Below are 54,997 nucleotides of genomic sequence, written 5' to 3' on the forward strand. Positions count from 1 at the left end.
AAGATCGACGACGGCACGCTCGTCGTCAAGAGCGGGCAGACCGCCGTGGAGCAGGTCGCCATCCTGCGCTGGCAGCAGGAGACCGCGCAGAAGCGCATGGAGGACCTGCTGACCGCCAGCTACAACGACGGTTCGCGGCTCGACGGGGTCCTCTCGCCCTACGACGGCATCTCGCGCGGCATCATCACCGCCCTGCAGAACGCCGGCTACGGCAGCGCGGACAACGCGATCCCGGTCGTCACCGGTCAGGACGCGGAGATCGCCTCGGTGAAGCTGATCGCCGACGGCGTGCAGAACTCCACGATCTTCAAGGACACCCGGCTGCTGGCCGAGCAGGCCGTCGCCGCCGCGGAGGCGTTCCTCGGCGGGGGCCAGCCGGAGGCCAACGACACCGAGACCTACGACAACGGTGTCAAGGTCGTGCCGTCCTACCTGCTGCCCATCGAGACGGTCTACGCGGACAACATCCAGTCCGCGCTGGTCGACTCCGGCTACTGGACGGCCGAAGAGGTCGCCAGCGGCCAGTCCGGCTGACCCACCCCCGACCCGCCGGCCGGCCCGTGACACCACCGGGCCGGCCGGCGATCGTCCGCTCCTGCTCAGGAGGACCAATGGCCGATGACATCCTCGAGATGCGCGGCATCACCAAGACCTTCCCCGGCGTCACCGCGCTGGAGGACGTCACCCTCGCGGTGCGCCGTGGCGAGATCCACGCGATCTGCGGGGAGAACGGCGCCGGCAAGTCCACCTTGATGAAGGTGCTCTCCGGCGTCCACCCCACCGGCGACTACGACGGTGAGATCGTCTTCGACGGCTCGCCCGTCCGGTTCTCCGGGATCCGCGACAGCGAGAACGTCGGCATCGTGATCATCCACCAGGAACTCGCGCTGGTGCCCTACCTCTCGGTCGCCGAGAACATCTTCCTGGGCAACGAGCGCAAGGGCCGGGGCGGGTTGATCGACTGGAACCGCGCCAACGCCGACGCCGCAAGTCTGCTGGCCGAGGTCGGCCTCGACGAGAACCCCGTCACCCCGGTCGGGCAGCTCGGCGTGGGCAAGCAGCAGCTCGTGGAGATCGCCAAGGCGCTGTCGAAGGACGTGCGCCTGCTGATCCTCGACGAGCCGACCGCCGCGCTCAACGACACCGACTCCGCGCACCTGCTCGACCTGCTGCGGCTGCTACGCGACCGCGGCATCACCTGCATCATGATCTCGCACAAGCTCAACGAGATCGTCAGCATCGCCGACCGCACCACCGTCATCCGCGACGGCCGGACCGTCGAGACGATGGACATGAGCGAACCCGACGCCACCCAGCAGCGGATCATCCGCGGCATGGTCGGGCGCGACCTCGAGAGCTTCTACCCCGACCGCGAGTCGCACCCGGGCGCGGAGGTGCTGCGCGTCGAGGACTGGACGGCCTGGCACCCCACGCAGGAGCGCAAGGTCGTCGACGGTGCCGGGTTCACCGTCCGGGCCGGCGAGGTCGTCGGGATCGCCGGGCTGATGGGCGCCGGGCGCACCGAGCTCGCGATGAGCATCTTCGGGCGGTCCTACGGGCGCAACATCTCCGGGCGGCTGTTCATGCACGGCAAGGAGGTGCGGGCCCGCACCGTCGCCGAGGCCATCGACAACGGCATCGCCTACGCCACGGAGGACCGCAAGCGCTACGGCCTCAACCTCATCGAGGACATCCGCCGCAACGTCTCCGCGGCCGGTCTGCACAAGCTCTCGCGCCGCGGCTGGGTCAACGGCAACGAGGAGACCCGCGTCGCCGAGGAGAGCCGGCGGAACATGAACATCAAGGCCCCCACCGTGATGAGCGTGGTGGGCAAGCTCTCGGGCGGCAACCAGCAGAAGGTCGTGCTGTCCAAGTGGCTGTTCACCGACCCGGACGTGCTGATCCTCGACGAGCCCACGCGCGGCATCGACGTCGGCGCGAAGTACGAGATCTACACGATCATCAACCGGCTCGTGGCGGCGGGGAAGGCGGTGCTCGTGATCTCGTCCGAGCTGCCGGAGCTGCTGGGCATCTGCGACCGCATCTACACGCTGTCCGCCGGCCGGATCACCGGTGAGGTGCCGGTGGACGAAGCGACCCAGGAAGGCCTGATGGCCCTCATGACCAGGGAGAGGGAGTCCGCGGCATGACCAGGACCGCGCCCCCGGACACGGCGCCCGAGGGCGCCTCGACGTCTGCGGCACTGCACACGGGCACGAGCGACATCCGCGCGCTGCTCACCCGCAACCTGCGCCAGAGCGGCATCTACGTCGCCTTCGTGGCGATCATCGCCCTGTTCGCGATCCTCACCGACGGGGTGCTGCTGTCCCCCGGCAACATCTCGAACATCGTCGTGCAGTACTCCTACATCCTCGTGCTGGCCATCGGCATGGTCATCGTGATCATCGCCGGGCACATCGACCTCTCGGTCGGGTCCGTGGTGGCGCTCACCAGCGCCGTCTCGGCGGTCCTGGTGATCCAGCAGGGCCTGCCGTGGTGGGTCGGCGTGCTCGCCGCGCTGGCCGTCGGGCTCGCGGTCGGCGCGTGGCACGGCTTCTGGGTGGCCTACGTCGGCATCCCGGCGTTCATCGTGACGCTGGCCGGCATGCTGCTGTTCCGTGGCCTGACGCTGCGGGTGCTGGACAACATCTCGCTCTCCCCGTTCCCCGCCGAGTACCAGCTGGTGGCCAACGGCTACCTCAACGGCCTGCTGGGCGGCGACGGCTTCGACGCCTTCACGCTGGTCATCGGCGCGATCGCGGTGGCCGGCTACGCGGTGAGCGGGTTCCGCACCCGCCTGGCGCGCATCACCTACCAGCAGCCCGTGGAGTCGTTCCCGCTGTTCGTCGCCCGCGTCGTGCTGGTCGGCGCCGTGGTCATGTACTTCGCGTGGCAGATCGCCCACGCCCGCGGCCTGCCGGTGGTGCTGATCATCCTCGCGGTGCTGGTGATGGCCTACGGCGTGATCACCCGGCGCACGGTGTTCGGCCGGCAGGTCTACGCCATCGGCGGCAACCTCTCGGCGGCCACGCTGTCGGGCGTCAAGGTGAAGAGCGTCAACTTCTGGATCTTCGTCAACATGGGGCTGCTCTCGGGGGTCGCCGGGGTCATCTACTCGTCCCGGATCAACGGCGCGCAGCCGGGCGCGGGCAACATGTTCGAGCTCGACGCCATCGCGGCGGCGTTCATCGGCGGCGCGGCCGTCACCGGTGGCGTCGGCACGGTCGTCGGGGCCATGGTCGGCGGCCTGATCATGGCCGTGATGAGCAACGGCATGCAGCTCATGGGCATCGACCAGTCGATCCAGTCGGTGGTGAAGGGCCTCGTGCTGCTCCTCGCCGTGGCGTTCGACATCTACAACAAGCGCCGGGCGGGCGCCTCCCGCTGATCCTGCGGTCGAGGTAGACGTGAGGGCTGTTCGCGGGATCGCGGGCAGCCCTCACGTCGATCTCGCGCGGGATTTGCCGAAACGGCCCCGCGAGCACGTGGCCGCACGCGATGCTCCGGGCATGGGTTCGGTTCCCGGCTGGCCGGTGGCGTTCCGCGGCTCCGCCGCGGTCGCGGCGGGTCTGGTCACGAAGGGTGCACTGCGCGGCCCGGCCTTCGAGCGACTGTTCCCGGACACCTACGTCCCGGCGCCCGATGACGGCCCACCCGGCCTGGCGCTGCGCGCGCACGCCGCCTACCGCTACGTCGAAGACGCCGGCGGGGTGCTGTCCGGATACTCCGCCGCAGCGGTCCTCGGCGCCTCCTGCGGGCCATGGAACGCACCCGCCGAGGTCACGGTGCCGCACCGCGGTCAACGCCCGTTGCCCGGTCTGCTCGTGCACCGCACCGACCTACTGCCGGGGGAGATCATCGAGGTGGACGGCCTGCGGGTCACCAGCCCCGTGCGCACCGCGTTCGACCTCGCTCGCCGCGGTGACCTGGTGGAACGGGTCGTCGCGGTCGACCGGCTGGCCAACGTCCACCGCTTCTCCCCCGACCTGCTGCTCCACCTCGCCGCCGGCAAGCGGAGTGCACGGGGCACCGATGCCATCGCGGAGGTACTCGCCCACGTCGATCGCCGTGCCGGTTCCCCCACCGAGACCCGCCTGCGCCTGCTCATCGTCCGGGCCGGGCTGCCCCGTCCCGAGGTCCAGTGGGTGGTGCAGGACGAGCAGACCCGCACCGCCGTCTGGCTCGACCTGGCCTGGCCCGAGCAGCTGATCGGCATCGAGTACGAGGGCGCCCACCACACCGAACCGGACCAGGTGCTCCGCGACGCCGGCCGGTACACGACGCTCGTCGACAAGGGCTGGCGGATGTATCGCTACACGAAGTTCGAGATCCGCCACCGGCCGGAACTGATCGTTGCCCAGCTCGCGCGCGCGAGAGAACGGCCGAGATAGACCTCAGTGCTCTCCAGCGGAGCGTCGCGAACCCTCAGGTCGATCTCGCCCGTCTCGGTCGCTGCCGAGGCGCACGACCCGCCATTCACCGGCGGCGGAACCAGGCGTTCGCCGCCGGGCGGAACATCAGCACCAGTGCGGTGAGCACCGCGACGACGTGCGCCACGCGCAGGCCCGCGCCGATCAGCGTGGGTACCTCGGCCGCGGCGAGGAATTCGGCCGGTGCGCCACCGGCGAGCAGCCAGGTCACCGGTTCGCTCACCAGCGACACGGTGCCTATACCCCCGAGCAGCACGGCCACGGCCCAGCGGGCGGCGTTGCGGCCGGTGCGCAGGCACAGCACCAGCGCGGCGAGCACCGCGTAGATCGTGAACCGGGCGGCAAGCTGCGGCGGCGTGGGCGGCTCGGCCCCGAGCAGGTAGACGAGGGCCTCGAGCGCACCGGCCGCGATGGCCGTGAGCCACAGCAGGATCGAGAGCCGGACCGGCTCGGGTGCGGCGACGGCACGGCGCGCGGGAACGGTCATGCCGTCGAGTCTGCGAGCGGCGGGGCCGGCCGTCCCGCCGGTGCGCCCCCGTTCCGGACGGGGGAGGGCCTTACCCCTCAAGACAGCGGGAACCTTCTGGTGGCGCTCCGCTGTGCAGCACGCCGGGGCTTTGGGTGGCACGGGTGCCACTCCCGGCCGGCCTGCGACACGGGCTCCCCGCCGGCATGCGGCACGGGCTGAACGCAGCCCACTGAACACAACGGCTCCGGCGCACGTACACATCCCGGGACACGACGGTCGGGAGGTGGCTGGGGGATGCGAGGGCGGCGGGTCCGGGACGCGGCGCCGCGCGGGCTCGACTCCGAGCACGCGCTGCGCGCCGCGTACGCCGCCCACGGCGCGGAGCTGTACCGCTTCGCGCTGCGGCAGCTCGGCGACGACGGCGCGGCGCAGGACGTGGTGCAGGAGGTGTTCCTGCGGGCGTGGCGGCGCGCCGACTCCTACGACCCGTCGATCGCGAGCCTGCGGGTGTGGCTGTTCGCCCTCGCCCGCAACGCGGTGATCGACGAGGTCCGCCGGGTCGCCGTGCGGCCGTGGCGGCGCGGGCTGGTCGGCGAGATGACGGCCGACGCGCACGCCGGGAGCGTCGACGCCGCGGAGCACGCGCTCGTCGACACCTGGCTGGTGGAGGAGGCGCTGCGCCGGATCCGGGAGGAGCACCGCACGGCGATCGTGCAGACCTACCTGCGCGGCCGCCCGTACGCGGAGGTGGCCGCCGAGCTCGGCGTCCCGGTGGGCACACTGCGCAGCAGGGTCTTCTACGGGCTCAAGGCCCTGCGCCTGGCGATGGACGAGATGGGTGTGGAGCCGTGAACCGGGACGAGCACCGCGGCGTTCGCGAGTCGTTGGGCGCGTACGCGCTGGGCGGGCTGCCCGACGCGGAGCGGACGGCCGTACGCGCGCATCTCGACGGCTGCGCCGAATGCCGCGCCGAGCTGGCCGAGATCGAGCCGGTGCTCGGCCCGCTGAACCGCGTGGACCCCGACCGGCTCGACCGCACACCGGTGCCACCGCCGGAACTCGGCGAGCAGATCGTGGCGCGGGCCGTCGGCGAGCGCAGGCCGGCACGCCCGCGCGGTGTGCTCGTCGCCGCAGCGGCCGTGGTGGTCGCCGCTGCCCTGGCCGGCGGCGTCGGCTTCGCCGCGGGTTCGCGCGCCACGCCGGACGTGCCGCGCGAACCGGTGCAGGTGCAGGCTCTGGACGCGCGGGTCAACGCCTCGGCCACGGTCGTGCCGCACACCTGGGGCGTGGAGATCACGTTGGAGGCCGGTGGCTTCCGGGACGGTGCCGTCTACCGGGTGGTGGTGCTGGACGAGGCCGGCCGCCGGGTGGGGGCCGGGGAGTTCGTCGGCACGGGTGAGGCGCCGATGCGCTGCAACCTCAACACGTCGGTGCTGCGTGCCCAGGCCACCGGGTTCGACGTCCTCGACGCCGGGGGCACCGTCGTGGTGCACGGGGAGCTGTGAGCTCTCACGCCCGCACCGCGTGCACCACGAGGTTGTCGCGGTAGCTGCCCGCGCCCCGGTCGAACTCCCCCGCACACGTGACCAGGCGCAGCACGTCGTCCGGGGTGGCGCCGAACACCGCGAACGTCGGGAAGGCGTCCTTGGGTACCTGCTCGGTGCCCTGCACGCGGTAGCGCGCCACCGTGCCGTCGGCCGTGGTCACCTCGACCGGGTCACCGGGGCGCAGGGCGTGCAGCCGGTGGAACACGGCCGGGCCGTCCCGGGAGTCGACGTGACCGAGCAGGACGGTCGGGCCGGGACCGCCGGGCCGCCCGCCGCCGCTGAACCACCCGACGCGGGCGAAGTCCTGCGGCACCTCGGCAGCCCCGTCGGCGGCGATGCCGAGCCGCAGCAGCGCGGACTCCACCCCCGCCGCGGGGATCCGGACGGCCACCGGGTCGGCCGCGACCACGGGCCGTGCCGGTGCCGGCGCGGCCACCGCCACGGGGCCGGCGGGCGTCCCGGGATCGCCCGGTGCCGGCGCGCAGCCGGCCACCGCGAGGGCGGCCAGCACGAGCGCCGGCACCAGGACCCCCCGCCCGTCAGCCGCGGGCACGCCGGCGCGCGATCGCCGTCCCCGCCACGGCGGTACCGGCCACGGCCAGCAGCGCCGCGCCGAGCAACGGCTGCCCGGTGTCACCCGCCGCGGCGCCCGCTCCGGTGTCGACCCCGCCCATCGGCACCCGCGTGAGCTGCCCCCGCACGGCGCCTGCGGTGAAGGCGGAGGTGTGGGTGTCGGCGAAGAACGCCGCCGGGTCGGCCTCGATCTCCTTCAGCGAGAAGCCCTCGCCGGTGTCGGTGCCCTCGGCCAGCACCCCGGTGGTGAACGGCCCCTGCAGGCAGCCGTCGCTGCGCATCGCCCCGTTGCCGTCGTCCTCCGGGTTCGGGAACGCGAGCCGCGGCGGACCTGCCGCGCCCTCGGCGGCCTCGTGCACGTGGGTCGCGGTGCGTGCGGGGCTCTGGTAGGGCGGGGTGACCCCGTCGAGGGTGATCTCGTAGCAGATGATCTCCTCGTCGCTGTTGATCCGCAGGTCGAAGGTGCCCGTGGCCCCGGCCTCGCCGGGAGCGGGCCCGTCCGGCCCGACCACCGTGTCGGGCCCCGCCATCGCGGTGAACATGCTGGTGAACGAGTCGGGCTCGGGCACCTCGGCGTCCTGCGCGAAGGCCGGGCCCGCGGCGAGCGCCGCGGTGGCCGTCGTGAGGGCGGTCAGGGTCGCGATCCGGGTGACGGAGCGGCGCACGGGGGTCCTTCCGGAGATGTGGTGCGGACATCCGTGCGTACGCACCGGCCCCGTCCCGCGTTCAGCGCCCCGCGAGCAGCTCCAGCACCGGCGCGAGCTGCTCGGCGAGCGCCCCGTTGACGCTGACGTAGCTCACGCCGTAGGCGTCGCGGCGCCGCTGCAGCTCATCGGCCATCTCCGCCGGCGTACCGCGCAGCAGGCTCTGCGAGTCGTGGGCGACGAGGGTCGCGTGGTCGGTGCCGATGAAGCGCTGGGTCCAGGCCGGGAGCTCGTCGCCGACGGCGAAGAGGTTCATCGCGACCTCGATGTCGTCGGCGCGGTCCCCGGCCGCCGCACGCAACTGCGCGGCCATCCCCGCGAGGTCGTCGCGGCCCGCGAGCGGGGGCGCGGCGAGCGTGACGATGTCGGCGGCCCGCCCGGCGAGCGCGAGCGCCTTCGGCCCTCCGGCCGCGATCAGCACGGGGGTGTGCCGCTCGCCGTCCAGCTCGCGCAGGTGCGCGATGGCGTCGGCCACCTGCTGCAACCGCTCACCGGGCGACCCCCAGGACCGCTCGAGGCTTTCGGTGAACTCCCGGGCCTGAGGCCGCCCGGTGCCGATGCCGAACTCGAAACGACCCTCGGTGAGCACCGAGAGCGAGTGTCCCTCCCAGGCCGCGGCCCGTGGGGCGCGCATCGGGCCGGCCAGCACGAACGTTCCCACGCGCAGCGTCGTCGTGGCGCTCGCCGCCACGGCGAGCGACGGGAACGGGGCGAGCAGCTGCAGCCCGTCGGGCATCAGGAGGCTCGAGTAGCCCAGCTCCTCCGCCCGCCGCGCCGTGTCGATCCACTGCCGCGGGCCGCCCTCGGGTGTCAGGACGACCCCGAACCGGAACCCCAGATCGGACATGATGCGCCTCCAGCAGAATCATTACAGCACTGAACGATTACACTGAAGGTATCGTTCTCGGCTGGTACCGTCCAGCCCGTGAACGACCAGAGCAGGGAGCTGCCGCACCCACCGGGCTGCTCCTTCCTCCTCACCGCGCTGGGCACGCACTCGGCGACGCGCTTCGCCGAGCGGGTGGCCGAGCTCGACCTGACACCGCCGCAGGTCGGCCTGCTGCGACTCATCGCCGCATCACCCGGGCAGAGCCAGCACGCGGTGGCGCAGGTGCTCGGGCTGCCGCCTAGCCGGCTCGTGGGCCTCGTCGACGCCCTCGCCGACCGCGGCCTCGTGGAGCGGCGCCGCAACCCGGAGGACCGGCGCCTGCACGCGCTGCACACCACCGACGCGGCCGAGGCGCTGCTCGCGCGGATCGCGACGGTCGGCCGCGAGCACGACGACGCGATCTGCCGCAGCCTCGACGCGGACGAACGCGCCCAGCTGCGCACCCTGCTCGCCCGGATCGCCGACGACCACGGCCTCACGCCCGGGGTGCACCCCGGCTACCGGCAGCTCCCGCCGCCGCGGGCGGGATAGTGCGCCGCGCAGCGGGTACCGCCGTCTCATGGCATCCGACCGCGAGTACCCGGCACAGCCCGTGCCCGACACCGCCCTGGCCACGGGGAACGACGACGGTGAGCCCGGCGAGCCGCTCGGCGTCAGCACACTGGACGCCGAGGAGGACGACTCGATCGTGCGCGGCCTGGACTAGACGTCCTCCGAGATCGCCTCACGAACGGCCGGGACGATCTCCGCAGCCCAGCGTCCCAGCGAGACGGGATCCTGCGCTCCGCCGTCGGGCGAGAAGAGCATGAACCCCGAAGCCCCATGCTCCCGCACGGCCCCGGTGAGTTCCTCGACCCACTGGTCGACCGAACCGCCGATCCAGCGGCCGTCGGCACCCCGCGTCTCGGCGAGCGGTCGCTCGGTGATGCGACCGGGCAAGTTGAAGATGGTGCGAACCTCTGCCGGATCGCGCCCCACGGCAACCGCCGCCTCGTCGACGACCGGCCGCGACGCCCGGTACCGCTCGCTGAGCCAGTCGGCGGCGTGGCCCGGGATCCAGCCGTCGGCGACGCGGCCGGTGGCGGCCAGCGACTTCGGCCCGACGGACCCCGTCCAGACGAGCGGCGCGGCGACCGGAGCCGGATCGATCCGGCGCACCCGGTGGTGGCGGCCCTCGAACGTGACCGGCGCCCCACCGCCGGACAGCTTCCGGACGAGCACGATCGCCTCCTCGAAGGCGCTCACGGCGTCGGCCGGGGAGAGTCGGGGCGCCCCCATGTCGGCGATGCGGTCCCACAACCCGCCCGCACCCATGCCGAGCACGACGCGGCCACCCGACAACGCCGACAGCGACGTCACGGTCCGCGCCAGCACGGGAGCGGGCCGGGTCGGCAGGTTGGTGACGTTGGCGAACCCCGCGATGCGCTGGGTCTGCCCGAGGACGAACCCGAGCGTGGCGTAGGCGTCCAGGCGCGCGCCGAGGTAGGGGTGGTCGGACAGCGAGAAGACGTCGAGCCCGTCGCGGTCGGCCTGCGAGACCATGCGCAGCAGCTCCGGCCCATCCGCGACGTCGCTGTGGGCCCCGAATCCGAAAACGATCTCTGGAACAGACATCGTCGCACCTCCCGTCCGACGCGACCCTCTTGCGCGCCCTTGAGTTCGTAGCACGAACTATATTGATTCGTACTACGAACTTCAAGGGCGATGCGGCTCCACGAAGACCACCGGAACCTCGTTGTCGCACACCACGCGGCCGAGCAGGTCGGCCAGCACGTCACGCTCGGCAGCACTCAGACCGGCCGGCAGCTCCTCGATGCGCCGGCAGGTCTCGACGTAGAATTCCTCGGCGAGCCTGCTGCCGCGTGGAGTGAGCGCGACGCGCACCGCCCGCATGTCCTGCGGGTCGGGTTCGCGCCGGACCAGACCATTGCGCTCGGTGCGGTCCACCAGCCCGGTGATGCTCGACTTGGCCAACCCGAGCATCGCGCCGAGCTCGCCCATGCCGTACGGCTGCGCCATCAGCACGCACAGCAGCTGCCCTTGCTGGGAGGTGAGGCCGTACTCCCGGCTCGACTCGGCGTACACCGCATTCACCAGGAACGAGGAACGCACCAGGGCGGCTACCACCCCGATGCGGCCGGCAAGGCGTTCACCCACGGGGACAGAGTAGCAGTTCGTGCAACGAACTACCTTTTCCCGCGCGCGGTGCGGCCGTCAGCGCTCCGCGTCGGGCGGCGCTGCCGGTTCCCCCTGGTCCTCGGCCTCGAGCACCCGCCGCTCCGCCTCCCAGCCGGCCTCGTCCATGGACTCCCGGCCCCAGCCCGTCACCACCGCGACGAGGAACACCAGCATCAGCGCCCAGCAGTACACGACGTAGGGCACCGCGTGGAGGGCGTCGAAGCCCTCGAGGTCCGCGCCCCGCACGGTGTCGGCGACCAGCGCGAACGGGATGAGCACGGCGACGCTGTAGGGCAGGATGCCGATGATCGTGGTCGACGCCGCGTCCAGCACGTTGCCCCGTCGCCACGGCGCGATCCGGAACGCGTGGCCGAGTCGCCGGACGTACGGGCCGAGCATGACCATCGTGGGGGTGCCCGCGGTGGTGAGGGCGTTGACGGCGAGCGCGAGCAGGTACATGGTCACCTCGGCGCTGCGCGCGCCGCGGGCCAGCCGGCGGGACCGGACGATCAGCCAGTCGATGAGCCCGCCGGCCCGGAACGTGCCGATCATCCCCATGAGGAAGATCGTGAACACCGCGATGCCGACGAACCCGGTCATCCCGTCGACGACCACACCGCTCGCGGTGAACGTCGAGGCGTCGACCGAGAGCAGGTCCGACCAGCCGAGCAGGCCGGTGACCAGGCCGAGCGCGAGCCCGAACGCCGTGCTCAGGAGCAGGGCCGACACGAAGTGCCACTGCCGCACCATCAGCGCGACCAGCAGCGCGGGCGCGAGCAGCATCACCAGCCCGTCCGGGGCGGCGTCCACCTCGCCGCGCCCCACTCCCCCGGAGCCGGCCAGGCCCACGACGACGTAGACGGCCAGCGTCACCGCCCCGGCGACGGCGGCGTACTTCAGCCGGGACCGGACCACCTTGGGCACGTCCGTGCCCTGCGAGTACGCGGACACGATGGTGGTGTCCGAGACCGGGGCGAGGTTGTCGCCGACGAACGCACCGCCGATGATCGCGCCGACCACGAACAGCGGGTCGGCGCCGATCGCGAAGCCGGCGGGGAAAAGGATCGGGGTGACCGCGAGGATCGTGCCCACGGAGGTGCCGGTGGACAGCGACAGGACGGCGGCGGACAGGAAGGTCACCAGCGGCACCCACGCCGCGGTCAACCCGACCGAGACGGCGAGCCACACGAGACCCTCGATGACGCCCGTCGTGTTGAGCATCGTGCCGAACACGCCGGCGAGGAACCACGCCAGCAGGATCACCGCGAGCATGGGGGACGCGATGCCGGCGATCAGCGCGTCGACGTACTCCTTCTGGCTGCGCGCCAGCAACAGGCCGACCAGGAGCCCGAGCAGCACCATCGGCCAGAAGGCCTCCGGGAGCGCCAGCCCGTTCGCGCCGAGGACCAGGATGCCGACGAGCATGACCAGGAACGGGACGAACAGCGCCGCGACGCCGCCGCGGAACTGCAGGCGGGGTACAGCGACGGGAGGCGACATCGGATTGCCTTCGGCCACCGAAGCTTCACCCCCACTGAACGGACTGCGAACATAGAACCGGCCGTGCCGGGTGTCAACGAAGGAGGGCGAGGTGGTCGGGATCCGCATCCGCGAGCTGCGCAGCGATCGGGGCATGACCCTGACCGGGTTGGCCCGTTCCGCCGGCCTGTCCGCAGGCCTCATCAGCCAGGTCGAGCGGGGGTTGACGGACCCGAGCCTGGAGACCTTGCGCCGGATCGCCCGGGTCCTGGATGTGCCGTTGTTCAGCCTCTTCCGCGATGCGGAGCCCGACTCCGATGCCGTGGTGGTGCGCCGGGAGCGTCGGATGCAGGTCAGCTCGCCGCACGGCGGGATCTCCTACCAGCGCCTGTCCCCCGGGTCCGGGAAGCTGGAGCTGCTGGAGGGCACGCTCGAGCCGGGAGCGGCGTCGGCGCCGAAGCCGTGGAGCCACCCCTCCGAGGAGTGCGTGACGGTCCTGTCGGGGCAGCTGCTGGTGGAGATCGGCAGCACCCGGCACGAGCTCGAGGCGGGCGACAGCTGCTACTTCGACTCCCGCTCCCCGCACCGCTACGTGAACCCCACCGAGGGCCGCACGGTCTTCCTGGTGGCCATCACCCCACCCAGCTTTTAGTCGGGGTGAACGAGCGCGCACCACACCCATCCCCACCTCGGAGCCCTACTGCTGATTTCGCCGGCTTCCTGACAGCAGGATGGCTCCACGGTGCGCTTCGGGGTGTGGTTCTACTGGCCCGCCTGGGCCAGTGGGGCCGGTCTCGTGCGCGCGCTCCATCTCCCGGCGCTGCGGCTGATGGCGATCGGATGGCCGAAGCAGCGGCTGACCAGGTCGGTGGTCAGCACCTCCGCAGCCGGTCCGGCGGCGAGGCACTCGCCGGTGCGCAGCAGCATCGCGTGGCTCGTGCTCGCCGGGAGCTCCTCGAGGTGGTGGGTGACCAGCACCGTCGCCAGCGCCGGGTGCTCGGCGCGCAGCACGTCGAGGCTGTCGATGAGCTGCTCGCGGGCAGCGAGGTCCAGGCCGGTGGCGGGCTCGTCGAGCAGGAGCAGGCGCGGGCGCGGCATGAGCGCGCGGGCGATCAGCGCGCGGCCCCGCTCGCCCTGCGAGAGCGTGGGCCAGCGGGCCTCCCGGCGCGCGCCGACCCCGAGCAGGTCGATCCACCGGTCGGCCTCGGCGTACTCCTCGTCGCTCGGTGCGTGGCGCGGCACCGGCTCGGTGGTGCCGGTCAGACCGGTGAGGACGACCTGGCGAAGCGTCAACGGCGACTGCAGCGGGTGCCGCGGGTTGACGTGCCCGAGGTAGGAACGCAGCTCCCGGACGTCGACGCGGCCCAGGCGCCTGCCCAGGACGTGGACCTCGCCCCGCGTGGGGTGGGTGACCGCACCCATCAGGCCGAGCAGCGTGCTCTTGCCCGCGCCGTTCGCGCCCAGCAGCGCCCAGTGCTCCCCCCGCTGCACGGTGATCGACAACGACCGGAGGAGGTGGACGCCCTCCCGCACGAGGTCCACGTCCAGCACCTGCAACACCGGTCCGGTGTCGACGGGTCGCGCGGTGCTCACTGTGCCCTCCCAGTACTCGATCTTCGCGCCCGTCCCGGCGAGGGCCGCACGGCACCGCCGGCACCGGGGCGAACAGGTCGGCCGGCACGGGGTCGCCGGGCAGCTGCACGACCGCGCGGGTGGACCGCGGGTCGGCGTCGACGCAGGGGACCGGTTCGTCGGCCGCGCGCCGGCGACGCCAGGCTAGCAATCGGATGCATGGCCTCCGGCGCCCGGCGCCCTCGGCGAGCGCGTCGGCCCAAGATCCTTCCGAGATCCAGCTGATCGCCCCCCGAAGGGCGATCAGGTCGATCTCAGATCGATCACCGCTCCATGATCCGTCCGAGATCGACCTCAACGCCCTGCCGAGGGCGAACAGCTCGATCTCAGAACGATCAGCGCCCGGGGTCGCGCACGAGTTGCGGTCTCGCTGTGTGGCGGAGCCACACTCTGGACCCAGGATTCATGGGGCCCGCACACAGGGCGGATCGCGCCCCGCGGACGTACCGTTCTCCACCATGGTCGCCGCCGCCGCACCCCCGCTCGCGGGCCGTCGCGCGCTGGTCACCGGGGCCGCGTCGGGCATCGGGGCGGCCATGGCGCGGCGGCTCGCGGCCGACGGCGCCGCCGTGCTCGCGGTCGACCGCGACGAGGCCGGGTTGGCGGAGCTCACGCGTGCCACGACCGGTGTGGAAGCCCTGCCGTGCGACCTCTCCGACCTCGCCGCCGTCGACGCACTGCCGGCCGACGTGGACGTGCTCGTCAACAACGCCGGGCTGCAGCACATCGCCCCGATCCCGGAGTTCGACCCCGACCGGTTCTCGCTGGTCCTGCGGGTGATGCTGGAGGCACCGTTCCGGCTGGCCCGCCGCACGCTGCCGCACATGTACGCGCGCGGCTGGGGCCGGGTCGTCAACGTCTCCAGCGTGCACGGGCTGCGCGCGAGCCCGTTCAAGTCGGCGTACGTGGCCGCGAAGCACGGGCTGGAGGGCCTGTCCAAGGTCATCGCGCTCGAGGGCGCCGCGCACGGCGTCACGAGCAACTGCCTCGACCCCGCCTACGTGCGCACGCCGCTCGTCGAGCGGCAGATCGCCGACCAGGCCCGCATCCACGGCATCGACGTCGATGCCGTGGTGGAGCAGGTCATGCTCGCGCCCGCCGCGGTGAAGCGGTTGGTCGAGCCCGAGGAGGTGGCCGAGCTGGCCGCCGTGCTCTACGGACCGGCGTCGGCGTCGATCACCGGCACGTCACTGTCGATGGACGGCGGCTGGACCGCCCACTAAGGACAGCCCGCCCACTAAGGACCGCCCGCGAACTAGGAACACAGGGAGACAACGTGGTCACCGACAAGACATCCGGGAAACCGGGCAGCGGCGGCATCATCAAGGTGGTTGCCGCGAGCATGGCCGGCACCACCGTGGAGTGGTACGACTTCTTCCTCTACGGCGTGGCCGCGGCCGTCGTGTTCCCGGCGGTGTTCTTCCCGTCGAACGACCCCGCGGTCGGCACCCTGCTCGCGCTCGGCACGTTCGCGATCGGGTTCATCGCCCGGCCGATCGGCGGGCTGGTCTTCGGCCACTACGGCGACAAGCTCGGCCGCAAGAAGCTGCTGGTGATCAGCCTCGTCGGGATGGGCGTCGCGACGTTCGCCATCGGGCTGCTACCCGGCTACGCGACCATCGGGTTCGCGGCGCCGGTGCTGCTGACCGTCCTGCGTCTCGTGCAGGGCTTCGCTATCGGCGGGGAGTGGGGCGGGGCCGTGCTCATCGTCTCCGAGCACGGCGACCCGGCGCGGCGCGGCTACTGGGCGAGCTGGCCGCAGGCCGGCGTCCCGATCGGGCAGTTGCTCGCCAACGGCCTGCTGTTCGTGCTCGCCGCGGTGCAGAGCGAGCAGGACTTCCAGTCGTGGGGTTGGCGGATCCCGTTCCTGCTCTCCGCGGTGCTGGTGCTGATCGGGCTCTACATCCGGCTGTCGATCGAGGAGTCGCCGATCTTCAAGGCGGCCCAGGCCCGCGCCGCCGAGCTCGCCGCGGCCGGCGAGAAGGAGATCGTCCCGATCGTCGACGTGTTCCGCCGCTACCCGCGCGAGGTGTTCACGGCGATGGGCGCGCGGTTCGTCGAGAACGTCTGCTACTACGTCTTCACGATCGTGATCACCAGCTACGTGACGCAGCGGCTCGGCCTGCCCAGCTCGTTCGTGCTCGGGGCGGTGCTCATCGGCGCGGCGGTGCACGTGGTGGTCATCCCCATCTGGGGCGCGCTGTCCGACCGCTTCGGTCGCAAGCCGATCTACCTGCTCGGGGCGGCAGGCGTCGGCGTCTGGGCGTTCGTGTTCTTCGCGCTCGTCGACACCGGCAACTTCGCGCTCACCGTGCTCGCGGTCGTCGGCGGGCTCGTGTTCCACGCCGCCATGTACGGGCCGCAGGCCGCGTTCCTGTCCGAGCTGTTCGGCACGAAGGTCCGCTACTCGGGCGTGTCGGTCGGTTACCAGCTCGCGTCGGTCGTGGCGGGCGGGATCGCGCCGCTCATCGCGGTGTGGCTCTACACCACGTTCGACTCCGGCTACGCGGTGTCGGTGTACGTGGCGCTCAGCGCGGTGCTGACCATCGTGGCGGTGGCCGGCTACGGCGAGACCAGCAAGCGCGACCTCTCCGAGGACCACGCGATCAGCCCCGGCACGAGCCGCTGACCGGAGCTCACCCAGCGGAGGACGGTGGCATCATCACCGCCGTGTCCCGGACGGCGCTGGAGCTGCTGCGCCTGCTCGCGCAGGACGCGCCGGCCGAGCGCATCGAGGAGCAGACGCGCGCGCTCGCGACCGCAGACCCGGAGTCGGGAGCCGTCGCCCGCGAGCTCGCGCTGCGCGTCCGCGCGGGGATCGACGGGCACCGCAGGCGCGAGGCGGAGCTGTCCGCGCTCGTGGACATCGCCCGCGACCTCGCGTCGCACCCGGAGCCGGGCGGGGTGCTCGACACGATCGTGCGCCGCGCCCGCGGCCTGCTCGGCGCCGACGTCGCCTACCTGACGCTGGCCGACGCGCAGCGCGGCGACACGTTCATGCGGGCGACGGCCGGCTCGGTCTCGGCGCGCTTCCAGGCCCTGCGGCTACCACTGGGCGCGGGCCTCGGCGGCCTGGTGGCGCAGACGCGGCGGCCCTACTGGACCGCCGACTACCCGGGTGACGCCCGCTACGACCACACCCGCGAGATCGACGAGGCCGTCGAGGAGGAGGGCCTCGTCGCGATCTGCGGCACCCCGCTGCTGGTGGACGGCGAGTTCGTCGGGGTGCTGTTCGCGGCGCACCGCGCGCGGCGTCCGTTCGCCAGGGCGGAGGTGGCGCTGCTCGGTTCGCTGGCCGCGCTGGCCGCGGTCTCGCTCCTGCAGTCGCGCCGGGCCGCCGAGACGGCGGGCGCGCTGGCGGCCCTGTCGAGCGCGCACGCGGGGATCGAGCAGGCCGCCGCGGCGCACGACCGGTTCGCCGGCGTCGTGCTCTCCGGTGGCGGGGTGGACGACATCGCCGCCGCGCTGGGCGATCTGCTGGGCTGCTGGGTCGCCGTCCTGGACGTGGACGGCCAGCGGCTCGCGGCGCACGGCGCGGTGCCCGACGAGGTCGCCGGCGCCCTCGCCGTGCGGCGGGCCGCCGACTCCGGACGCCTCGTGAGCACCGACGGGACATGCGCGGTCGCGGTGCGGGCGGTCGGGCAGCGGTTGGGCACGCTCGTGCTCGGCGGCCGCGCGGACCTCGACGACGGGCAGGTCCGCACCGTGGAGCGGGCCGCGATGGTCACCGCGCTGGTGCTGCTGTTCCGGTTGCGCGAGGCCGAGGCCGACCAGCGGGTGCGCACCGACCTGCTCGCCGAGCTCCTCGCCCGGCCGGCCGCGGAGGTGGACACCACGCTTGTCGAACGGGGCAGGCTGCTGGGGCTGCGCCTGCAGACGCCGCACGTCGTGGCCGTCTGCCGGGGCCGCAGGCGCGGCGTGGCACCGGCGGCCGCGGCGGCGGGCGACGGGCACGGGCTGGCCGGTGAGCACCACGGCGAGGTCGTGGCGGTCGTGCCGGGCCGCGACGCCTCGGCGGTGGCCACCCGGCTGGCCCGCCACCTCGGCGGCGACGGCACGCCCGTCACGGTGGGCGCCGCCGGCCCGGTGGTGCCCGCGGCCGGCCTGCGCGACGCCCACGCCGCGGCCCGCCGGACCACCGACGCGCTGACCGCGATCGGGAAGTCCGCCGGGTCCGCCCGCGACCTCGGCTTCGCCGGCCTGGTGAGCGGTACCGCCGAGATCGACGGCTACCTCGATCGCGTGCTCGGGCCCGTCGCCTCCTACGACGCCCGGCGCGGCAGCGACCTGCTCGGCACCCTCGATGCGTACTTCGCGGCCGGCGGGAGCCCGCGCCGCGCCGCGGGCGCGCTGCACGTGCACGTCAACACGGTCGCGCAGCGGCTGGAGCGGGTGACGACCCTTCTGGGTGCGGACTGGCAGGCCCCCGACCACGCTCTGGAGCTGCAGCTGGCGCTACGCCTGCGGCGGCTGCGCCGGGAGACCGGCGGCGGGGACGGCACGCCGACGCCGTGAAGCCCCACGGCTGCGACCCACCGGCGGGCGCCGGATGGTTCCCGCCCGTCGCTCGACGGCGACCGCTCGCCGTGACCGCGCGCAGTAGCCGATCACCGATCGTGATCGCCCACTCGACGGACTCCCCCAACTGCGGCGAATCTCCTCCCGGTAACGCCCGTTGTGCCCGATGACCGGGGCCGGCGGAAAGGGGAGCCTCCGCCGGCACCGGTTGATCTTCTTCCCGCTCTCAGCGGAGGCGGAACACCGGGTATCCCGGCGCGATCGCACGCAGCGTCTCGTCGGAGGCCGAGGCGTCGACGCCGTCGAAGAACACCCCCACCTCGAACTTCCAGCGGCGCAGGTAGGCCCGCAGGATCTCGGGCTTGTCGGCGTCGCTCACCTCGTCGGCCCCGAACACCTCGACGCGCCGGCCCAGCCGCAGCTCGCCCGCACCCGCGGCGGCCCGGAGGTTGCGCACCCACTGCGTGTGACCGCGCGGCGCGACGAGATAGCGCGCGCCGTCGTGGGTCAGCAGGTTGACGGGCACGGTGCGCCACTCCCCGCTGCTCCGGCCGCGCACGGCGAGCAGTCGCGAGCCCCAGACGCTCATCCCACGGCCGGTGAACCACTCGACCACGCGGTTGAACACGCCGGTTGCGCGGCCGGCTTCGACGTAACGCTGACTGCTGTCCATGGTGCACCCATCCGCTTCGAGAGCGCTGCTCTTACCTAAGAGCAGTGGACCAGGCGTCGGACATCGCGTCAAGAGCACTGCTCTCGACCGGAAGGTCGTCAGCGGATCGTAACGAGCTCGGGCGTCGCGGGGGGCGGTGTGGCACGCGCTGCCCGCATTCGGCGTGCCACCGCGAAGCCACCGGCCGTCAGCAGCGCCATCAGACTCCCGGCCAGGAGGCTGAGCAGCGGGTTCCCGCCGGTGAACGGGCCGAGAGCGAGCCCGATCAGCAGCATGTAGGCGCTCCACACCGCGGAGCTGACCACCGTCCAGGGCAGGAAACGACGCAGTGGCAGGCCGAACCGACCGGCCGCCGCGGTGCTCACCAGACGGCCGCCGGGGACGAACCGCGCGCCGACGAGCGCGACGCCCGGCCGCTGCAGCATGTGCCGGCGCACCCAGGCCGACAGGGCGTACTCGGTGTCGGTGGAGCGCGCCAGCAGGCGGTGCGAACAGCGTCCGAGCCAGTAGACGACGAGGTCACCCAGCACCGAACCGACCAGTGCGGCGGCGAACAACCCGGCCACCATGCCCTCGTTCCACCCGCCGAACGCCGTGGTCGACGCCGACATCAGGATGGTCTCACTGGGCAGCACCGGGAACGGCGCATCCACCGCGATCATGACGACGAGCAGCGGCAGCAGCCAGGCGCTACGCAGCACCGCGTCGCACACGGCCAGGACGTCCAACAGTGCAGGTCCTCTCGGTCGCGCTCGCGCCCGCGGACGGGGTCACGGCGAGTGCTTCCAGGCTTCCAGACGCCCCGAACGGCCGACCCTACCCCCACGCACCGTCCGGGTGTCACTCCGTCGCGCTACAGGGAGCGTGCACGGGCGAACATCGACCTACGCTCCGCATCCGTGTCCCCTTGCCGTTCCGCTCTGGTCACCGCCGTGGTCGCGGTGCTCGCAGCGCTGGGCACGGCCACGCCCGCGACAGCGGCGTCCAACGCCGCCGCCCCGGCCCCGTTCGCCACGGCCGCCGCCGCCACCATCACCCCCGGTGTGCGCATGATCAGCCCTGTCGGCGACGGCGCGGTCAGCACGTGCACGGCAGCGTTCGTCTTCCGCGGCGGGGAGCGGATCTACCTCGGGTACGCCGCGCACTGCGCCGGCTCGGGCGAGTCGATGGGCCTGTCCGGGTGCGAGGAACCCGCCCTGCCGCTGGGCACCGACGTCGTCATCGAGGGCAACGACGGTTCGCGCACCGGGGGCCGGCTCGCCTACAGCTCGTGGGGCACGATGCAGGAACGCGGCGAGACCGACGGTTCGCGCTGCTTCTCCAACGACTTCGCGCTGGTGCAGCTCGACCCCGCCGACGTCGAGCGGGTCAACCCGAGCGTCCCCGTGCTCGGCGGTCCCACCGCCCTCGACACCGACGGCACCCGTCGCGGCGAACCCGTGTACAGCTACCAGCCCCGCAACGGCGGCACGACCGTGAAGCAGGGCCGCAGCCTCGGCGTGAGCGCGGACGGACTGTTCCACCGCATGGAGACCGTGCCGCCCGGGCGCCCCGGCGACTCCGGCAGCGGTTACGTCGACGCGGAGGGTGACGCCTTCGGCGTGCTCAGCATCCTGTTCCTGGACGGCAGCAGCACCAACGGCGTGGCCGACCTCGCCGAGGCGCTCGCCTACGCCACCGCCTACGGCGACCTCGGGCCCGTGGCGCTCGTACCCGGGACCGAGCCGTTCGGGGCGCGAACCTAGGAGCGCCCGAGGAAGCGCGTCATGACCGGCACCAGCACGTCGGTCTCCTGCACCACCTCCGTGTGCCGGGTGGCGGGCAGCACCGCCAGCTGCGCGTGCGGGATCAGCTCGAGCATCTCGGCGGCGTGCTCGATGCGGACGAAATCGGTGTCGCCGATCACGAGCAGCACGGGTGCCTCGATGCCGCGCAGCTCCTCCGGCGCCCAGCCGGGATGGCCGTGCACCAGGACGTTGAGCCGCTCGGCGAAGGCGTCGAAGTGGTCCGGGTCCGGGGCCACCCGCTCGTACTCCTGCCGCATCTCGGCGAACTCGGCGTCGGTCGGCATTCGCACCGACGCCGGGTCGCTCAGGTCGTGGTAGCCCTCGGGGCGGTAGTGCGTGGCGGCGAGGACGAGCCGGTCCACCCGCTCGGGGTGGCGCATCCCCAGCTGCAGCGCCACGATGCCGCCGAGGCTGAACCCGAGCACGTCCGCGCGCTCGAGGCCGAGGTGATCCAGGAGCGCCACGACGTCGTCGGCCATGTCGGGGTACGTCGGTTCGCGCTCCACGTCGGCGGTGCGGCCGTGCCCCTGCATCTCGACGCCGATGATCCGGTGGGAACCGGAGAGCAGCGGGATCAGGTCGCGGAACGACAGGTCGATCGTCTGCAGCCCGCCGTGCAGCAGCACCAGCGGCCGGCCCTGGCCGTGGACCTCGTAGTACAGCCGGAGCCCGTTGACATCTGCGTACTGCCCGGCGGTTGCGGTGGTGGTCATACCCATGAGACTGGCATCGACCGCCGGAATCATCGCTCGCGGCACACCGTGCCCGTTCTCAGGGCACGAAGGTCGGATCCGGCTCGACCACCACCTCCAGCACCAGCGGCTCCGTGCGCGCGGAGAGGGTGGGCACCACCTCGTCGAGGGCGGCGAGCAGGGCGGGGTGGTCGCTCACGCGGCGGGCCGGACACCCGAAGGACTGCGCGAGCCCACTGACGCTGACCTCCTCGAACGCCGGCCAGGGCGGCTTCCCGCCGCGCTGCTCGGCCAGCCGGTCCATGATGGCGTATCGGCCGTTGGCGAGCACGACGAACAGCGCGCCGACGCCGTAGTGCGCGGCGCTCCACAACGCCTGGATCCCGTACAGCGACGACCCGTCGCCGACGACCGCGACCACGGGTCGCTCCGGCGCCGCCATGCGCACCCCGATCGCCGCAGGCAGTGCGAACCCCAGCCCGCCCATCGCGGCGCTGAGGAACCCCAGCGGGCGGCGCGCGGGCAGCAGCCGGTGCAGGTCCGGGCGGCTCGAGGGCGTCTCCTCGACGACCACCGTCTCCGGCGGCACCCGCGCGGCCAGCGCGGACATCACGTGCGCGGCCCGCAACGGCTCCCCCGCACCCGGCGGTGGCGGTGCGGGGGCCCGTGACACCACCGGCAGCGGGGCGTCCGGGCGCTCCGGCACGCGCGCGGCGAGCAGGCGGCAGACCTCCGCGGGGCTCGCGAGCACGGCGAGATCGGCCGGGCTGTGGTGCGCGTCCTCCGCGTCGTCGGTGACGAGCGCGACCGCGGTGCCCGGCGCGACGAACGGGCCCTCCTCGAACGGGTACTGGCGGAACACCGGCGCGCCCACCACGAGCACCACGTCGTGACCGGCCAGCGCCTGCCGCAACCGTGCGCGCCCGGCCGGCAGGTGCCCGGCGAACTGCGGGTGGTCCTGGGGGAACCCGGCGCGCGCCGCGAACGGCTCCTGCCACACCGGGCAGCGCAGCCGCTCCGCCAGCCGCACCAGCGCCGTCCACGCCGCTTCGTGGTCGGCGTCGGCGCCGACCACCAGAGCCGGGGACGCAGCGCCGCCGACCAGCGCGGCGAGCTCCTCCACCGCGGCCGGCGCCACGGCGGTGGACCGGTGCAGCACGGCAGGAGCGGGCACCGGGCCGTCGTCGGCCTGCGCGGACCAGTCGTCGCTCGGCACGATCACCAGCGCCGGGCCGCGCCCGTCGCGCGCCTCGTGCCAGGCCCGCGCGACGGCGCCCGGCACGTCCTGGGGCCGGGCGGGCGTGTTCACCCACACCGGGTAGCGCCCCGCCAGCCCCTCCAGCTCGCCGGCGAGGAACGGCGCCGATGCGAGGTGGCGACGGTCCTGCTGGCCCACCAGCACCACCAGCGGAACCCGGTTCACCCGCGCCGTGGCGAGCGCGCCGACCGCGTTGCCCAGACCGGCGGTGGTGTGCAGGTTGACCAGGGCGGGGCGGTCCAGCGCGGTGGCGAACCCGGTGGCCGCACCGACCACCGAGCCCTCGTGCAGGGCGAGGACGAACGCGAGGTCGTCGGGCAGGTCGGTGAGGAACGCGACCTCCGTGGACCCGGGGTTGGCGAAGATCGTGGTGAGACCGTGGCGACGCAGGACGTCGAAGGTCGCCTCGCGGACGGTGCGCGTCATGCGGCTGCTCTCGTACCGGTGACGGCGACCGCCGCGACGGCGATCCCGCCGAGCGCGGCCACCGCGGCGAAGATGTAGAAGCCCCACGGGTAGGCGATGCCCGCGGTGAGCAGGGCCCCACCGATCAGCGGGCCGCTGATCGCGCCGAGCCGCCCGACCCCGCTGGCCGCGCCGATCGCGGTGCCGCGCGCCGCCGCCGGGTAGAGCTGGCTGACGTAGGCGTAGACCAGCACCTGCGCGCTGAACACGAACACACCAGCCAGCAGCACACCGACGTACACCCCGATGCCCGGCAGCCGGACGGTGAGCAGGGCGAGGAACAGCGCGGCAGCCGCGAACCAGGCGACCACCGCCCGCCGGGTGCCGATCCGGTTGGCCACCTGCCCGGCCACGAGCAGGCCCAGGACCGCGCCGACGTTGAGCACGAGCAGCAGCGCCAGCGCGGCACCCAGCGGGTAGCCGGCCCGGCGCATGATCTCGGGCAGCCACGTGTTCAGCCCGTAGACCAGCAGCAGGCCCATGAACGAGCTCACCCAGAACGCGATCGTGGCGCGCAGGTACCCGCCGCGGAACAGGATGGTCACCGGGTTGCGCTCGTGCGCCGTGCGCCCGCCGCCGGCCCGCTCCCGCAGGAAGGACGCCGACTCCGGCAGGTGGCGCAGGATCAGCGGCACCAGCACCAGCGCCGGAAGCGCTCCGATCACGAACATCGCCCGCCATCCCATGGCGGGGATGACGACGATGCCCAGCAGCGCGGTCAGCACGGCGCCCGCGTGGTAGCCGGTCATGAGGACCGTGGTGGCGCTTCCGCCCTTGCCCTGCCGGGCGTACTCGTTGACCAGCGCGATCGCCACCGGCAGCACGCCACCGAGCCCGAGACCGGCGAGGAATCGCAGCACGCCGAACGTCCACGGGTCGGGTGCGAACGCGCACAGCAGCGTGAGCACCGAGAACCCGACCACGGTGAGCAGCATCGTTCGCCGCCTGCCGATGATGTCGGTGATCGTGCCGATCGTCAGGGCCCCGACCATCACGCCGAGCAGGCCGACCACCGAGATCAGGGATCCCGTGGCCGGGGTCAGGCCCCACACCCCGTCGCGCAGCATCGGCGAGAGGACCACGCCCAGTACCACGAGGTCGAACCCCTCCAGCGCCACGGCCGACCAGCACAGGGGCGCCACCCAGCCGGCTCCCCGCTCCGGGGGTTCGCTCGGATTCGTCGATGGATCCGCGGGCATGTCCCCACCTTCCTGCCGGACGTTGCGCGGCAGTATCGGTGGCACCTCCGACATCGTCAGGACGCACTTCCGCTCATCGGAAGGGCGGGTGCGAGCGATGAGTTCTCCTGCGCGGCGCGGTCCAACCCCCCGACCGCAACGAACGCCCCGGAAGGACGACCGATGACCACCTCCACCGCCACCCCGGCCACCCGACCCGCCTCACGCGCCGGGCACCGCGCCCTGTGGGTCCTGCAGATCCTGATGGGCGTCTTCTTCGTGGTCGTCTCCGCGGCGCCGAAGTTCGTGGGCGACCCGTACGCGGTGCAGATCTTCACCGAGATCGGCGCCGGCCAGTGGTTCCGCTACGTCGTGGGTGCCCTCGAACTGGCCGGCGGGATCGGCCTGCTGGTCCCGCGGCTGGCCGGGCCCGCGGCGCTGGGCCTGATGGCACTCATGATCGGCGCGGGCTACACCCAGGCGGTCGTGCTCGACGCGCCTGCGATGCTCACGAGCCCAGCCGTCTTCTTCGTACTCGCCGCCGTGATCGCATGGGGCCGACGCGCCTCGATCACCGCCTGGATTCCCGGGCGCACCCATTGACCCGCAGACCCACGAAACGACACGCCCGCCGCATTCCGCGGTCGGGCGTGCCGTTCGTGTGCAGCTCCGCAATTGCGCGGCGCGGCTATTTCTCCTGCGTCGCCTTCGTCTCGCAACTGAGCGGGGCGTCGCCGGCACTCGGATCCGACGATCCGGAGCCGAGGATGCCCAGCACGTTGCCCAGCCCCACGGCCGCCGTGACGTCCGGGCAGACGTTCACGCCGTTGAGCAGGTTGAGGTCGCCGAGGTTGAGCAGCCCGTCCTGCGGGGCGTCGTCACCGGTGATGACCTGTTCCGCGTCGTCGGCGCGCTCCTCACCCTCGGGTGGGGTATCGGCGTAGGCCACGGGACCCAGCGCCAGCACGGCCGCGAAGCTCGCGGCGACGACGATTCCAGCCTTCTTCCACACCTTCGTCTCCTGAATGAGTGAGCACGGCCTCGACCGGATCCCATTTGGGGCCAGCACGTCGAAGCGGTCGCCACTGGCAAACAGAAAACTAACCTTGCGTCGGTCGTTCCTTCCACGGCTGTCCTCCCATCGAGTGGAAGCCGTTGCGGAACGCGAGAACAGCACGTTTGGACAGCACCGCGCGGGGAAGCGCATTCGCTTCCCAGTACTCACGGTGATCATTTGCCGGTGATCTCGCCGAGCCCCGTGCGTATCGTCACGCTTCGTGTCCGATCAGTCGCTCGTGGCCGAGCTGGTGATCGTCGGAGCCGCCCGCCCGGCCGTCGCGACACGCCGAGCGTCGACATCCCCGAACGGGGGAGGCGGCTCGCCGCACAGCGGACGGCCCGGGCATCCCCCGCCCGGGCCGTCCTCCCCTCCCCCCCGGAGGTTCAGGGGCCGGCGACGAGATCCACCCCGATCGTCGCGAGCACCCCGAAGGCGATCCCCCACAGCACGATGGAGACGATCTGCCAGAAGATGACGGCGTTGCGGGAGGCGCCGAACGACACCATCGCCGCCGACGTCACCTGGCTCGGCAGGATCGTCTGCCCCAGCAGGCTCACGCCGGCCACCCCGTACCGGTCGAAGGCCCGGCGCAGCTTCTGCTTCTTGGGGGTGTCCTCCCGGCCGCCACGCGCCAGCTTCCCGCGAAGGCCGTGGGCACCGAGCACGAGCACGGTCATCGATGCGACGTTGCCGACGACCGCGGCCGTCACCGCCACCACCGGGTTGATCCCGGCGAGCACTCCGATGACCGATCCGAAGTAGGACTCGACGAACGGGATGGCCCCGGCGAGCGCCACGCCCAGCCACTGCAGCACCGGCGGGAGCGTGGCCGTGAAGTCCTGCAGGGCCTGGATCATGTGCATTCCGTTCCGTCGCGCGTCGTCGTGGGGACCCACTCTCGCCGGTGCGGACCTGGCGCCAGTAGTCCCGCCGGTCACGTCTCGCGTTGACAGGCGGCTCCGGCGGCGATGACAGCTGTCACGCTTCAGGCCGGTGCGGTCACCGGCCGGAGCGGTCGTTCGCGGGATCGCGGAGCGACCGGACGTGACGCACCAGCACCCGGCGGGCCCACTGCCCGTCGGCTTCAGCGGGCTCGTGGACGAGGTGCGCGGCGAGCCCGTCGAGCAGGGCGTGCAGCCGGAGGGCCTCGAGCTCCCGGTCGGCGTCGGCCGCCAGGTCGGTGCCGTTGTCGAGCCGGCCGATCATCCACCGGCAGGCCTCGCGCGTGGTCCGATGGGCGCCGTCGCGCACACCGCGGAGCTCGGCGTTCGCGTTCGCAGCGGTGAACAGCGCCAGGTAGACCTCCATCTCCGCCCGGCGCTCGCGGTCCAGCGGCAGCAGCTCCGCCGCCACCGCCTCCACCTCCTGCACCGCCGTCGGCAGCGGCAGCACGGACGCCACGCGCGCCGTGGCGCGATCGATGACCAGTCGCAGGGCGAACACCAGCAGCTCGGTCTGGCTGGCGAAGACGTGGCGCAACGAACCGGCCGACCGTCCCGCCTCGGCGGCCACGGTGCGGACCGAGGCCGCGCCGACGCCGTCGCGCAGGATCACCCGCCACGTCGCCTCGGCGAGCTCCTCCCGCCGTTCGTCGTGGTCGATGAGCTTGGGCACGTGGTCCTCCCCGCTCAGGCCCGCGACCGGTGGGCGGCGAAGAACTCCCGCACCGACCTCGGCAGCCAGAGCAGGCCGAGGACGACCAGGTGGATCACGTCCCCACCGATCGCCCACCAGAGGTACTCGGGGCCCTTCGAGGCCGAGTCGAGGCTGTTGGCGGTGGCCAGGACCATGAGGACGGTCAGGGCGATGCGCGCCCACCCGCGCCCCTTCATCGCCTTCACCCCGAACCACACGGCGACCGCCGCGTAGATCACGTGCAGCACCGCCCCGTAGGCGATCGCCGCGGCGACCGCGAAGTCGAGCTGCGGGCCGCTCAGGGACGGGTCCTCGCGCGTGATCGTCCCCGCGGTCATGGCCGGGTCCAGCGCCATCATGATCGGCAGCGCCGCCAGCACGACGACGAGCACCGCGAGAGCCACCCCGAGCCATCGCAGGGGAGGCGGGGCGACGATCCGGCGAGGCTCGGCGTGGTAGTACGGCTGTGCCACCATACGATGGAGGGTACAGGGCCCCCGCCACCGCCGATCCGCGACTTGCCTTGAAGTGCACTTCAACTCCTACCGTCGGCCGGGACGCGATGAACGGAGTGACGATGAGCGGAGCACCGGGCCGGTACGGCCTCGCGCTGGACGTGACCGACGACCTGGAGGCACAGGCGGCCGCCGCCGAGGAGCTGGGGTACTCGGCGATCTGGGTCGCCGGGGGGCAGCTCGCGAGCCTGGAGCCGCTGCCGCGGATCCTGCGCGCGACCACGCGCATCGCGGTGGCACCCGGGATCATCCCGCTGGACCTGCACGGGCCCCCCGAGATCGCCGCGCTCTACGCCGAGGCGGAGCGGATCGCGCCGGGCCGCCTCGTGGTGGGCATCGGCGGTCCGCAGCGGCTGCGCACCGGGGCGCTGGCCGCGGTGGAGCACGCGCTCGACGAGCTCGACGCCGTCGCGGCGGCGCCCCGGGCCCGCAGGCTGCTGGCCGCGCTCGGACCCCGCAAGCTCGACCTGGCCCGGGACCGGTTCGGGGGCGCCATCACGCTCCTGGTGGACCCCGGCTACACGAGGTGGGCACGCGAGCGGCTCGGCGAGGCGCCGACCCTCGCCGTCCAGCAGATGGTCGTGCTCGACGAGGACCCCGGCGCCGCCCGCGCCGCCGCGCGCGGGCCGCTGGGATTCCTGTCCACGGTGGGCGGCTACGCGGCGGCGTTCCGCCGGATGGGGTTCGACGACCGCGAGATCCGCGACCTGGACGACCGCCTCGTCGACACGGTGGTCGCGTGGGGCGGCGCCGACGCCGTGGCGGCCCGCATGCGCGCGCAGGAGGCGGCGGGCGCCGACCACGTGGTGGTCTCCCCCGTTCCGACGGCGGACGGGCCCGGCGCGTTCGAGATCGTCGAACGGCTGGCACCCGCCCTCCTCACCTGTGCCTGAGCGGGGGCGGGGCCGCCGTCAGTAGGCCCGGCCGATCAGCACCGTGTGCCTGGCCGGCTCGCCGGTGATCAGGCAGGTGGGTGCCGGCGGGTCGGCGTCGACGATGCACCGGACCGTGGCGCCGGTCCGCGCGGCGAGCGCCCGCTCCGACTCCTCGGTGCCGGACCAGGCGGCGAGGAACAGCCCTCCGCCGCCCACGCGCCGTGCGAACTCGTCGAACTCCGTGACGGGGTGGGTGCGCTCCTCCCGGAAGCTGCGTGACTGCGCCAGGAGTGCCTGCTGGATCTCCTCGAGGAGGCCGGCGGCGGCACGTGCGGCGCCGTCCAGCGGGGCGGCGCTCTTGCTGCGGTCGTCGCGGCGCACCAGCGTGGCCCGGCCGGAGGCCAGCTCCCGCGCACCCAGCTCGATCCGGACGGGCACCCCCTTCAGCTCCCAGTCGACCGAGCGCCGTCCGAACGAGGTGTGGGTGCGGTCGTCGACGTGCGCGCGGACGCCGGCGTCGCGCAGCTCCGCCTCGATGCGCCTCGCCGCCCCGGCGACCTCGTCGTCCTCGTCCAGCTGCAGGACCACCACCTGGTGCGGCGCGATCGCCGGGGGCAGTCGCAACCCGTGGTCGTCGCCGTGGACCATGATCAGCCCGCCGATCATCCGGGTGGACGTGCCCCACGACGTGGTGGCGACGTGGCGGCGCTCGCCGTCGGCGTCGAGGTAGCGGATGTCGAAGGCGCGGGCGAAGTTGTGGCCCAGGTTGTGGCTCGTGCCCATCTGCAGCGCCTTGCCGTCGCGCATGAGCGCCTCGCAGGTGAGGGTGTGATCGGCGCCGGCGAACCGCTCGCCCGCCGACTTCTCCCCCACCACGACCGAGATCGCCAGCGACTCCTGCATGAACTGCCGGTACACGCCCACCATGCGCCGGGTCTCCTCCACCGCGTCCTCGAAGGTGGCGTGGGCGGTGTGGCCCTCCTGCCAGAGGAACTCGGTGGTGCGCAGGAACAGGCGCGGCCGCAGCTCCCACCGGACCACGTTGTTCCAGAGGTTGACCATCAGGGGCAGGTCCCGGTGCGACTGGACCCACTTGGCGAAGTAGTGGTTGATCACCGTCTCGGAGGTCGGCCGCACCACGAGCGGCTCGGCGAGCTCCTCCCCGCCGCCGTGGGTGACCACGGCCAGCTCCGGGGAGAAGCCCTCGACGTGCTGCTCCTCCTTCTCCAGGAAACTCATGGGGAACAACATCGGGAAGGCGACGTTCTGCGCGCCGGTCGCCTTGATCCGGCGATCCATGTCGGCCTGCATGAGCTCCCAGATGGCATAGCCCCACGGTCGGATGACCATGGTTCCCCGCGCCGGACCGTTCTCGGCCAGTTCGGCGCGAGCAACGACGTCCTGGTACCAGGCGGGGAAGTTCTCCGCCTGCGGGGTGAGTACGGCCTTGGCCACGGTGCTGCTGCCTCTTCTCGCCTACGGAGGGCACGTCGGAACGGGTGGACGGACACCAGGAACGGTAGCCGGGACGAGCAAGCACTTATCCGCGCCGGGAACGCTCCTACCTGGGACGACAGCTGCCGGCGCCTGGATACTCTTGCCCGATGAAGCCTTCAGGCAGTGGCCATCTGCCCGTCAACGGCCTGCAGCTCTACTACGAAACGCACGGTGAGCTGGAACCCTCCGAGGCGGTGCCGTTGCTGCTCATTCCCGGGGCCTTCATGTCCACCGACTCGATGGCGCAATGGGTGGCGGCCTTCGTCCCCGAACGTCCGGTCATCGTGTTCGACCAACAGGGCCACGGCCTCACACCGGATGCGCCGCGCGCCATGTCGTACCAGCAGTTCGGCGACGATGCCGCGGCGTTGCTGCGCGCCTTGGAGATCGAGCGTGCCGACGTGCTGGGCTACTCGCAGGGCGGCGGAGTCGCGTTGCAACTGGCGCTGCGGCACCCGCAGCTCGTGAGCAAGCTCGTCGTCCTGTCCGCCACCTACCGCCGGGACGGCTGGTACCCGGCCGTCCTCGAGGCGCTCGAGGGTCTCTCGAGCGACCTCTTCGTGGACACGCCTGTCGGCGAGGCCTTCCGCCGGCACACCGACGATCCCCGCGCGTTCGACGCCTACATCGAGAAGATGAGGGTGCTGAACCTCGAGGACCAGGACATCAGCGACGCGCAGATGCGCTCGATCCGAGCCAGGACGATGGTCGTCGTCGCGGATGCGGACGGGGTGAAGCCCGAGCACGCCGTGGCGATGTTCAAGCTCCGGGGTGGTGGCGACGAGGAGGCGGCGGCGACCGGAATGCTCTCCACGGTCCCCCGGGCCAGGCTCGTCGTCCTCCCTGCGACCTCTCACATCTCGATCTCGGCGGCCGTGCCGGTCCTCGAACCGATGATCACCGCGTTCCTGGACGACGTGCCGCCGGCCGATCCGTCGCTCTGGTGACGGCGCGCGCGGCAACGCTGCTCCCGGCAACCCTGCTCTCGGTCAGCGACGCCAGGACGGCGGCGAGGATGAGCAGCGCGCCCACGATGACCGGGACCCGCGCGTCGAACCCGGTCAGCGCGCCGGCCAGCGCGGTGCCCGCGGACACGGAAGCGATCTTCAGTGCGGCGACCCAGATGAACACCTGGGCGCGCGCGTGCTGCGGTGCGTACTCGGTGCGTGCGGCCAGCGTGGCGGCGAAGAACGCGGCGTTGAGCGCGCCCGCGATCCCGTAGGCGGCAACCGCAACGCCGAAACCCGGGCTGAGCACCACCGCAGCCAGTCCGAGCACGACGGTGGCGGCGAGAAGGCGCATCAGCCGGTCGGGTTCACCGCGCAGCGGGCGCAGCATCACCGCGACCGACCCGACGAGGTTCCCCATGCCGTAGGTGGCGGTGAGCACGCCGGCCGCGGCGGCGCCGACGCCGAACACCGTGGTCAGGTGGACGGCGGTGACCGGCAGCGAGGCCATGCCCACTGCCACGATCATGGTCGTGTAGCCGGTCCGGCGCAGTCGGCCGTGGCGCGCCATCAACGCCAGCGTCGGCCATGGACGGGGAACGGCGTCGGTGTCGCCTCCGTGCGCGGGCGGGCGCAGCGGCAGCCGCAGCACGCACACCGACGCGACCAGCACGGGCACCACGAGCGCCAACAGCGCGGCGGCCGGCGACAGCCACCCGGACAGTGCCGCGACGACCGACGGGCCGACCGTCCCGCCGATGCCGTAGGTGGCGACGTCCCACCCCTGCGCCCGGCGTTGGGTGCGCTGATCGGGCCCGACGATGGCCGGCAGCCGGCTACTGATCCCGCCGGTCAGCAGCGGACCGCAGACACCGGCCGCGGCGACCAGCACCCCGGTCAGCAGGGCAGGCACCGCCTGCCAGGTCAGCACGGCTGCGGCGAGTGCCACGGCGTAGAGCACGCAGGCGGTGGCGATGACCCGGCGTCCGTCGGCGGCGGTGTCGAGGCGGCGGCCCACGAACGGGCCGAGCAGGTGCGGGGCCGTGACGCAGGCGGCCAGCGCACCGGCGAGCAGGCCGGATCCCCCGCTGGAGGTCACGAGCAGGACGATGCCGACCACCGCGCCCGCGTCACCGCACCGGGCCAGCGCCGCGGCCACGACGTAGCGCACCAGCCCGCCGACCGGCGCAGCGCGCTCGGCGGACGGTTCGGCGCGCGACACCTGCCGGTCAGACACGCGCCAGGACCGGCGCGAGCCGCTCCACGACCTGGTCGACCCGACGCCGGGCCTCGCCCGGGAGTCCCTGCAGCGGTCGGGGCAGGTTCGGTGACCCCACGAGGCCCATCTGCTCGGCGATCGCCGAGACCACCCGCAGGCTCCCGAACTCGCCGAACAGCTCCCACAGCGGGGCGAGCCCGTCCGAGATCGAAGACGCACCGTCCGCGTCGCCGCGCTGCGCCGCCCGGGCCAGCGCGAGGCACACCTGCGGCCACAGCCCGCCGAGCACGCTGTACCAGGTGTCGCAGCCGGCGAGCAGCCCGCCGGCCGCGGCGGGATCGCCGCTGACCCCGATCGTCACGTGGGCGGGGATGCGCGCCCGCAGCTGCGCGACGCGGTCGCGAGCCCGTGACGGATCCGCGGGCGTGGCCGGGATCTTGATCGACGCGACACGGGGCAGCGCGGCGATGCGGGCGTGCAGCTCGTCGCTGAACGTGAAATGCGTGGTGCCCGGGTTGTCGTAGACCACGAGCGGGACCGAGAGCGTCGCGGTCACGTCGGCGTAGAGGTCGTAGACCTCCTGGGCGGTCAGCGGCTGGTACGACATCGGCGCCAGCAGCACCGCGCTCGCCCCGGCCGCCTGCGCGTCCTCGGCGTGGCGCAGGACGTCCACGGTGCGCATCCCGCCGATCCCGACGAGGACCGGGGTCCGGCCCGCGGCCCGGACCGCCACCTCGGCCAGCCGACGCCGCTGCTCGCGCGTCAGGTAGGCGTAGCTCCCGGTCGACCCCAGCGCTCCGATCGAGTCGACCCCGGCGCGGTCCAGCCGCGCCACGATCTCGGAGAACGCCGGTTCGTCGATGTCCTCTTCGCCGACCGGTGTCAGCGGAAACGCGCTCAACCCTGTGAACACCTCTGGCCACTCCTTCCGCCGTATGTCACGTGACGTAGACGGTAGGGCGCTGCCCGAGCTTTGTCACATGACATAAGCTGGAAGCATGGCCGGAGTACGGATCAGCGGGGGCACCGCCGCCGAGATCGCGGACAGCATCCGCGACCTCCTCGGTGCCGGTGACCTGCGGCCCGGTGACCCGGTGCCACCGATCCGGGACCTGGCCCAGCAGCTCGGTGTGCATCGCAACACGGTCGCCATGGCGTACCGCACGCTCGTCGGTGCCGGCCTGGCCGAGACCCGCGGCCGCGGTGGCACCCACATCCGCGCCGTGCCCCGCTTCGACGCCGATCCACCTCCGCACCGGCAGCCCGACCAGCAGCACCCCGGCCCCGACCTCGTCGACCTGTCCAGCGGGAACCCGGATCCGGCGCTGCTGCCCGACGTCGCCGCGGCCGTGGCCCGCCTGGACTACCGCACCGCGCTCTACGGCAGCCCGACCGTGAACCCGCGCCTCGCGGAGTGGGCGCTGGACACGATGGCGCCGTTCGCGGACCGGCCGCCGTCGATCTCGGTGACCCACGGCGCCGTCGACGCCGTCGACCGGCTGCTCGGCGCCCACCTCACCCGCGGCGACCTCGTCGCGCTCGAGGACCCGTGCTTCTACGCCAGCGAGGGCACCGTGCGGGTGAACGGGTTCCGCGCCGCGCCGGTCGACCTCGACACCGCCGGCATGCGCACCGACTCCCTGCGCACCGCGCTCGACTCCGGTGCCCGCGCCGTCATCGTCACCTCCCGCGCGCACAACCCCACCGGCGTCAGCCTCACCGCCGAACGCGCCGCCGAGCTGCGTGACCTGCTCGCCGGCTACCCGCACGTGCTGGTCATCGAGGACGACCACTTCTCGGCCGTCTCCCGCCGCCCCTTCCACCGCGTCACCCCGCCGACCACGCGGCACTGGGCGCTGGTCCGATCGGTCGCGAAGTTCCTGGGCCCCGACATCCGCGTAGCGGCCGTCGGCTCCGACCCCGTCACCGCCGAGCTGCTCGGAACCCGGCTGCGTCCCGGCGCGACCTGGGTCAGCCACCTGCTGCAACAGGTCGCGGTCGAACTCCTGACCGACCCGGACACACCTGCCCTGTTCCGGCGCGCCCGGGACACCTACTCCGGCCGCACCGACCTGCTGCGCGACGCGCTCGGCGCGGCCGGGATCGACACCCCGTTCCCCACCGACGGGCTCAACGTCTGGATCCCCGTCCCACGCGACCCGGTGCCGGTCGTCGCGGCCCTGCGCCACGCGGGCTGGTCGGTCCGGGACGGCTCGTCGTTCCGCACCCGCACCGGCGACGGGCGCCACGGCATCCGCGCGACGGCGTCCCGGATCACCGCCCGCGAGGCCGAGGCCTTCGCGGCTGCCGTGGCCGAAGTCCTGCGATGACAGCCGCCCGGCTACTCGGCGCCGGACAGCTCGATCGCAACGTCGAGCTCGCGTAGCTTCGCCGGGGAAAGCACGCCGATCCGCTCGATCAGGTGCTCCCCGCCGAGGGACAGCATCCAGGTGCAGAAGATCTTCCCGTCCATGGGCAGTCCCACCCGCACGACACCGTCCTCGGCGAGGACCTCCTGCGCCCCGAAGAAGACTTCGATGCCGATCGCCCGCATGCCCGGCCCGGCCGCCTCGACGATGCGGCGCCGCTCATCGGCGTCGACCGCCTGCTCACCGGACATCAGAACGAAACCCTGCTTCTCGGCCGGCGCGGCTGGGGCGACGATCTGCACCACCCGGAACTCCGGCCCCGCACCACCCGACAGCAGCACGACGGGTCGTCTGTCGTCGAACCGCGCCCACCAGAGCTCGCCGCGCTTCATGCGCCGACTGCCATCGGCCGAGACTAATCGGTGGATCCTCGAAGCCTTCCAGGGCCCCGATCTGGGAGATCCGGCCGCCGACGGCGACGACCTGCACGGCCTGGCCCAGGTGCGCTCCCCCGACCAGCTCCAGGATCTGGTCGGCGCCCCGACCCCCGGTGAGCTCCAGGATCGCCTCCACCCGGTCCTCGCGTCGACGCTGCCGGGAGGTCAGCTCCCGGCGGGTTCGAGCAGGATCAACGGGACTTCACGGTTGCTGGTCTCGGCGGCACGGTCGCGCATACCCGCGAAGAACGGGTAGAGCTCGTCGGTGTAGGCGAGCCAGCTCTCCCGCTCGTCGCCTTCGGCGACGCGTGCGGTCATCAGCAAGCGGTCGGGGCCGTCCTGCAGCTGCACCGTCGGGTTGGCCACCACGTTGTGGAACCAATTCGGGTTGCGGGCCTGGCCACCGGCGGAGGCGCCGATGGCGTAGACCCCGCCGCGCTCGATGCGCATCAACGCGACCTTGCGCAGCTTGCCCGAACGCGCCCCGCGCATCGTCACCACGATCACGGGACCGCCCAGCATCGTCGCGCCTTCGCGGCCATCGGTGCGCTCGTAGAGCTCGACCTGGTCGCGGGTACTCGCATCGGCGCTGGGGACGTACTCCCCGTCGAGCAGATTCTTCGTCACCTCGGGTGGTTCCTTTCTTGCAACGGGGTTTCGGCTCCCGCTGTCGATATCGAAGTTCGAGCCGACGGCTCAGAGGGCGATCACGGTCTTGCCGATGGTTCCGCCGGTCTCGACGAGCGCGTGCGCCGTCCTCATGGTCTCGGCGGTCAGGCCCGCGAGCGTGGTCGTGACGATCGGACGCAGGCGGCCCGCGGCCACGTCGTCCGCCGACTCGGCGAGGATCCGGCCCTGGCTGGCGGCGTCGCCGCCGGCGGTGATCTTGCTGAACACCATCTCGCTGTGCAGCGACAACGACTTCCCGACGAACGCGTCCAGGTCCAACGGGCCGGGGGCGTCGATGAAGGCCAGGTGGCCGAAGGGCCGCAGCACCTCGACGATCGAGGCCAGGTTGGCGCTGGTGCCCGCGGTGGAGAACACCAGATCGACCGTGTCGATCCCGGCTCCGCGCAGCTGCGTGGCCAGGTCGGCGTGGTGATCGACGACCAGGTCGGCCCCCATCGCAGTGGCCCACTCCCGCGACTCGGGTCGCGAGGCGGTGCTGACCACGAATGCCGACGTTCGCGCCTTCAGCAGCTGCGTGGCCGTCGAGCCCACCCCACCGGCCCCGCCGATGACCAGAACGGTTTCGACGCCGGCAGGCACGGTGTCCTGGTCGCGGAAGAGTGCTTCCCAGGCGGTGAGGATGCCGATGGGCAAGGACGCGGCGTCGGCGAACGCGAGCTCGTCGGCGATCTTGGCGACGACCTGGTGGTCGACGGCAACGCGCTCGGCCCAGATCCCGTCGCGGGTGATGTCCCCGGTGCCCATCACCCGGTCCCCGACCGCGAACCCGGTGGCCGCGGGCCCGATCGCGACGACGACTCCCGCGAACTCCCAACCGAGGATGACCCGGCCGCCGGGTTCGGCGCTGCGCGACTTCCGGATCGCGGCTTCGCCCGGGTTGATGCCGATCGCGCGTACCTCGACCAGCAGGTCACCGTCGCGCAGCCGTGGTTCGGCGACCTCGATCAGGTCGATGGCGAAGGCGTCGAGCGCGTGCGCCTTCTCGTAGGCGAGTGCTTTCATGATGCTGGCTCAGTCCTGCTTCAGGGCGTGCAGGCCCGAGAGCGGTCCACCGATCTGCATCAGCCGGCCGCCCTCGCGCAGCGACCCGGCGTCGACCGCCGCGAAGCCGAGACTGTCGGCGACGTCGTGGAAGGTGGCTTTGGTGGCGGCGTCGTCGCCGGCGTAGAACAGCAGCTGCCGTCCCTCCGGGTGCCGGGGGTCGGGGGCGATGTACTGGGCGTAGAGGGTGTTGAAGGCCTTGACCACGTGCGCGCCCGGTGCCCTGCTCGCCACGAACTCACTCGGCGTCTCCGCCCCGGGGTCGGCGGTGACCGGCGGCGTCGGAAATCGGTTGGTCGTGTCCACCAGGATTCGGCCGCCCCACGGCGGCAGCCCGGCCAGCGCGTCGCCGACCTGCGGCCACATCACGGTGAGGAACACCATGTCGGCGGCAGCAGCCTCCTCGACCGTGGCCGCGCTCGCCAGCGGGCCCAGCTGCGTCATGACGTCGCGCAGCGTGTCCGGGCCGCGACTGTTGCTCAAGGTCACCTTGTGGCCTGCCGCCACGAGATGACCGGCGATGGCCTGTGCGACCACCCCGGCCCCGATGGTCCCGAAGTTCACGACGGCTCCCCTCGATCTTTGATGACGCTCGACATCAATAGCGAGGCTGCCGCCGCTGCCGTCCGCTGTCAAGCGCGCCGTCGCCGAGGGCGTCCGATTTGATGGTGAGCATCATCGAAACTGGCTAGACTTCGCCTGCACAAGGCAGGTGCCAGCACGGGAAGGTGATCGCTGTGCCCCGCATCACACAAGAGCAGAAGCGGCTCAACCGCGAGAAGATCGTCACCGCAGCAGGCGAGGGATTTCGGCTGCGCGGCATCGACGGCGTCGGCATCGAACAGCTGATGAACTCGGCCGGCATGACCCACGGCGGCTTCTACAACCACTTCGCCTCCAAGGACGCCCTCGCCCTCGAAGTCCTCCACCAGGGCTTCACCGACTCGCTGGCTGCGCTCGCCGCCACGCGCGAAGCGCACCCCGACTCGGCCCGCGCAGCCCTGCACGAGATGGTCGACCGCTACGTCAACGCCGAGCATCGCGACCACCCCGAGGCCGGTTGCGCCTCGGCCGCCCTCGTCTCCGACGCCGGCCGCCACGGAGCCGCCGCCCAAGCCGAGTACCGCCGGGGACTCGACGGCTACTTCGAAGCCATCGCCGACATGATCACCGAATGCGCCCGCGAGTCGGGCACCGAGCTCGCTGCCGCCGAAGCCCGGGACCAGGCGGTGGCGCTGTTCAGCCAGATGGTCGGCGCGCTGCTCCTCTCCCGCGCCATCACCGACGCCGCCCCGGAGCTGTCGGACGAGGTTCTGGCGGCCAACCGGAGACGGCTCAAGGCCGTGTGACAGGCGACATGTCAGGAAAGTGGCTCAGCCATCCGGCCTTCCCCCTCGCCTGGTCCGCGACATGGAGGACGTGCGGGGTTCGCTGGCTGCGTGGGCGGTCCCTCTCCGTCGTCGTGGCGCTGGTGGCCCGGGGAGGTTGACCATGTGCGGATGACCTCCTCCCCCCGTCCCCGGCACGTCGGTGGCAGACCGGATCCGATAGGCGGGACCACCGCGCTCGGCGGAGAATGCGCTTCCGCCCGCGGGTACCTGCTGGACAACGCGCGCGCCGAGGCGGGCGAGCGATTCGTTCGGCTGGCCGAACTGTTCGACGGGGTGACGCGCGGACACTTCGATCGGCTGGGGCTCGGTGCCGGCTCACGCTGCTGGGTAGTGGGGGCCGGTGGCCCCGGTATCCCGGAGGCGCTCGTGGCGGCCGTCGGTCCGACCGGGCACGTGCTGGCCACGGACATCGACCCGTCGTGGCTGAAGGCAGGCGATCGGTACGAGGTGCGCCGGCACGACGTCGCCGCTGACCCGCCCCCGGAACCGGGGACGTTCGATCTGGTGCACGCCCGGCTCGTGCTGGTCCACGTACCCGACCGGGCTCGGGCGTTGGCCACAATGGCGGCAGCGCTACGGCCGGGCGGCTGGCTGCTGGTCGAGGACGCCGATACCGCTCTGCAGCCACTGGCATGCCTGGACGAAAGCGGCCCTGCGCAGCGGCGGGCCAACCGGCTGCGCGACGCGGTCCGGGAGCTGCTGGCGCGCCGCGGCGCAGACCTGCGCTACGGCCGAACACTGCCGCGGGCAATGCGTGAGGCCGGCTTGGTAGATGTCGCCGCGGGGGGCTCTTTCCCGGTCGGTGGGCTGGTCTGCGACCGGCTGGAGGCGGCGACCATCCGGCACGTGCGCGGCGAGCTGCTCGCAGCCGGCCTGGCCGAGGACACCGAGATCGACGCGCACCTGGCCGCGATCCACGCGGGCGAACTCGACCTGACACTCGCACCGCTGATCTCGGCCTGGGGACGCCGTCCAGCCGAGCACCCGCCGGCGCTCGGTTAGGTGCGGATCCCGGCGTTGTCCGACCTTCCCACAGCGCTGTCAGTCGAGAAGATCCTCGGGCCGCAGGAGTAGCCCTCACTCCTTGGAGAGCGCCGGGTACATCCGCGGCGACCCAGGCGCGGCACGGTCGTCATCCCCCGGGAGCGCGATCCGGTGACGGTCGACGCCGATCAGCGCCGTGCAGGGCCGGGTCCCGCGGCTGGTGCAGGGCGACGCGCAGGATCTCGGCCAGCTCAGCGGTGCGTGGTTCGACCCCGGTGACGAGGGACTGCAGGATGTAGCCGTCGACCGCGGCTGCGCCGGCGCGCACCCGTGTCGGATCTGCGGTGTGGCGGCCGATGAGGGTGTGCAGGACGTCGAGCCAGTAGTGCACGGCCGGTCTCAGCGAGGGCCGCCGGGTCGCCAGCACGTAGAGCTCGTAGCCGACGATGACGCGGTCACGATGTTGATGTACGAACCGCACGAGTTCCTCCGCCAGCCAGGCGACATCGCTGTCCCCTGCGGGGGTGGGCAAAGCTTCCACGAGTTGCTCGGTGTCGGCGCGCAGGGCGGCGGTGAGCAGGTCGTCGAGGCTGGTGAAGTAGTAGGTCGCGGCGCTCTTGGGGACGCCGGCTTCGGCGGCGACGCCGCGGTGGGTGAGACCGGCGACGCCGTCTCGGGCGATCACCCGCACCGCGGCGTCGATCAGCTGGGTGCGGCGCCGGGCTCCACGACGGCGGCGACCGTCGGTCTCCTGATCGGTGTCGCGGGTCATGCATTACCACCACCGGCGTTGAGGAAGGCCACGCCGATGAGGACAAGACCGAGACCGATGCCCTGGCGTCGGGTCAGGCGGTCGCCGAAGACCAGGATGCCACCCAGGGCCGCGAACGCGATTCCCGCGCCGGTCCACACCGCATAGCCGACCGCGAGTGACACGCCACCGGCGATCGCCCGGCCCACCAGCACGACCGAGCCCTCGATCCCGGCGAATGCCAGCACCGTCGCCAGCGGACGACGCAGCCCGCGCGAGGCGCGCAACGCCCCGAGCCCGATCGCTTCGGCGACCACCGCGGCAACCAACCACCACGTGCTGGTCATCGCGGGCTCGCCCCCTGTGGTCGCTTGCGCGGGGGGACCTGCAGCGCAAGCAGCCCGGCCAGAAGTATCAGTACGCCGACCAACTGCAGCCAGGAGATCGGTTCGTCGAACACCCAGGCGCTCAGCCCTGTCGCGGCCAGCAGCCCGGTAGCGGTCAACATGCCGTAGGCCACGCCCAGGCCGATACCACGTTCGAGGACCCGGGAGAACAACACGATGGCGATCGCGTAGCCGATGAAGACCCCGAGCGCCGGCAGGGGCCGGGTCAAGCCCTCCGACAGGCGCAGCGAGGCCGTGCCCGCCACTTCCGCAGCAATCGCACCCACCAGCAGCACCCACCACGGCACCGGGAAACCTGGACTCATGTCCCACATGTTAGGTGGCGGGGACGCCCACACCCGGCGCGCAGCTACGGATCACCGACTCCGCCGGCACCTGCGCATCACGGGGTTCCTCACCACCACCGCGACGGAGATGACATCCAGGACTTCTCCGCAGGCGCACGTCCACCAGCCGGCCGGTACGCGGGCGAGGACTCCCTCGTGGTCACCGACACCAGCCTGGCACGTCCGTGCCGTGCCGTGGCCGGCGTCGACGCCCCACTGCGATCGCCACGAGATCGCGATCGCGCTCCCGACCGGGACACCAACCGCCGCCTGCTCGATTGACAACGGCGTCACCGGTAACGCTGAGCTGCTCGCCTGGTTCGTAGACCCCGCTGCGGGTCCTCGACTGGGCTCGCAGGTGAGAATTGTCGACGGCGCGCCCGGGTCGCGACGTGGTCCACTTCACGATTCGGGGACCGTCCGGAGCAGGTTCATCTCACCCGAACAGGCGATGCGGTCCGGATGTGAGACGCAGCGCGGCCCGCAGGATGGCGACCGCGGCTTCGGTTTCATAACCCCGGACGCAGGCGGCGACGATCTCTTCGTCCACGTGTCCGTGATCATGGGGTCGGAGCCGCTGCAGAAGGGTGACCGGGTCCGGTACGCGGTGCGTCAGAGCGACCGGGGCCCGCAGGCCGACCGGCGTCGAACGCCTCTGAAGAGGCGGCCCCACCGCGAGGCGCGAGGAGTCCGCCGACAGCCGCGCCGTGCCGGGTGCCGAGATGGCGCTCGTCGCGCGACAGATCATCGACCTCGACGGAGCGCCCGGGCACAGGCGCGCAGCACAACACGCCCACCTCGCCGTGGCCCGCTCCACGCTGCTCGACCTGGATCACGGCCGCCGACCGCAACGGCCGCTCCTCCGACTACGAGCGGTTCACCGCCCGTGCCAGGACGCTGTCCGGGAAGCTGCGCGGCCTGAGCCCCGGCTAGGCGGTCGTCGCCGCGGTGGTTGCCGCCACCACGGCGTCGAGCTGTCCCAACAGGCTGGCGTTCATCCCCTGATAGTCGGCCGCGTGCTCGTCGTCGATCTTTTGTGCGACCGCCTCGAGAGCCTTTTCCGTCTGTTCGACGGCGACGTCGCGCTCGGCCGCGGCGGCGTCCCGGGCATCACCTCTGGCGGTGTCCATCCGCGCATAGACCTCCTCCTGGAGCTCCAGGCTCTCCACCACGTCACCGACCTCCGCCGAGAGGAACTCTGGTACCTCGACCTCGTCGAGGTACTCCTTCGTCTTCGCGAACGACGTGGTGTAGGACTTGCTCTCCTGGTACTCGGCGTAGTCGATGGGTTTGGTAGCGACCTCGAAGAGCTTGGTCATGAACCCACCCGCACCCACGACGCGGCTGAACGTTGTGTTGCGGTCGAAATCGGCCGGGTTGTCGTAGAGCGTCATCGTCACCTCGGCGTCGTGCAGCGCGCCGTCGATCGCCGTGGTCGCCTCGGCGCCGATCCCGGCGTGCTCGAGCTCGGTGCGCGCGTCGGACAGCATGACCCTGAGGAGGTCGGCCTTCCCCGCGAAGTGCTCATCGGAAGTGGCATTCGGCAGTAGCGACTTGGCGATCGCCATACGCGCGCCGATGTACGCCAGGAACCTCTGGTCGGCCTCACCGGCGCCGCGTTCGCTGGTTCTCAGCGCTTCGGTGAGCTGGTCGAGGGCCACGGTGGTCAGGTCGTGGCTCTTCACGAAGCCCGGCAGGTACACGATGTAGCTGTAGGGGCGGACGATCTGGGCGTTCTGGGCGTTGAGGCTGTCCACGCAGCCCTTGTAGAAATCAGTCGTGTCCTCGGTGGGCGCGAACTTCGCGAAGCTGACCAGACACTCCTCCGCCATGCTCTTGTACTTCTTCACCTCCGTGAGGTGTCGCGCGGCGTGCCCGGCGTAGAGATCGTGCGTGCCCCTGATCTTCTCGACCGAGGTGATGTACTCGGTCGCCGCGGCGCTGAGACCTTCGAGCACCTTCCGGTTCGCCGGATTGAGGATCTCGTTGCGCTCCGCGTCGGCACTGTCGCTGGAGGAGAGGTAGTCGCCGTCGACGAGTTCGATGAATCTGTCCTGGATGGCGCCCGCGGTGGCGTAGTAGAAAATGCCCTGGAGATAGTACAGGTTCTCACTGAGGTCATCGTCCGCACTGGTGACCCCCGGAATCGCCTCGGTGCTCGCCTCGAGGTCGTGAACGAACCGCGCTCCCTCGCGGAGAGTGGCGTCCCTCAGGCGCGCCTTCTGGTAGTCCTCACTCATGGAGGCGAGGAGCTTCTCCGGGAGTTCCGGCGGGTGCGCAGTCGCCTCGACCAGCTCCAGGTCCCTCTTATCCCGCAAGCTCGTGACGTACCCGTCGGCGGTTTCCCTGAAGTCCGCCGCAGCGGAGTCGAGCGATACCTTCTGCCACAACAATCCGCCGATCAGCACGACGACCAGGCAGCCGACCCCCGCAACCAGCGCTATCCTCCGCCTCGATCGGGAGGGTTTCTCGGTGCCGTAGTTCGCCGCATTCACACCCCGATTTTACCTGGCCCCGATGAACGGGATCATGCCCCGGGGTCCGGGTCGATCTACCGAGGTGAACTGTTAGCGACGTGCAACGAGACACGGCGTGTCGGGGAGCATGGCGGACCCGGGCGCCGATGCGGCGGGCAACTTCGCGGATTTCGTCCTGACCATAGGAGGTGCGCACCCCGGAGATCGACATCCACGCGGGGCGCGCGGGGTCGCAGCGTTCGGCAGCATGCACTTCGCGATCACCTCGATGACCGATGCCGACCACCGCAAGCAGTTCTTCGCACCCGTCATCGACGACGTCGAGCGCATCCTTGCGGTGCGCGCCGTCTACCTGGCCGTGCGCGACACGTCCCGGACCTCGGCCCCGACCACACCGTCCGGCTGACGACCCGGTCCGGGGGCGGTGGTGGCGCGGACGACCAGTCGGGGCGCGACGATCAGCTCCCGCTCGGTGACCGGCGTCCCGTCCAGCCGGTCCACGGCACGCGTGACGGCGAGCGTGGTGATCTGCTCGGTGTCCTGGGCGATTGTCGTCAGGTTGACGTGCGACAGGCGGGCGAGCCGGCTGTCGTCGTAGCCGACCACGCTGACGTCCCCGGGCACGGCCAGGCCGGCGCGCTGCAGCACGTCCAGCACGCCGAGGGCGCAGCGGTCGTTGAACACGGTAACGGCGCTGGGCCGTGGATCGAGGTCGAGCAGGGCGCGGGCGGCCGCGGCACCGTCCTCCTCGGCGAGCCCGCCGGGCAGGAGCCGGATCTCGGCATCGAGGCCGTGGCGGAGCATGGCGTCGCGGTAACCGCGACGGCGGTCGGCAGCGCCCGGGGCCCGCCCACCGTCGACGTGGGTGATCCGGCGGTGGCCGAGCGCGACGAGGTGGTCCACGGCCTGGTGCAGCCCCAGACCGTCGGCGGTGCGCACGACGTCGAGGGCGCGGTGGCGTGCCGCCCGGGCCACGACCACGACGGGCAGGCGGCCTGCGAGCTCGGCGAGCTGCGCGGTGGGCGCGTGCGGGCCGAGCAGGACGAGCGCCTCGCAGCGGTCCTGCATCAGGCTCGCCACGGCGCGCCCCTCGTCGCGCTGCGGGGTGACCGCGCTCAGCGCGAGCTCATAGCCGGCGCGGTCGGCCGCGGTGTAGAGGCCGGTGACGAGGTCGCCGTGGAAGGCGTGGTGGACGCCGAACGCGACGCCGAGCAGCCGGCTGCGGCTGCGGCGCAGCAACCGGGCGCGGGTGTCGGGGCGGTAGCCCAGCTCGTCGGCGGCCTGCAGCACCCGCTGCCGGGACGCCGCGCTCGCACCCGGGGCACCGCGGATCACGATCGAGACCAGTGCGACGGACACCCCCGCACGGGCGGCGACGTCGGCGAGGGTGGGCCGCCGGGCGCGCTCTGTCACGTCCGCACCCTACCGATCTATGCCTAGAACGTTCTAGACTTGTCCATCTAGAACGTTCTAGGCTCGAGGAGGAGCGGATGGACGAGATCGGGGTGGCCCTGGTCGGGGCCGGCCGGATGGGGGCGTTCCACGGCAGGTCGCTCGCGCGCCGGATCCCGGGGGCGCGGCTCGTGGCCGTCGCCGACCCGGCGCCCGGGATCGCGGAGCGCCTGGGCGCGGATCGCGCATACACCGATCCGGCGGAGGCGTTCGCGGACCCGGCCGTCGACGCGGTGGTGATCGCCGCGCCCGCCCGCTTCCACGCCGACCTGGTGGTGGCCGCGGCAAGGGCGGGCAAGGCCGTGTTCTGCGAGAAGCCGATGGCGCTCTCGCTGCCCGACGCCGACCGGGCCATCGACGCCGCCCGCGCCGCAGGCGTTCTGCTCCAGGTCGGGTTCAACCGGCGCTTCGCCCCGGACTGGCAGGCCGCCCGCGCGCTGCTCGACGACGGCCGGCTGGGCACCCCGCGCGTGCTGCGCTCGGTCACCCGCGACCCCGGCGGGTTCGACCCCTCCCGGGTGCCGCCGGACACGATCTTCAACGAGACCCTGATCCACGACTTCGACGCACTGCGGTTCCTCAACCCGGGCGCGGAGGCCGTCGAGGTGTATACCACCGCGGACGCGCTGGTCGAGCCCGAGTGGCGCGAACGCGGGCTCCTCGACACCGCCGTGGTCGTGGTGCGGTTCGACAACGGCGCCACCGGTGTCGCCGAGGCGTGCTTCGAGGCCGCCTACGGCTACGACGTACGCGGCGAGGTGTTCGGCTCCGGCGGCATGGCCACCATGGGCGACGGGCGCCGCTCCGGGACGGTCTTCTCCGGTGCAGAAGGCCGGATCGTGGAGACCGCCCGCAGCGACCAGGAGCTCCTCGCGGGCGCCTACGTCGCGGAGCTCGCCGCGTTCGTCGACGCCGTCCGCGACGGGACACCGGCGGCGCCGGTGGGCGGAGAGGACGCGCGTGCGGCGCTGGCGATCGCGCTGGCCGCGGCCCAGTCGGTGCGCGCGGGACGCCCGGTCCGGATCGAGGAGGTCGGGAAGTGAGCGGATTCCGCCTCGCGGCGTCCGCGGAGATGCTGTTCCTCGACCTGCCGTTCGAGGAGCGCGTGCGCCGCATCGCCGATCTCGGGTTCGAGGTCGAAATCTGGGACTGGACGGCGAAGGACGTCGCCGCGCTCGCCGGGACCGGGGCGACGTTCTCCTCGATGACCGGCTACGTCCGCGGCACCCTCGCCGATCCCGCCGGAGCCGAGGAGCTGCTGCGCACGGCGGAGGAGTCGCTCCGGGTCGCCGACGAGCTCGACTGTCCACGCCTCAACGTGCACGGAACCGGCCTCGACGACCGCGGTCTGCCCGTGGTGGCCTCGCAGGTCGTCACGCCGCAGATGTGGCTGACCGCCGCGCGGACGCTGACCCGCCTCGCCGAGCTCGGGGAGCGCGCCGGGCGCGTGTTCACCCTCGAGAACCTCAACACCGCCGTCGACCACCCCGGCGTGCCGTTCGCCGGTGCCGCCGACGCGCTCGCGCTCGTCGAGGCCGTCGACAGCCCGCACCTGCGGCTCAACCTCGACCTCTACCACGCGCAGATCGGCGAGGGGAACCTCGTGCAGCTCGTCGAGCGCGCGCTGCCGGTCGTCGGGGAGATCCAGGTCGCCGACGTTCCGGGTCGCTGCGAACCCGGCACCGGCGAGATCCACTACCCGGCGATCGCCGCAACCCTGGACCGCCTCTGCTACGCGGGTGTGGTCGGGCTCGAAGGTTGGGCGTCGGGCGACCCGACCCGGGCCCTCGAACGCTTCCGCACCGCGTTCGCCCCTCCGGCAGGGACGTCGTCCACCTCCCCGCTGGAGGGGTGAACTCACGCCTCGGACGTCGCGTCGCCGCCGTCAGGGCGACAGGGCGCCGGACAGGTTGTCCACCGGGCTGGTCGTGGAGCGGTCACGGTCGTCGGCCTGGGCTGCGGACGGGACCGCTGGCGCGTGTGGTTCCCACTCGGGCCGGTGCGGTCTCAGGACGAGCCCGCGATCCACGCGGTAAGCGGCCGACAAAACGGGTCGACCGGACGGGACCCGCGACTCCGCGTTGTCGACCAGCGGTCACGACCAGCGCAATGAGGCGACCGGGAACACCGCGTCGTCACTCGGGGCTGGACCGGACCGTGGCGGAGGCGCGGAACGGGGCCGAGGGGCACGCGGGGGGCACGAACGGCGATGGCGGCCGTTCCCGTGATCGGATGCGGCCGCCGTTGTTGCTGGTAGAGCTGGTGGAGCGGGCGACGGGAATCGAACCCGCGTAGCCAGTTTGGAAGACTGGGGCTCTACCATTGAGCTACGCCCGCGTGTCCCTGCCGGGACACTCTGAGGCTACCCGACAGCGCGCGTCCGGCGTCGGACGGGACCTGCTCGACGCGCAGGACGGACATCGCCCGTTCGCGCAGCCGCGTGCCGATGTCCTGCGAACGTCACCCGCCGAGGGCGAGTCGACGTCCGGCGTCGACAGCGGCGTCGGCGAGCATCCGGCCGATCCGGTGAGCGTCGAGGCGGTGGAGCCGGTAGACGGGCACGCACACCGAGAGCCCGGCGACCGGCCGACCCGCGTCGTCGACGACGGCGCTCCCCACGCCGCCGACCTCCGCGCGGTACCCGCCCACGTTGATCGCATAGCCGCGGGCGCGCACCCTCGCCAGCTCCTGGCGCAGTAGTCCGGGCTCGGACAGGGATGCGTCGGTGTGGCGTGGCAGCGGCACCGACAACACCCACTCCAGACGTTCCGGAGTGAGGGCGGCGAGCTGCGCGAGGCCCGGCGAGACGCAGTGGGCGGGCGAGCGGCTGCCGAGGACGGCGACCGACAGCACCGGCTGCGGTGACTCCAGCTGCTCGAGGTAGACGATGTGTCGGCCATCGAGCTTGGTCAAATGGATCGTCTCGCCGGTCTGGTCGCGCAGCTCGGACATGACGGAGCGCAGCTCACCGGACAGGTCGAGCTCGGCGGTGCGCCCGGTGAGGCCGAGCAGACCCGGACCGAGGCGGTAGCTGCGGTCCTCGTCCTGCACGAGCCAGCCGCGGGCGACGAGGGTGCGGGCGAGCCGGAACGCGGTGGCCTTACCGGTGTCGAGCACCTCTGCCAACTGCGTGGCGCTCAGGCTCTCGTGCGCGGCCAACGCCTCGACCATCGAAACGGCCCGCTCGACGGACGACAGACTGGTGGATTCGACGCTCTTGACCCCCGGCACCGGGTGAGCATAGCGGAACGCTGAGACCTGCGCCACGAAACGTTCCGGCATGAGAAATCGTCTGTTGCCTATAGCGGAATCAAGGGGATACCGTCCGCCGCACGCGGCCGACGACGGCTGTGCGCCAACAAGGGCGTTGCGAGGAGCACACGATGGAGAGAACCCAGGACGTCGGCCGGCGGCAGGTCGTCTCGGCCGGGATCGCGTCGGTCATGGGATGGGGTATGGACCTCTACGACCTCATGATCATCCTGTACGTCGCATCCACGATCGGACCGCTGCTGGTGCCCGCAGGCTCCACGACGCTCCAGCTGGCCTTCGTCTACGCGTCGTTCGCGGTCACGCTGATCATGCGACCGGCGGGTTCCGCGGTGTTCGGCAGCTTCGCCGACCGCAACGGCCGCAAGAAGGCGATGCTGGTGGCGATCACCGGTGTCGGCGTGTCCACTGCCCTGATGGGGCTCGTCCCCACCTACGCCGTGGCGGGCGTGGCGGCACCGCTGCTGTTCGTGCTGCTACGCCTCGTGCAGGGCGTGTTCGTGGGCGGTGTGGTCGCATCGACGCACACCCTTGGCACCGAGACCGTCGGTCCGCGCCACCGCGGCCTGATGTCCGGGCTGGTGTCCGGCGGCGGTGCCGGTGTCGGCGCGGTGCTCGCTTCCACGGTCTTCTTCGTGGTCTCGTCGCTCTTCCCGGGCGAGGCGTTCACCACCGTCGGCTGGCGCGTGATGTTCCTGAGCGGGCTGCTCGCCGCCGCGCTGAGCTTCTTCGTCTACCGGCGCACCGAGGAGTCGCCGCTGTGGGCAGGCAAGGACGAGCAGGCCGGCCCGCGTGCGAGCCGGTCCCCGCTGCGTACTCTCTTCTCCCCCAGTTACCGCCCGATCTTCCTCGTCAACCTGGTGCTGGTGACGGGTGGCGCGTCGCTGTACTACCTGACGGTCGGCTTCTTCCCGACGTTCTTCGACACGACCATCGGGCTGCCCAAGACCACGGCCGCCGCGGTGCTGATCGTGATCAACCTCGCGGTCGTCCTCGGGGGTGTGCTGGGCGGGATGCTCAGCGACCGGATCGGCCGTCGACGGACCTTCCTGGCCCTCGGGATCCCGACACTGCTCATCGTCTGCCCGCTGTACCTGCTGACCAGCACGCTCACCGGTGACGACGTGGCGCTCGTGCTGCTCCTCTGCGCGATCATGGGCTTGCTGATGATGACCGCGACCGCGCCGATCATGATCTTCCTCAACGAGCGGTTCCCCACGGCCATCCGCGCCACCGGCACCGGTATGAGCTGGAACGCCGGGTACGCGCTCGGCGGGATGACGCCCACCGTGGTCACCCTGCTCAGCCCCGAGGTCGCCGACATCCCCTCCCGGGTCACGGCGGTGTTCGCCGTCATGGCGGTGCTCTTCCTCCTCGGAGCGGCGATCGCGCCCGAGACGGCGGGCCGCGACCTGCGCGCCGTCGACGCCCCTGGCGAACAGCCGGTCGGGCCGAGCGCAGAGCACCAGCCTTCATGACGACGAGGAGTTCCGGCCGCGGCACCGTCGTCCTGCTGCACAGCCTCGGCACCGACCACGGGCTGTGGGAGGCGCAGGTGCCGGCTCTGCAGGCGGCGGGCTACGACGTCCTCGCTCCGGACAGCGCGGGCCACGGCGGAGACCGCGGACCCGGTCCGCGGGACCTCACCGACTGGGTGGACGAGGTCGACGCAGCGGTGCCCGCCGACGGAGCGCACCTCGTGGGCCTGTCGATGGGCGGGGTGCAAGCGCTCGCGTACGCGCTGGCCCACCCGGACCGGATCCGGTCGCTGGTGCTCGCCAACACCTTCGCCGAGCTCGACACGGCCGTCGCCGAGACGAAGATCGCCGGCATCGTGTCGGCGGTGGGCGAGCAGGGCATGCCCGCCTACGCCCTGACCTACCTGCGCGACACGCTGACCGTCGACCTGGAGCCCGAGCGGCGAGAACGCCTGCGCGCCAGCATCGCGGCCGTCGCCGCCCCTGCCTACCTCGCCTCCGCCCGCACCTGCTTCCGCGTGGGGCTGCGGGACCGGCTGCCCGAGGTGAGCGCGCCGACCCTCGTCGTCGCCGGCGCCGATGACCGCAAAACCCCGCTCCCGCTGGCCGAGACCCTGCGGGACGGGATCGGCGGAGCGCGCCTGGTGAGCGTTCGCGACGCCGGCCACCTGTCGTGCGTGGAGGCGCCGGAGGCCTTCACCGCGGCAGTGCTCGACTTCCTCGCCGAGCACTCCCCCGTGCCGACCGGCGAGGCGGCGCGGTGAGCGGCGTGACCGCCGTCATCACGGGCGGGGCGAGCGGGATCGGAGCGGCGGTGGTCGAGTCGCTCGCCGCGGACGGCGTCCGCTGCGTGGTGGTCGATCTCGCAGAGCCGGCCGCGCCGGTCGCCGGCGTGGAGTACCTGTCCGCCGACGTCAGCACCGAGGAGGGCAACCAGGCACTGCTCGACGGGCTGGCCGGGCGCGGGATCGCGCGGGTCGAGCACCTCGTGCACTGCGCGGCGGTGCTGCACTACTCGTCGTTCCGGGAGACCGAGCGTGCCGCCTGGCAGCGCGTGCTGCGCGTCAACCTCGAGGGCACCATCGCGATCACCCAGACGCTCGTGCCGCTGATGGGCAGCGGCGGCCGGATCGTGCTGTTCGCCTCCGGCACGGTCTTCAAGGGGCCGCCCAACGTGTTCGCCTACGCCGCGTCGAAAGCCGGGGTGATCGGCTTCGCCCGCTGCCTCGCCTCCGAGCTCGGCGACGACGGCATCACCGTGAACGTGGTCGCGCCCGGCATCACGGCAACACCGATGAGCGAGCTCATGTCCGAGACCGAGGAGGCCAACATCGCCGGCCGCGCGATCCGCCGCCGGGCCGTCCCGCAGGACATCGTCGGCTCGGTGCGCTTCCTGCTCTCCGACGCCGCCGCGTTCGTGACCGGTCAGACCCTCTGCGTGGACGGGGGTTCGGTGAAGCACTGACCTGCCGACCCCCGCCCCAGACCCGCCACCCCGAGGAGGAACAGCTCGTGACTCAGCCCACTGTGAAGACCGTCCACGCCGGCGGCTACACCACCGCCTATCTGGAGGCGGGCGACCCCGCGGCGACCACCGTCGTCCTCGTGCACGATGGCGCCTACGGCACCACCGCCCAGCTGTGCTGGGGTCCGCTCGTCGAACGGCTCGCACCCGAGTTCCACGTGCTCGCGCCGGATCTGCTCGGCTGGGGAGGCACCGACAAGGTCGTCTTCCTCGACCGCTCGCCCTACGCCTTCCGGGTGCCGCACGTCGCCGCGTTCTGCGAGGAGCTCGGCGTGGACTCGGCCGCGTTCGTCGGGGCCTCGTTCGGCGGGTCGTTGCTGCTGCGCGCCCTCGCCGACCCCGGTTCCCCGTGGCCCGTGACGCGCGCAGTGAGCGTGTCCGGCACCGGCGGGCCGTTCCGGCTGCCGGAGGGCACCGCCGCGTTGGGCGCGTACGAGCCGAGCATCGAAGGCGCCCGCACCCTGACCGGGCTGCTCGTCGCCGACCTCGAGGGCCTCGACGAGCACATCGAGCAGCGCTACCGCAACAGCCTGGTGGCCGGGCACTTCGAGGCGATGCAGGCGCCCGGGCTGAAGAACCCGGCGACCACGCGCACCCCGCCGCCCGACCCGTTCCTCGACCAGCTCGCCACCGTCGAGACGCCGCTGCTGCTCGTGGAGGGGCGGCGCGACCAACTGCTGGAGACGGGCTGGTCGAAGGAGCTGGCGGGCCGAGCCCTCGCAGCCACCGCCGTGGAGACCGACTACGCGCACGAGCCCAACATCGACGCCCCTGACGCGCTCGCCGACCTGATCCTGCCGTTCCTGCGGGGGGAGTGAGACCGATGCCTGCACCCGAGACCGTGGCCACCGACCGCACTGGTTCTCCCGACAACGTCCCGGCGTTCCTCGCGGCGCTCGCCCAGCTCGACGACGACGCCCTGCGCGGGGCCGTCGAGGACGCCGAGATTCCGGCCCTGCTGGCCGCGCTGGCCCACCTGACGGGTGACATGTCGCTCGTCGCCGAGGACCTGCGTGCGCCGATGCACTCCCTGCAGGCGCAGGTGGCCCCGCAGGGCGGGATGTCGCCCGAGGCGCTCACCGCGGCCCGCGCGGCGGCCGTCGACGCCCTGCGCCGGGTGCGCGACGGAGCGCTGCGCGTCGACACGGCGAGTGCACCGGAGCGGATGGCGGCACTGATGCGGTTCCTCACCGGGAACGCGGGCGACGAATACCTCCCGCTGCTGGAGCACGAGCTGGGGCTGACCCGCGACGTCGGCGCGCCCGGATGGACGCTCGACGAGGTGGCTCCCGGCCGGGAGTTCTCGGTGGTGGTGATCGGCGCGGGCATGTCGGGGCTCGTCGCGGCGCACCGGCTCGAGCAGGCGGGCGTGCCGTTCACGGTGTTGGAGAAGAACGACGACGTCGGCGGCACCTGGCTGGAGAACGACTACCCGGGCTGCCGTCTCGACACGAACAACTTCGCCTACAGCTACTCGTTCGCGCAGAAGCCGGACTGGCCCTACCAGTTCTCCGCGCAGGCCGACATCCGCAGCTACTTCTCCGACGTCGCGACCCGGGCGGGCCTGCGCCGGCACATCCGCTTCGGCACCACCGTGCTGGCACTGGCCTACGACGAGGACGCGGCGGTCTGGCGCGTGCGGATCCGCGGGGCCGACAGTGCGGAGGAGACGCTCGTCGCGAACGCGGTGGTGAGCGCGGTCGGGCAGCTGAACCAGCCGAACTACCCCGACATCCCGGGCCGCGACCGCTTCGAGGGGCTCGCGATGCACTCGGCGCGCTGGGTGCCCGGCACCGATCTCACCGGCCTACGCGTCGGTGTGGTCGGCACCGGGGCGAGCGCTTACCAGATCGTGCCCTCGATCGCCGACGAGGTCGGCGAGCTGCGCGTCTTCCAGCGCAACGCGCCCTGGATGCTGCCGACGCCCGGCTACCACCGGGCGATCCCGTCCGGGCTCTCCTGGCTGTTCCAGCACGTGCCCGGCTACCACCAGTGGTTCCGCTTCTGGCAGTTCTGGGTGGCCGCCGAGGGCAGGCTGCACCTCGTCGGCGTCGACCCGGAGTGGACGGAGCCGGACTCGGTGTCGGCGCCGAACGCGATGCTGCGCCGCCAGCTCCTCGCGCACCTGGCAACGCAGTACCCCGACCGGCCCGACCTGCTCGAGAAGGTCACGCCGACCTACGTCGCCGGCGCCAAGCGCATGCTGCGCGACAACGGGGTGTGGGCCGCCGCCCTGCACCAGCCGCACGTGCACCTCGTCACCGACGGGATCTCCGAGATCACGCCCAAGGGCGTGCGGACGGTCGACGGCGTCGAGCACGAGCTCGACGTCATCGTCTACGCCACCGGGTTCCTGGCCTCGGAGTTCCTCTCCCCGATGACCGTCACCGGGCGCGGTGGCGTGGACCTGCACGCGCAGTGGGACGGCGACGCTCGCGCCTACCTCGGGATCACCGTGCCGGAGTTCCCCAACCTGTTCAGCCTCTACGGCCCGAACACCAACCTCGTGGTCACCGGCAGCATCATCTACATGGCCGAGTGCGCCATCGAGTACACGATGCAGTGCCTGCGCACGGTGCTCACCGGCGGCCACCGGGCGATCGACACCCGCTCCACGGCCTACGACGCGTTCGCCGAGTCCGTGGACCGGGAGAACCGGTCGAAGGCGTGGGGCGCGTCCGGGGTGAGCAGCTGGTACAAGAACGACCGCGGCCGGGTGACGCAGAACTGGCCGTTCCCGCTGCTCACGTACTGGCAGCTCACGCGCGAGCCGGATCCCGCAGCCGTCGAGCTGCTCTGAGACGCCCCCTCTCCCTTCCCTTGGAGGACCCATGCCGCTGATCAGGATCAGCCACGCCACCACCCAGGACGCCGACCAGAAGCGCGAGGTGATCCGCGCGGTCACCGAGGCCTACGCCGCCAGCACGTCCAGCGACCCGGCGAAGGTCTGGGTGCTGCTCGAGGAGGTGCCCCGGGAGGCGTGGGGCACGGGAGGACAGCCACTCGCGGACCGCGACGCCCGCTCGTGACGCCGCCTCCGGTCGCCGTCCTCACCGGCGCGGGCGGTGGTCTCGGGGCGGCGGTCGCCACCGCGCTCGCCGCGGCCGGCTCGCCGGTCGCCTGCGCCGACCTGGACGCCGGGGCGGCCCAGCGCACGGCCGAGGCGGTGATCGCGGCCGGCGGCGCGGCCACGGCCCACGCCGTCGACGTCACCGACCCGACGGCCGTGTCCGGATGGCACGAGGCGGTGCGGTCGGCCCTCGGCCCGGCGGGCATCGTCGTCAACGCCGCCGGCGCCATGGACCGCGGGGGCCCCTCCGAACTCGACCACGCCGGGTTCATGCGCGTCGTCGACGTCAACCTCGGCGGCACCTACGCCGTCATCCGGGAGTTCCTGCCCGACCTGGCCGACGCCGGACGCGGCCGGATCGTCAACATCGCGTCCATCGCCGGGCTCGTCGGCTACCCCTTCCCGAGCTACACCGCGAGCAAGAGCGGCGTCGTCGGCCTCACCCGCTCGCTGCTCATCGACCTGTGGGGTACCGGCATCACGATCAACGCCGTCTGCCCCGGCGCCATGGACACCGCCATGTTCAACGCCGCCCGCATCCCGGACATGGTCCGCCGGACCCCGCTCGGGCGGATCGTGACCGTCGACGAGGTCGCGGCAACGGTGGCTTTCCTCTGCAGCGACGCTGCCGCCGGCATCAACGGCGCCAGCATCCCCGTCGACGGCGGGGCCACGACGGCCTTCCGGTACGCCGAGGGCTGACGCAGAGAGCGCTGCCTCCTCGGTCCGGCGGAGGTGCGCCTAGACTCCCCCCGACGGGGTGTGGCGCAGCTTGGTAGCGCACTCGCTTTGGGAGCGAGGGGCCGTGGGTTCAAATCCCGCCACCCCGACCAGGACGGGCGTTTGCCCTGGTCAACGCCTTTTCGGCATGGACAGCAGCAGGCATTCGCCCGCCACAGGGCGAGATGCCCCCTCGCTCGTCGCGCGTGCCACTACCTGGCGCTCCGGTTGCGAGGTCTTCCCGCTGCACTCCGGAGACTCCTCCATCAGTGGGACACCGGGTTGCAGTCGTTGCCGAGTCGGGCCAGCGGATGCCAGGTGGTGATCGCTGCGAGAAGCACATGACGTCGCCGCGACAGCACCCACGCATCGCTCGGACGGATCACCCG

General features: G+C 72.4%; 59 protein-coding genes, 2 tRNA genes and 2 pseudogenes (1 of these 63 running past the window's edge). 31 read left to right on the plus strand and 32 right to left on the minus strand.

The features are described 5' to 3' along the window. From chvE to CFP66_RS26115, 4 genes are all read left to right on the plus strand, one after another. Nucleotides 1–534, plus strand: the end of a protein-coding gene (gene chvE / locus CFP66_RS26100; protein WP_198961690.1) for a multiple monosaccharide ABC transporter substrate-binding protein. Its footprint begins 591 nt before the window's first position; the window shows 534 of its 1,125 coding nt (coding positions 592–1,125); the start codon falls outside the window, past its left edge; it ends in the stop codon at nt 532–534. A gap of 77 nt (nt 535–611) precedes the next feature. Next, nucleotides 612–2,150, plus strand: coding sequence for a multiple monosaccharide ABC transporter ATP-binding protein (gene mmsA / locus CFP66_RS26105; protein WP_094927821.1), 1,539 nt, complete (start codon nt 612–614; stop codon nt 2,148–2,150). Beyond that, nucleotides 2,147–3,388: a multiple monosaccharide ABC transporter permease gene (mmsB, locus tag CFP66_RS26110; protein WP_094927822.1), complete on the plus strand. Its 1,242-nt coding sequence runs from the start codon at nt 2,147–2,149 to the stop codon at nt 3,386–3,388. The genes mmsA and mmsB overlap by 4 nt, the downstream gene beginning before the upstream one ends. Before the next feature lie 121 nt (nt 3,389–3,509). Beyond that, the gene (locus tag CFP66_RS26115; RefSeq protein ID WP_094927823.1) at nt 3,510–4,391 is read left to right on the plus strand and encodes a hypothetical protein; all 882 of its coding nucleotides are present in this window, start codon (nt 3,510–3,512) and stop codon (nt 4,389–4,391) included. Between the two features lie 85 nt (nt 4,392–4,476). Here the strand turns inward: CFP66_RS26115 and CFP66_RS26120 are convergent, their stop codons facing one another. Next, on the minus strand, nt 4,477–4,917 hold the full coding sequence (locus CFP66_RS26120) for a hypothetical protein (protein ID WP_094927824.1): 441 nt from the start codon (nt 4,915–4,917) through the stop codon (nt 4,477–4,479). Nucleotides 4,918–5,193: 276 nt separating this feature from the next. On the opposite strand from CFP66_RS26120, the gene CFP66_RS26125 reads away from it, so the two are divergent. Together CFP66_RS26125 and CFP66_RS26130 are read left to right on the plus strand one after the other, a co-directional pair. Further along, on the plus strand, nt 5,194–5,751 hold the full coding sequence (locus CFP66_RS26125; protein WP_094927825.1) for a sigma-70 family RNA polymerase sigma factor: 558 nt from the start codon (nt 5,194–5,196) through the stop codon (nt 5,749–5,751). Beyond that, nucleotides 5,748–6,404, plus strand: coding sequence for an anti-sigma factor (locus CFP66_RS26130; RefSeq protein WP_094927826.1), 657 nt, complete (start codon nt 5,748–5,750; stop codon nt 6,402–6,404). The genes CFP66_RS26125 and CFP66_RS26130 overlap by 4 nt, the downstream gene beginning before the upstream one ends. Nucleotides 6,405–6,408: 4 nt before the next feature. On the opposite strand, the gene CFP66_RS26135 is transcribed toward CFP66_RS26130, so the two are convergent. The 3 genes from CFP66_RS26135 to CFP66_RS26145 all read right to left on the minus strand — a co-directional run bounded on the left by CFP66_RS26135 (nt 6,409) and on the right by CFP66_RS26145 (nt 8,570). Next, entirely contained in the window at nt 6,409–6,999 is a 591-nt protein-coding gene (locus CFP66_RS26135) for a class F sortase (protein WP_233159728.1), read from the minus strand. After that, nucleotides 6,986–7,684, minus strand: coding sequence for a CHRD domain-containing protein (locus tag CFP66_RS26140; protein WP_198961677.1), 699 nt, complete (start codon nt 7,682–7,684; stop codon nt 6,986–6,988). The genes CFP66_RS26135 and CFP66_RS26140 overlap by 14 nt, the downstream gene beginning before the upstream one ends. 61 nt (nt 7,685–7,745) lie before the next feature. Beyond that, complete coding sequence (locus CFP66_RS26145; RefSeq protein WP_094927827.1) at nt 7,746–8,570, minus strand: LLM class flavin-dependent oxidoreductase; 825 nt, start codon at nt 8,568–8,570, stop codon at nt 7,746–7,748. Between the two features lie 78 nt (nt 8,571–8,648). On the opposite strand from CFP66_RS26145, the gene CFP66_RS26150 reads away from it, so the two are divergent. Next, nucleotides 8,649–9,143: a MarR family winged helix-turn-helix transcriptional regulator gene (locus CFP66_RS26150; RefSeq protein WP_233159730.1), complete on the plus strand. Its 495-nt coding sequence runs from the start codon at nt 8,649–8,651 to the stop codon at nt 9,141–9,143. Nucleotides 9,144–9,171: 28 nt separating this feature from the next. After that, nucleotides 9,172–9,318, plus strand: a complete 147-nt coding sequence (locus CFP66_RS48020) for a hypothetical protein (protein WP_158228217.1) — start codon at nt 9,172–9,174, stop codon at nt 9,316–9,318. On the opposite strand, the gene CFP66_RS26155 is transcribed toward CFP66_RS48020, so the two are convergent. The 3 genes from CFP66_RS26155 to CFP66_RS26165 form a co-directional block, all read right to left on the minus strand. Further along, nucleotides 9,315–10,226, minus strand: a complete 912-nt coding sequence (locus tag CFP66_RS26155) for an LLM class flavin-dependent oxidoreductase (RefSeq protein WP_094927828.1) — start codon at nt 10,224–10,226, stop codon at nt 9,315–9,317. The two genes, CFP66_RS48020 and CFP66_RS26155, sit on opposite strands and share 4 nt — an antisense overlap. An 81-nt stretch (nt 10,227–10,307) precedes the next feature. Further along, nucleotides 10,308–10,745 (minus strand): MarR family winged helix-turn-helix transcriptional regulator, encoded by a 438-nt coding sequence (locus CFP66_RS26160; protein WP_094927956.1) that lies wholly within the window; start codon nt 10,743–10,745, stop codon nt 10,308–10,310. An 81-nt stretch (nt 10,746–10,826) separates the two neighbouring features. Beyond that, nucleotides 10,827–12,290: a Na+/H+ antiporter NhaC family protein gene (locus CFP66_RS26165; RefSeq protein WP_158228218.1), complete on the minus strand. Its 1,464-nt coding sequence runs from the start codon at nt 12,288–12,290 to the stop codon at nt 10,827–10,829. A 91-nt stretch (nt 12,291–12,381) separates the two neighbouring features. On the opposite strand from CFP66_RS26165, the gene CFP66_RS26170 reads away from it, so the two are divergent. Further along, a complete protein-coding gene (locus CFP66_RS26170) occupies nt 12,382–12,921 on the plus strand; it encodes a helix-turn-helix domain-containing protein (protein ID WP_094927830.1) in 540 nt (179 codons plus the stop codon). A 110-nt stretch (nt 12,922–13,031) separates the two neighbouring features. Here the strand turns inward: CFP66_RS26170 and CFP66_RS26175 are convergent, their stop codons facing one another. Next, on the minus strand, nt 13,032–13,862 hold the full coding sequence (locus tag CFP66_RS26175) for an ABC transporter ATP-binding protein (protein WP_094927831.1): 831 nt from the start codon (nt 13,860–13,862) through the stop codon (nt 13,032–13,034). Between the two features lie 497 nt (nt 13,863–14,359). Between CFP66_RS26175 and CFP66_RS26185 the strand changes: the two genes are divergently transcribed. From CFP66_RS26185 to CFP66_RS26195, 3 genes are all read left to right on the plus strand, one after another. Beyond that, nucleotides 14,360–15,124: a 3-hydroxybutyrate dehydrogenase gene (locus CFP66_RS26185; protein WP_094927833.1), complete on the plus strand. Its 765-nt coding sequence runs from the start codon at nt 14,360–14,362 to the stop codon at nt 15,122–15,124. Nucleotides 15,125–15,243: 119 nt separating this feature from the next. Continuing rightward, nucleotides 15,244–16,530, plus strand: coding sequence for an MFS transporter (locus CFP66_RS26190; RefSeq protein ID WP_094927957.1), 1,287 nt, complete (start codon nt 15,244–15,246; stop codon nt 16,528–16,530). A 41-nt stretch (nt 16,531–16,571) separates the two neighbouring features. Beyond that, nucleotides 16,572–18,416 carry a helix-turn-helix domain-containing protein gene (locus tag CFP66_RS26195; RefSeq protein WP_233159732.1) on the plus strand — a complete coding sequence of 615 codons (1,845 nt, stop codon included), beginning with the start codon at nt 16,572–16,574 and terminating at the stop codon, nt 18,414–18,416. Between the two features lie 229 nt (nt 18,417–18,645). On the opposite strand, the gene CFP66_RS26200 is transcribed toward CFP66_RS26195, so the two are convergent. Together CFP66_RS26200 and CFP66_RS26205 are read right to left on the minus strand one after the other, a co-directional pair. After that, entirely contained in the window at nt 18,646–19,092 is a 447-nt protein-coding gene (locus tag CFP66_RS26200) for a nitroreductase family deazaflavin-dependent oxidoreductase (RefSeq protein ID WP_094927834.1), read from the minus strand. A gap of 98 nt (nt 19,093–19,190) precedes the next feature. After that, complete coding sequence (locus CFP66_RS26205) at nt 19,191–19,820, minus strand: DedA family protein (protein ID WP_094927835.1); 630 nt, start codon at nt 19,818–19,820, stop codon at nt 19,191–19,193. A 171-nt stretch (nt 19,821–19,991) separates the two neighbouring features. Here CFP66_RS26205 and CFP66_RS26210 point away from each other — a divergent pair, with 171 nt between their 5' ends. Next, complete coding sequence (locus CFP66_RS26210; RefSeq protein WP_233159733.1) at nt 19,992–20,837, plus strand: serine protease; 846 nt, start codon at nt 19,992–19,994, stop codon at nt 20,835–20,837. Here the strand turns inward: CFP66_RS26210 and CFP66_RS26215 are convergent. From CFP66_RS26215 to CFP66_RS26225, 3 genes are read right to left on the minus strand one after another with little or no spacing between them, the layout of a single operon-like run. Then, nucleotides 20,834–21,592 carry an alpha/beta fold hydrolase gene (locus CFP66_RS26215; protein WP_094927836.1) on the minus strand — a complete coding sequence of 253 codons (759 nt, stop codon included), beginning with the start codon at nt 21,590–21,592 and terminating at the stop codon, nt 20,834–20,836. The genes CFP66_RS26210 and CFP66_RS26215 overlap by 4 nt on opposite strands. A gap of 58 nt (nt 21,593–21,650) precedes the next feature. Then, nucleotides 21,651–23,255 (minus strand): thiamine pyrophosphate-dependent enzyme, encoded by a 1,605-nt coding sequence (locus CFP66_RS26220; protein WP_094927837.1) that lies wholly within the window; start codon nt 23,253–23,255, stop codon nt 21,651–21,653. Beyond that, complete coding sequence (locus CFP66_RS26225; protein WP_094927960.1) at nt 23,252–24,493, minus strand: aromatic acid/H+ symport family MFS transporter; 1,242 nt, start codon at nt 24,491–24,493, stop codon at nt 23,252–23,254. The genes CFP66_RS26220 and CFP66_RS26225 overlap by 4 nt, the downstream gene beginning before the upstream one ends. 162 nt (nt 24,494–24,655) lie before the next feature. Between CFP66_RS26225 and CFP66_RS26230 the strand changes: the two genes are divergently transcribed. Continuing rightward, complete coding sequence (locus CFP66_RS26230; RefSeq protein WP_094927838.1) at nt 24,656–25,075, plus strand: DoxX family protein; 420 nt, start codon at nt 24,656–24,658, stop codon at nt 25,073–25,075. A gap of 85 nt (nt 25,076–25,160) precedes the next feature. Here the strand turns inward: CFP66_RS26230 and CFP66_RS26235 are convergent, their stop codons facing one another. The 4 genes from CFP66_RS26235 to CFP66_RS48025 all read right to left on the minus strand — a co-directional run bounded on the left by CFP66_RS26235 (nt 25,161) and on the right by CFP66_RS48025 (nt 27,643). Further along, the gene (locus tag CFP66_RS26235; protein ID WP_094927839.1) at nt 25,161–25,484 is read right to left on the minus strand and encodes a hypothetical protein; all 324 of its coding nucleotides are present in this window, start codon (nt 25,482–25,484) and stop codon (nt 25,161–25,163) included. 431 nt (nt 25,485–25,915) lie between these two features. Continuing rightward, a complete protein-coding gene (locus CFP66_RS26240; protein WP_094927961.1) occupies nt 25,916–26,389 on the minus strand; it encodes a hypothetical protein in 474 nt (157 codons plus the stop codon). Nucleotides 26,390–26,531: 142 nt separating this feature from the next. Then, nucleotides 26,532–27,146, minus strand: a complete 615-nt coding sequence (locus CFP66_RS26245) for a TetR/AcrR family transcriptional regulator (RefSeq protein ID WP_094927840.1) — start codon at nt 27,144–27,146, stop codon at nt 26,532–26,534. Nucleotides 27,147–27,160: 14 nt separating this feature from the next. Beyond that, nucleotides 27,161–27,643 (minus strand): hypothetical protein, encoded by a 483-nt coding sequence (locus CFP66_RS48025; protein WP_094927841.1) that lies wholly within the window; start codon nt 27,641–27,643, stop codon nt 27,161–27,163. A gap of 101 nt (nt 27,644–27,744) precedes the next feature. Here CFP66_RS48025 and CFP66_RS26255 point away from each other — a divergent pair, with 101 nt between their 5' ends. Then, a complete protein-coding gene (locus CFP66_RS26255; protein WP_094927962.1) occupies nt 27,745–28,575 on the plus strand; it encodes a TIGR03620 family F420-dependent LLM class oxidoreductase in 831 nt (276 codons plus the stop codon). 18 nt (nt 28,576–28,593) lie between these two features. Here CFP66_RS26255 and proS read toward each other — a convergent pair whose 3' ends face one another. Continuing rightward, entirely contained in the window at nt 28,594–30,012 is a 1,419-nt protein-coding gene (gene proS / locus CFP66_RS26260) for a proline--tRNA ligase (protein WP_094927842.1), read from the minus strand. A 149-nt stretch (nt 30,013–30,161) separates the two neighbouring features. Between proS and CFP66_RS26265 the strand changes: the two genes are divergently transcribed. Continuing rightward, complete coding sequence (locus CFP66_RS26265; protein ID WP_094927843.1) at nt 30,162–31,001, plus strand: alpha/beta fold hydrolase; 840 nt, start codon at nt 30,162–30,164, stop codon at nt 30,999–31,001. Here the strand turns inward: CFP66_RS26265 and CFP66_RS26270 are convergent. Together CFP66_RS26270 and CFP66_RS26275 are read right to left on the minus strand one after the other, a co-directional pair. Next, nucleotides 30,952–32,238, minus strand: a complete 1,287-nt coding sequence (locus CFP66_RS26270; RefSeq protein WP_198961679.1) for an MFS transporter — start codon at nt 32,236–32,238, stop codon at nt 30,952–30,954. The genes CFP66_RS26265 and CFP66_RS26270 overlap by 50 nt on opposite strands. Next, a complete protein-coding gene (locus tag CFP66_RS26275) occupies nt 32,231–33,121 on the minus strand; it encodes a dihydrodipicolinate synthase family protein (RefSeq protein ID WP_233159734.1) in 891 nt (296 codons plus the stop codon). The genes CFP66_RS26270 and CFP66_RS26275 overlap by 8 nt, the downstream gene beginning before the upstream one ends. Before the next feature lie 97 nt (nt 33,122–33,218). On the opposite strand from CFP66_RS26275, the gene CFP66_RS26280 reads away from it, so the two are divergent. Continuing rightward, nucleotides 33,219–34,550, plus strand: coding sequence for an aminotransferase class I/II-fold pyridoxal phosphate-dependent enzyme (locus tag CFP66_RS26280; RefSeq protein ID WP_094927845.1), 1,332 nt, complete (start codon nt 33,219–33,221; stop codon nt 34,548–34,550). A gap of 11 nt (nt 34,551–34,561) precedes the next feature. Here the strand turns inward: CFP66_RS26280 and CFP66_RS48630 are convergent, their stop codons facing one another. From CFP66_RS48630 to CFP66_RS26305, 5 genes and pseudogenes are all read right to left on the minus strand, one after another. Continuing rightward, nucleotides 34,562–34,981 (minus strand): hypothetical protein, encoded by a 420-nt coding sequence (locus CFP66_RS48630; protein ID WP_094927846.1) that lies wholly within the window; start codon nt 34,979–34,981, stop codon nt 34,562–34,564. A 25-nt stretch (nt 34,982–35,006) separates the two neighbouring features. Beyond that, nucleotides 35,007–35,162, minus strand: a pseudogene (locus CFP66_RS50400) (zinc-binding dehydrogenase); the annotation flags it as partial. A 29-nt stretch (nt 35,163–35,191) separates the two neighbouring features. Further along, a complete protein-coding gene (locus CFP66_RS26295) occupies nt 35,192–35,653 on the minus strand; it encodes a nitroreductase/quinone reductase family protein (RefSeq protein WP_094927847.1) in 462 nt (153 codons plus the stop codon). 69 nt (nt 35,654–35,722) lie between these two features. Further along, nucleotides 35,723–36,718, minus strand: a complete 996-nt coding sequence (locus tag CFP66_RS26300; RefSeq protein WP_094927848.1) for a zinc-binding alcohol dehydrogenase family protein — start codon at nt 36,716–36,718, stop codon at nt 35,723–35,725. 9 nt (nt 36,719–36,727) lie between these two features. After that, nucleotides 36,728–37,321 carry an NADPH-dependent F420 reductase gene (locus tag CFP66_RS26305; RefSeq protein ID WP_094927849.1) on the minus strand — a complete coding sequence of 198 codons (594 nt, stop codon included), beginning with the start codon at nt 37,319–37,321 and terminating at the stop codon, nt 36,728–36,730. Between the two features lie 173 nt (nt 37,322–37,494). Between CFP66_RS26305 and CFP66_RS26310 the strand changes: the two genes are divergently transcribed. Next, nucleotides 37,495–38,106 carry a TetR/AcrR family transcriptional regulator gene (locus CFP66_RS26310; protein ID WP_233159735.1) on the plus strand — a complete coding sequence of 204 codons (612 nt, stop codon included), beginning with the start codon at nt 37,495–37,497 and terminating at the stop codon, nt 38,104–38,106. Nucleotides 38,107–38,256: 150 nt separating this feature from the next. After that, nucleotides 38,257–39,150, plus strand: coding sequence for a methyltransferase domain-containing protein (locus CFP66_RS26315; RefSeq protein WP_094927964.1), 894 nt, complete (start codon nt 38,257–38,259; stop codon nt 39,148–39,150). 130 nt (nt 39,151–39,280) lie between these two features. On the opposite strand, the gene CFP66_RS26320 is transcribed toward CFP66_RS26315, so the two are convergent. Genes CFP66_RS26320 through CFP66_RS26330 form a run of 3 tightly spaced genes read right to left on the minus strand, consistent with a single transcriptional unit; the run spans nt 39,281 to nt 40,595 of the window. Further along, complete coding sequence (locus tag CFP66_RS26320; protein ID WP_094927851.1) at nt 39,281–39,904, minus strand: TetR/AcrR family transcriptional regulator; 624 nt, start codon at nt 39,902–39,904, stop codon at nt 39,281–39,283. Continuing rightward, the gene (locus CFP66_RS26325; protein WP_094927852.1) at nt 39,901–40,230 is read right to left on the minus strand and encodes a multidrug efflux SMR transporter; all 330 of its coding nucleotides are present in this window, start codon (nt 40,228–40,230) and stop codon (nt 39,901–39,903) included. Before CFP66_RS26325 ends, CFP66_RS26320 begins: the two co-directional genes overlap by 4 nt. Further along, nucleotides 40,227–40,595, minus strand: a complete 369-nt coding sequence (locus CFP66_RS26330; protein WP_158228219.1) for a multidrug efflux SMR transporter — start codon at nt 40,593–40,595, stop codon at nt 40,227–40,229. Before CFP66_RS26330 ends, CFP66_RS26325 begins: the two co-directional genes overlap by 4 nt. A 505-nt stretch (nt 40,596–41,100) precedes the next feature. Here CFP66_RS26330 and CFP66_RS50405 point away from each other — a divergent pair. Continuing rightward, nucleotides 41,101–41,259 (plus strand): annotated as a pseudogene (locus CFP66_RS50405) (cold-shock protein); the annotation flags it as partial. 286 nt (nt 41,260–41,545) lie between these two features. Here CFP66_RS50405 and CFP66_RS26340 read toward each other — a convergent pair. Next, nucleotides 41,546–43,111 carry a hypothetical protein gene (locus tag CFP66_RS26340; protein WP_143517382.1) on the minus strand — a complete coding sequence of 522 codons (1,566 nt, stop codon included), beginning with the start codon at nt 43,109–43,111 and terminating at the stop codon, nt 41,546–41,548. A gap of 229 nt (nt 43,112–43,340) precedes the next feature. On the opposite strand from CFP66_RS26340, the gene CFP66_RS48035 reads away from it, so the two are divergent. Then, entirely contained in the window at nt 43,341–43,499 is a 159-nt protein-coding gene (locus CFP66_RS48035) for a hypothetical protein (RefSeq protein ID WP_158228220.1), read from the plus strand. Here CFP66_RS48035 and CFP66_RS26350 read toward each other — a convergent pair. Next, nucleotides 43,442–44,506 (minus strand): LacI family DNA-binding transcriptional regulator, encoded by a 1,065-nt coding sequence (locus CFP66_RS26350; RefSeq protein WP_094927856.1) that lies wholly within the window; start codon nt 44,504–44,506, stop codon nt 43,442–43,444. The genes CFP66_RS48035 and CFP66_RS26350 overlap by 58 nt on opposite strands. A gap of 77 nt (nt 44,507–44,583) precedes the next feature. Between CFP66_RS26350 and CFP66_RS26355 the strand changes: the two genes are divergently transcribed. Further along, complete coding sequence (locus CFP66_RS26355; RefSeq protein ID WP_094927857.1) at nt 44,584–45,588, plus strand: Gfo/Idh/MocA family oxidoreductase; 1,005 nt, start codon at nt 44,584–44,586, stop codon at nt 45,586–45,588. Then, entirely contained in the window at nt 45,585–46,400 is an 816-nt protein-coding gene (locus CFP66_RS26360; protein ID WP_094927858.1) for a TIM barrel protein, read from the plus strand. The genes CFP66_RS26355 and CFP66_RS26360 overlap by 4 nt, the downstream gene beginning before the upstream one ends. A 408-nt stretch (nt 46,401–46,808) precedes the next feature. Here CFP66_RS26360 and CFP66_RS26365 read toward each other — a convergent pair. Both CFP66_RS26365 and CFP66_RS26370 read right to left on the minus strand, forming a co-directional pair. Further along, nucleotides 46,809–46,882: transfer RNA gene (locus tag CFP66_RS26365), tRNA-Gly, on the minus strand. Nucleotides 46,883–47,005: 123 nt separating this feature from the next. Next, on the minus strand, nt 47,006–47,776 hold the full coding sequence (locus tag CFP66_RS26370) for an IclR family transcriptional regulator (protein ID WP_158228221.1): 771 nt from the start codon (nt 47,774–47,776) through the stop codon (nt 47,006–47,008). A 152-nt stretch (nt 47,777–47,928) separates the two neighbouring features. Here CFP66_RS26370 and CFP66_RS26375 point away from each other — a divergent pair, with 152 nt between their 5' ends. The 8 genes from CFP66_RS26375 (at nt 47,929) to CFP66_RS26410 (ending at nt 54,721) form a co-directional block, all read left to right on the plus strand. Then, nucleotides 47,929–49,293 (plus strand): MFS transporter, encoded by a 1,365-nt coding sequence (locus tag CFP66_RS26375; protein ID WP_094927860.1) that lies wholly within the window; start codon nt 47,929–47,931, stop codon nt 49,291–49,293. Beyond that, nucleotides 49,290–50,057 (plus strand): alpha/beta fold hydrolase, encoded by a 768-nt coding sequence (locus CFP66_RS26380; protein ID WP_094927861.1) that lies wholly within the window; start codon nt 49,290–49,292, stop codon nt 50,055–50,057. The genes CFP66_RS26375 and CFP66_RS26380 overlap by 4 nt, the downstream gene beginning before the upstream one ends. Further along, nucleotides 50,054–50,758 (plus strand): SDR family NAD(P)-dependent oxidoreductase, encoded by a 705-nt coding sequence (locus CFP66_RS26385; RefSeq protein WP_158228222.1) that lies wholly within the window; start codon nt 50,054–50,056, stop codon nt 50,756–50,758. The genes CFP66_RS26380 and CFP66_RS26385 overlap by 4 nt, the downstream gene beginning before the upstream one ends. 47 nt (nt 50,759–50,805) lie before the next feature. Next, complete coding sequence (locus CFP66_RS26390; protein WP_158228223.1) at nt 50,806–51,636, plus strand: alpha/beta fold hydrolase; 831 nt, start codon at nt 50,806–50,808, stop codon at nt 51,634–51,636. Nucleotides 51,637–51,641: 5 nt separating this feature from the next. Next, a complete protein-coding gene (locus CFP66_RS26395; RefSeq protein ID WP_094927864.1) occupies nt 51,642–53,618 on the plus strand; it encodes an NAD(P)/FAD-dependent oxidoreductase in 1,977 nt (658 codons plus the stop codon). Between the two features lie 31 nt (nt 53,619–53,649). Beyond that, nucleotides 53,650–53,847 (plus strand): tautomerase family protein, encoded by a 198-nt coding sequence (locus CFP66_RS26400; protein WP_094927865.1) that lies wholly within the window; start codon nt 53,650–53,652, stop codon nt 53,845–53,847. Beyond that, the gene (locus CFP66_RS26405; protein WP_158228224.1) at nt 53,844–54,590 is read left to right on the plus strand and encodes an SDR family NAD(P)-dependent oxidoreductase; all 747 of its coding nucleotides are present in this window, start codon (nt 53,844–53,846) and stop codon (nt 54,588–54,590) included. Before CFP66_RS26400 ends, CFP66_RS26405 begins: the two co-directional genes overlap by 4 nt. A gap of 54 nt (nt 54,591–54,644) precedes the next feature. Beyond that, nucleotides 54,645–54,721: transfer RNA gene (locus CFP66_RS26410), tRNA-Pro, on the plus strand. Nucleotides 54,722–54,997: the final 276 nt, after the last annotated feature.

Source organism: Pseudonocardia sp. MH-G8, assembly GCF_002262885.1.
In the GTDB taxonomy this organism is placed as follows: domain Bacteria; phylum Actinomycetota; class Actinomycetes; order Mycobacteriales; family Pseudonocardiaceae; genus Pseudonocardia.

Coding starts and splice junctions, on each gene's coding strand:
- mmsA (WP_094927821.1), top strand. CDS start 612: ATGGCCGATGACATCCTCGAGATGCGCGGCATCACCAAGACCTTCCCC.
- mmsB (WP_094927822.1), top strand. CDS start 2,147: ATGACCAGGACCGCGCCCCCGGACACGGCGCCCGAGGGCGCCTCGACG.
- CFP66_RS26115 (WP_094927823.1), top strand. CDS start 3,510: ATGGGTTCGGTTCCCGGCTGGCCGGTGGCGTTCCGCGGCTCCGCCGCG.
- CFP66_RS26120 (WP_094927824.1), bottom strand. CDS start 4,917: ATGACCGTTCCCGCGCGCCGTGCCGTCGCCGCACCCGAGCCGGTCCGG.
- CFP66_RS26125 (WP_094927825.1), top strand. CDS start 5,194: ATGCGAGGGCGGCGGGTCCGGGACGCGGCGCCGCGCGGGCTCGACTCC.
- CFP66_RS26145 (WP_094927827.1), bottom strand. CDS start 8,570: ATGTCCGATCTGGGGTTCCGGTTCGGGGTCGTCCTGACACCCGAGGGC.
- CFP66_RS48020 (WP_158228217.1), top strand. CDS start 9,172: ATGGCATCCGACCGCGAGTACCCGGCACAGCCCGTGCCCGACACCGCC.
- CFP66_RS26155 (WP_094927828.1), bottom strand. CDS start 10,226: ATGTCTGTTCCAGAGATCGTTTTCGGATTCGGGGCCCACAGCGACGTC.
- CFP66_RS26165 (WP_158228218.1), bottom strand. CDS start 12,290: ATGTCGCCTCCCGTCGCTGTACCCCGCCTGCAGTTCCGCGGCGGCGTC.
- CFP66_RS26185 (WP_094927833.1), top strand. CDS start 14,360: ATGGTCGCCGCCGCCGCACCCCCGCTCGCGGGCCGTCGCGCGCTGGTC.
- CFP66_RS26190 (WP_094927957.1), top strand. CDS start 15,244: ATGGCCGGCACCACCGTGGAGTGGTACGACTTCTTCCTCTACGGCGTG.
- CFP66_RS26200 (WP_094927834.1), bottom strand. CDS start 19,092: ATGGACAGCAGTCAGCGTTACGTCGAAGCCGGCCGCGCAACCGGCGTG.
- CFP66_RS26215 (WP_094927836.1), bottom strand. CDS start 21,592: ATGACCACCACCGCAACCGCCGGGCAGTACGCAGATGTCAACGGGCTC.
- CFP66_RS26220 (WP_094927837.1), bottom strand. CDS start 23,255: ATGACGCGCACCGTCCGCGAGGCGACCTTCGACGTCCTGCGTCGCCAC.
- CFP66_RS26225 (WP_094927960.1), bottom strand. CDS start 24,493: ATGCCCGCGGATCCATCGACGAATCCGAGCGAACCCCCGGAGCGGGGA.
- CFP66_RS26230 (WP_094927838.1), top strand. CDS start 24,656: ATGACCACCTCCACCGCCACCCCGGCCACCCGACCCGCCTCACGCGCC.
- CFP66_RS26240 (WP_094927961.1), bottom strand. CDS start 26,389: ATGATCCAGGCCCTGCAGGACTTCACGGCCACGCTCCCGCCGGTGCTG.
- CFP66_RS48025 (WP_094927841.1), bottom strand. CDS start 27,643: ATGGTGGCACAGCCGTACTACCACGCCGAGCCTCGCCGGATCGTCGCC.
- CFP66_RS26255 (WP_094927962.1), top strand. CDS start 27,745: ATGAGCGGAGCACCGGGCCGGTACGGCCTCGCGCTGGACGTGACCGAC.
- CFP66_RS26265 (WP_094927843.1), top strand. CDS start 30,162: ATGAAGCCTTCAGGCAGTGGCCATCTGCCCGTCAACGGCCTGCAGCTC.
- CFP66_RS26280 (WP_094927845.1), top strand. CDS start 33,219: ATGGCCGGAGTACGGATCAGCGGGGGCACCGCCGCCGAGATCGCGGAC.
- CFP66_RS48630 (WP_094927846.1), bottom strand. CDS start 34,981: ATGAAGCGCGGCGAGCTCTGGTGGGCGCGGTTCGACGACAGACGACCC.
- CFP66_RS26300 (WP_094927848.1), bottom strand. CDS start 36,718: ATGAAAGCACTCGCCTACGAGAAGGCGCACGCGCTCGACGCCTTCGCC.
- CFP66_RS26315 (WP_094927964.1), top strand. CDS start 38,257: ATGACCTCCTCCCCCCGTCCCCGGCACGTCGGTGGCAGACCGGATCCG.
- CFP66_RS26320 (WP_094927851.1), bottom strand. CDS start 39,904: ATGACCCGCGACACCGATCAGGAGACCGACGGTCGCCGCCGTCGTGGA.
- CFP66_RS26325 (WP_094927852.1), bottom strand. CDS start 40,230: ATGACCAGCACGTGGTGGTTGGTTGCCGCGGTGGTCGCCGAAGCGATC.
- CFP66_RS26330 (WP_158228219.1), bottom strand. CDS start 40,595: ATGAGTCCAGGTTTCCCGGTGCCGTGGTGGGTGCTGCTGGTGGGTGCG.
- CFP66_RS48035 (WP_158228220.1), top strand. CDS start 43,341: ATGCACTTCGCGATCACCTCGATGACCGATGCCGACCACCGCAAGCAG.
- CFP66_RS26355 (WP_094927857.1), top strand. CDS start 44,584: ATGGACGAGATCGGGGTGGCCCTGGTCGGGGCCGGCCGGATGGGGGCG.
- CFP66_RS26375 (WP_094927860.1), top strand. CDS start 47,929: ATGGAGAGAACCCAGGACGTCGGCCGGCGGCAGGTCGTCTCGGCCGGG.
- CFP66_RS26380 (WP_094927861.1), top strand. CDS start 49,290: ATGACGACGAGGAGTTCCGGCCGCGGCACCGTCGTCCTGCTGCACAGC.
- CFP66_RS26395 (WP_094927864.1), top strand. CDS start 51,642: ATGCCTGCACCCGAGACCGTGGCCACCGACCGCACTGGTTCTCCCGAC.
- CFP66_RS26400 (WP_094927865.1), top strand. CDS start 53,650: ATGCCGCTGATCAGGATCAGCCACGCCACCACCCAGGACGCCGACCAG.